The organism is Pikeienuella sp. (assembly GCF_046290545.1).
Taxonomy (GTDB): Bacteria; Pseudomonadota; Alphaproteobacteria; order Rhodobacterales; family Rhodobacteraceae; genus Pikeienuella.
Genome location: NZ_JBKAGV010000014.1, coordinates 326790 through 381384, shown reverse-complemented (window position 1 = coordinate 381384; position 54595 = coordinate 326790). Strand labels below are relative to the sequence as shown.

Here is a 54595-nt window from a genome sequence, read left to right as displayed (position 1 = left end):
GCCAGCACCGCTTCCCCCGCGGTGACGTCGGTGGCGACGGCGCGCGCCTCCCCGACATGGCGCTTCACGCGGGAAAGGTCGCGCCGCAGCGTCGCCGCGGGCGTGACCATCAGGAATTCCGTCTCGGAAAGCCGGGTGACGGTCACGTCCGCCTCCACCCCGCCCTTCCCGTTCAGCATCTGGGTGTAGACGATCCGCCCCGCCGCCACGTCCACATCGTTCGCGCAGAGGTTCTGGAGCACGGCGCAAGCGTCCCGCCCCTCCACCCTGATCTTCCCGAAGGAGGAGAGATCGAACAGCGCCGCGCCCTCCCGCGCCGCGCGATGCTCCGCCTCCCGGTTCTCGAACCAGTTCTGCCGCCCCCAATCGTGCGCATATTCCGCCGCCTGCCCCGGCGCCGCGAACCAGTTCGGCCGCTCCCATCCCGCGACCTCGCCGAAGACGGCGCCCCGAGCCGCGAGATGCGCATGGAGCGGTGAGCGGCGCACCCCGCGCGCCGTCTCCACCTGCCGGAACGGGTAATGGTCTGCGTAGAGCAGCCCCAGCGTCTCCGTCACCCGCTCCTTGAGGTAGCGGCGGTTGCGCTGGAAGGGCTGGGCGCGGCGGATGTCCACCTCCCAGAGGTCGAAGGGCGGCTCGCCCTCGTCCAGCCACGCCGCCAGCGCCATGCCCGCCCCGCCGGAGGAGACGATGCCGATGGAGTTGTAACCGGCGGCGACCCAGTAGCCGCGAAGCTCCGGCGCCTCGCCGAGGTAATAGCGGTCGTCCGGCGTGAAGCTTTCCGGCCCGTTGAAGAAGGTATGGATGCCCGCCGTCTCGAACATCGGCATCCGCCGCGTCGCCATCTCCAGGATCGGCTCGAAATGCTCGAAATCCTCGGGCAGCGTATCGAAGCAGAAGTCTTCCGAAATGCCGCCCATGCCCCAGGGCTTCGCGACGGGCTCGAAGGCGCCGAGCATCATCTTGCCGGCATCCGACTTGTAGTAGGCGCATTCGTCCGGCACCCGCAGGACGGGAAGATGGCCGAGCCCCTCCACCGGCTCCGTCACGAGATAGAAATGCTCGCAGGCATGGAGCGGCAGCGCGACGCCGGAGCGCGCGGCAAGGTCCCGCCCCCACATGCCGCCGCAATTGACGACGATCTCCGCGTCGATCCGCCCCGTCTCGCCCCCCGCCTCCCATTCGACGCCGGTGACGCGGGCGCCGTCATCCGTGACGCGGCTGACCTTCACGTTCTCGAAGATCGCGGCGCCGCCCATCCGCGCGCCCTTCGCCAGCGCCATGGCGATGTTCGCCGGGTCGCATTGCCCGTCCCCGGGGATATGGACGGCCCCGACCATGTCTCCCGTCTCGACATGGGGATAGAGCGCCTTCACCTCTGCGGGGCTCATGGGATGGACCTCCACCCCGAAGGCCCGCGCCAGCGTCGCCTGCCGCAGCAATTCCTCGTGCCGGTGATGCGTCAGCGCGGCGGAGATCGAGCCGACCCGCCGCATCCCCGTGGCGACGCCCGTCTCCGCCTCCAGCTTCACGTATAGCTCGGCGGAATACTTCGCGAGCCGCGTCATGTTCTGGCTGGCGCGAAGCTGCCCGATCAGCCCCGCCGCATGCCAAGTCGTGCCGGAGGTGAGCTGCTTCCGCTCCAGCAGCACGACATCCTTCCAGCCCCGCTGCGCGAGGTGATAGGCGACCGAGCAGCCGGAGATTCCGCCCCCGATGATGACGACGCGGGCGTGGGTGGGGGGCGTCATGCCTTCAGCCTCGCATTTTCCGGGTCCCAGAGCGGCGCATCCGGCTGCACAATCGCCGGGAACCGCTCGCCGTAGATCTCGACCTCCAGCGCCGTCCCCGGCGCGGCGAGGTCCGCCCGCACCATGCCGAGCGCGATGGAGGCGCCGACGCGATAGCCCCAGCCGCCGCTCGTCGTCTCGCCGACGATCCGCCCCTCATGCCGCAGGTTGGACATGTAGGGCGCGTCCGCCGCCCCCGCCTCGACGATCAGCGTGACGAACCGCTTCCGCGGCCCCGCCTCCCGCTCCGCCATCAGCGCGGCCTTGCCCGGGAAATCCTCGTTCTTCCCGAAGCGGATGAAGCGGTCGAGCCCGGCTTCGAGCAGCGTGTAGTCGGTGGAAAGGTCGCCCTTCCACGCGCGATAGCCCTTCTCCAGCCGCAAACTGTCCAGCGCGAACATGCCGAAGGGTTTCGCGCCGGCGCCGGTGACCGCATCCCAGATCTCCGGCGCCGCCGCGACCGGGCAGTGAACCTCCCATCCGAGCTCCCCGGCGAAGGAGACCCGGATCAGCACGCATTCCACGCCGCAGACGCGGGCGTCCTGCACGCTCAGCCAGGGCAGCGACAGGTCGCCGTCGGTAAGCGGCGCGAGGAGATCGCGCGCCGCCGGGCCGGTGACGAGGAGGCACTCGTATCTCGCGCTCCTGTCGTCCAGCGTCACGCCCTCGGGCAGGCCGCGCGCCAGCACGTCCCGGTCGTGCCATTGCGCGACGCCTGCGGTGATGAGCCAGATCTCCTCGTCGCTCCGCGGTATCGCCGACATCTCGGTCAGAACGCGGCCGCGGGGATCCGCGAAATAGGCGAGGCCGATCCGCCCCGGCCTCGGCAGGCGCGATGCGGTGAGCGCTTCGGCATGGGCGCGCGCGCCCGGCCCTTCGAGCGCGAGGCGGGTGAAGCCCGATATCGCGATGATCCCGCAATGATCGCGCACAGCCTCGCATTCCTCGCGGATGCGCGGCTCCCACGGGCCGGCGCGCTCCCATGTCAGCGTCGCCTCTTCCGACACGTCGTCGCCTGGCTGTGCGAACCAGTTGGCCCGCTCCCAGCCGTTATAGGCGCCCATCTGGCCGCCACGGGCGACGATCCGCTCATGCAGCGCGCTCAGCCTCCGGTCAGGCGCCGCCGGCCAGCGATGCTTCGGGAAATGCATCGCGTATTCGTGGCCATAGACCTCCATGCCCTTGGCCACGCAATAGGCGTCATCCGTGTAGTCCGTGAAGCGCCGCGGGTCGCAGGACCACATGTCCCATTCCGTCCCGCCCTCGGTGATCCACTCCGCCAGCACCTTCCCCGCGCCGCCGCCCTGCGCGATGCCGAAGGTGAAGACGCAGGCCTCGAAGGCGTTCGGCACGCCCGGCATCGGCCCGAGCAGCGGGTTGCCGTCCGGCGCGTAAGGGATCGGCCCGTTGATGACCTTGGCGAGCCCCGCCTCCGCCAGCGCCGGCACCCGCGCCATCGCGTCGGAGACGTAAGGCTCCAGCCGCTCCAGATCGTCCGGGAAAAGCTGGAAGCTGAAATCCTCCGGCATCGGCTCGTCCGGGCTCGCCCAGTGCGCCCGGCCATTCCGCTCGTAGGGCCCGAGGTTGAAGCCGTATTTCTCCTGCCGGAGGTAATAGGAGACGTCCACGTCGCGCAGCAGCGGCAGCTTCTTGCCCGCCGCCTCGGACCACGCCTTCACCTCGGGAACCTCGTCGAAGACGAGATATTGATGGCTCATCACCATCATCGGCACCCGCCGCCCGCCATGGGGGCGGAACCATTCGCCCACGCGCTGCGCGTAGTAACCGGCGGCGTTCACCACGATCTCGCAGGCGATGTCGCCCTTCTCGGTATGGACGATCCACTCGTCCCCCCGCCGGCTGACCCCCGTCGCCGGCCGGAACCGCTCGATCCGCGCGCCAAGGTTCCGCGCAGCGCGGGCGAGCGCCTGCGTCAGCTGCGCCGGGTCGATATCCCCGTCCGCCGGGTCATGCAGCGCGCCCTTGATGTCATGCGTCTCGATGAACGGGTAGAGCGCCTTGATCTCATCCGGCGCGAGGAGGGAGAGCGCCATGCCCTGATATTCCCCCATCCCCTTCGCCCGCGCGAATTCCTGCATCCGCTGGCGGGAATGGGCGAGGCGGATGGAGCCCGTCACATGATAATTCATCGGATAGTCCGCGATCGCGCCCAGATCGCGATAGAGCGTCGTCGAATAGCGCTGCATGTTCATGATCGACCATGAGGTCGAGAAGGTCGGCACGTTCCCCGCCGCATGCCAGGTGGAGCCCGCCGTCAGCTCGTTCTTCTCCAGCAGGAGGCAATCTTTCCACCCCGCCTTCGCGAGATGATAGAGCGCGGAGACGCCCACCGCCCCGCCGCCGATGATGACAACGCGCGCCGTCTCCGTCCCGTCCGCCATGAAGCATGCCTCCGCCGTTTCCGCAGCATTGCGCTCGCCGCGCGGGGCTTTCAATCGCTCATGCCGGCCTCTATTGATCGGGAAAACCGATCAGCCGCGCTCAAGCAGCCCGAAGGGCGATAGCGCGAACAAGACCGCGCTCAAGCAGCCCGAAGGGCGGCAGCGCAACAAGAAGAGGCAATCATGCAGATTGAACTGGTGGAGACGTTCCTCGACCTCTGGGAGACCCGCAGCTTCAACCGCACGGCGGAGCGCCTGTCTGTCACGCAATCCACCGTCTCCGCTCGCATCCGCGCGCTGGAGGCGCGGCTGGAGCGGCGGCTCTTCACCCGCTCCCGTTCCGGCACGGAGCCTACCATTGCCGGGCTCAGGTTCGAGCCCCACGCCCGCGCCCTCCGCCGCGCCTGGACGGAGGCGACCAACGCGGCGCGGGAGGCGGAGGCGGCCTCCCTCACCCTCCGCATCGGCGTGCAGCATGACCTTGCGGCGGCGCGCGTGGGCGAATGGGTCACCGCCCTCCGCGCCGCGCTCCCCGACGCTTCAGTCTATGTCGAGGCGGATTTCTCGCAGCAGATGTGCGCGGACCTCATCTCGGGCGGGCTCGACCTCGCCGTTATCTTCACCCCCCGCCCGCATCCCGACCTGCATTTCGAGACGCTGGGCGAGGCGGCCTATCGCATGGTGACGACCGGGGAAGCGACGCTGGAGGCCGTGGAGCCGGACCGCTACATCCTCTCCAACGTCTCCCCCGCCTTCGCCCGCGCCCACGCCGCCCTCCACCCCACGCTCTCCGCCGCGCAGCTCTCGGCGGGCCAGAGCACCGTGATCGCGGGCATGCTCGCCGCGCTCGGCGGCGCCGCCTATCTCCCCGCGGAGATGGCGGCGGCGATGGCGGCGAACGGAACCGCCCGCCTCGTCCGCCGCGCGCCCGTCATCGAGCAGTCGGTCTACGCCGCGGTTCACCTGAGGAACCGCCGCCGCGCCCCGCACCGGCGGATGGTGGCGTTGTTGAGGGAGACCCTGCTGGCGAGGGGGTGAGGCGCCAAAACTGTTGACCACCCGGCCCCGGACTTGATCCGGGGCCTCGCGGACATGGGCGCGCCATCCATCTGGGCCCCGGATCGAGTCCGGGGCCAATCGCCAGACGCCGCCGCCGCTTCCTCCCTCCCCCGGGGAGGGAGGCTTTCCGCCCCACGCGCTCTCGGCGCCCTATTTCCGATTACCCTTTCACGTCAACCACATGACCCCCCTGCTCACTGTGAGCAGCCCCGGCTCACCGCGGGTCGATCGGCCTCCCGAAGCCCTCCGTCACGCTCTCGATCGCCTTCGCCACGGCGAGGATGCCCGCCTCGTCCCGGTGCCGCCCGATGAGCTGGATTCCCATCGGCGCCCCGCTCGCGGTGAAGCCGATGGGGACGGAAAGGGCGGGGAGGCCGAGGGTCGAGGCGAGATGGGCGAAGCGGAGCCAGTCCATGTAATGGGGGGTCGGAACCCCATCCACCTCGGTCGGAAACTCCACCTCGGAGTCGAGCGGCCCGAGGCCGACCACCGGGCAGGCCAGCGCGTCGAAGCCGCGGGTCAGCCGCTCCATCTCCAGCACCATGGCCGACCGATGCCGCTCCGCCTTCACGATCTCGGGAAGGGTCAGCGCCTCGCCGAAGGCGCAGTTCTCCTGCAGGGTCTTCTTGAAATGCCGCCGCACCTCCGCCGGCAGGGAGCCCGGCCCGATGGCGAAGGAAAGGCCGCGGAGCGCCATGTTGGTCTCGATCAGGCCCTCCACGTTCGGGTCCCGCTCCTCAACCACGGTTCCGAGCCCTTCGAGCCGCCGCATCGCCGCCGCCATCAGGTCCCGCACCTCCTTCGTCACGGGGCCGAAGCCGCCGAAATCGGCGGAGAAGGCGACGCGCTTCGGCGGTCCGGCGCGGCGGACCTGGCTAAGGAAGCTCTCCGCCGGCGGATCGAAGGTCAGCGGCTGCCGTGGGTCGCTCCCCGCCATCGCGTCGAGGAAGAGCGCGCAATCCTCCACATTCCGCGCCATCGGGCCGGAGAGGCCGAGGCCGGAGAAGGCGTTGTCCTTCCCCCCGCCGCCGCACCTTCCGGGCGTCGGCCGCAGCCCGACGACGCCGCAATAGGCCGCCGGGGTGCGGAGGCTGCCGCCCATGTCCGACCCATGCGCGAGCCAGACCTCCCCGGTCGCCAGCGCCGCCGCCGCGCCGCCGGAGGAGCCGCCGGGGTTCAGCTTCACATTCCAGGGGTTCCGGGTTCGCCCGAAGACGTCGTTGAAGGTGTTGGCCCCGGCGCCCATTTCCGGCGTGTTGGTCTTTCCGATGACGACGCCGCCGCGCCGCTCCATCATCTCCACCAGCGGGTCGCTTTCCTCCGGCACGAACTCCGCGAAGGCCTTCGTGCCCCAGGTGGTGCGGACGCCGGCGACCGGCGAGAGATCCTTGATCGCGATGGGGAGGCCGGCGAGCCATGTCGCCTCGCCCCCCCGCTCCAGCTTCGCCGCCATCGCCTTCGCCCGCTCCGCGCAGGTTGTCGGCATGGCGTTGATCTTCGGCTCCACCGCCTCGATCCGCGCCATCGCGGCCTCGATCATCTCCGCGGGCGAAACCTCGCCCCGCTCCAGCAGCCCCACCGCCTCCACCGCGCTCAGCGCGCAGAGTTCCGGCCCCGTATAGTCATGCGTCATGCGCAGCCCTCCCATGCCGGCCCGACCATGGCGCCGCGCGCGCCGCGCCGCTAGTGTTCCGGACAGGAAATCGAAAGGCTCATATGGCGGTCGAGACGGAGACGCCCCCCGCGGCGCCGGCGCGGGCGGAGAACGTCGCCGCAGGCGTCGCCTGGATGCTCGTGACGGGGCTCCTCTTCGTCGTGATGACGGGGATCGTGCGCCATATCGGTTCGGACCTGCCGGCGCCCGTCGGCGCCTTCATCCGCTATGCGATGGGGCTCCTCTTCGTCGCCCCTGCATTGATCGGCATCCTCCGCCGCCCACCGGCGCGGACGACCTGGATGCTCTATGGCGGGCGGGGGTTCATCCACGGGCTCGCCGTCATCCTCTGGTTCTTCGCGATGGCGCGCATTCCGGTCGCGGAGGTGACGGCGCTGGGCTACACCTCGCCGATCTTCGTCACCATCCTCGCGGCGCTCTTCCTCGGGGAGCGGCTGAGAGCCAGGCGGATCATCGCGATCCTTGTCGGGCTGGCGGGGGTGGCGATCATCCTGCGGCCCGGCTTTCAGGAGATCGGGCCGGGGCAATGGGCGCAGATCCTCGCCGCGCCGCTCTTCGCCGTCTCCTTCATCTTCGCCAAGCTGCTGACGGACCGGGCGCGGCCGACGGAGATCGTCGCCATGCTCTCGCTCGGCTGCACGCTGACGCTCCTGCCCTTCGCGATCTCCCAGTGGAAGAGCCCGACGATGGAGGAGTTTCTCTGGCTTTCCCTCGTCGCGGCCTTCGCGACGACGGGGCACTGGACGCTGACCAAGGCCTATCAATGCGCGCCGATCACGGTGACGCAGCCGGTGACCTTCCTCCAGATCGTCTGGGCGACCATCGTCGGCGCCGTCTTCTTCGGGGAGCCGGTGGACGCCTTCATCGTGATCGGATCGGCGGTGATCGTCGGCTCGGCATGGTATATCGCCCGGCGGGAGATGAAGGCGCGGGGCGAGGCGCGGAGGGCGGCGGCGGGCGCGGCGGCGGCGGCTTCGGGAGCGATGGGGAGAGCGGGATGACGAGGAAGCTGATTTCTCAAGGGTCGCGGTTCGAGGCGGAGTTCGCCTATTCGCGGGCCGTGGTCACGGGCGGATGGGTCTTCGTGGCGGGGACGACCGGCTACGACTACGCCACCATGACCATCTCGGAGGATGTGGCGGAGCAGGCGCGGCAGACCTTCCGCAACATCGAGGCGGCGCTGAAGGAGGCGGGCGCGGGGCTCGATGACGTGGTCAGGGTCCACTACATCCTGCCCGACCCGGCGGACTTCCCGGCCTGCGCCCCGGCGATCCGCGAGGCCTTCGCGGCGGCGCGGCCGGCGGCGACGATGCTCGTCGCCGGGCTCCTCGACAAGGCGATGAAGATCGAGATCGAGGTGACGGCGAAGCTGCCGGATTAGGGGCGGCGGGGCCGGATTTCGGGGCATAACCATGGTTATCGACCCCGGAGCCTTGAAAAGGCTCGGAAAAAGTCGTGATCGGATTGTTTCAGCCGGGAGGGTGAGGGGTTTTCCCGGCGGAGGGTCGGGCTGGAGCGACAGCGGCCCTCGCCCTCTTCCTCTCCCGCAGGCGGGAGAGGCGAGCGCCCTTGCCGGGGCGGGGCGCGCGGATTCATGATTTTTCATGGATCGGGGTTTGCGCTGTCGGTCGGCCCCTCTCCCTGACCTCCTCCCGCAGGCGCGAGGGGAGGTGGGGCGGTCAGGGGAGGGGGTTACCGGGCGGGGCGCCGGCAGCGAGCCAGGCTTCGTAGTTAGGGTCGGGGAAGTACGGGCGGTCGAGCGGTTCGCGGTCCATCAGGTCGGTGCGGCGAACACCGGTTGGAAGGATAGTGGAGCGGTCGCCGAAAAGAGAATTTACCTGCTCTTGGCTTAACCCATTTGCGCCCGTAAAGTCAGCCGATCTTGCATTTGACCGAGCAAACTGAACTTGCGATACGTTGCAATTTAAGAAAACTGACCTTGTCAAGTCTGCGCCTGTCAACTCTGATTTACTTAGATCGCAACAATAAAATACGACATCACCAAACTTACTACCGTGAAATTTTGAATACAAAAGCCTTGCGCCTAGAATTGTATTGCCCCAAAGAGCTGCTCTATTCATCCTAGCATACATGAGGTCCGCACCCTCTGTTGAAACTTCGGATAGGTCTGCATTCTCTAAAGATGCATCAATAAAGGTTGCTCCATCCATTCGAGCACCAAAAAAGTCAGCGTTCTCAAGTTGCGCACCTGTAAAATCCGCCCCTTCCAAGCGCGCATCGGCAAACAAGGTATTCTCTAGTGCTGCAAAGGACAAATTTGCCTTCTGTAGATTAGCTCTTCTTAAGTCTATTTGATACTCCCGTGCCGCCTCATGCGCGCGTCGGAGCGCGCTGCGACGCCCAATTACGGTTAGCGCGGCTTGAACGTCTGCCCGTGGCGCCGGAAGACTATAAGCCCATTGCGCCGCTTTACCGTAGAATGCACCCGAAACGCTGAAACGCTCCTCGCGCTCGTGTTCGTGCTGCTCGATGCCCTCCTTGGTGGTATCCAAGGCTAGCACTTCCCAATCCGGCAGGTCGTGCGTTTGCGGCGTCCGCGCATTCGAATTTTCCCGCACATAGGCGCAGAGCGTCTCCATGATCGGGATATGGTCCCGCTCGCTGTCCTGCGCGATGCGTTCGAGGGCGTAGATCGCGCCGAGGCGGACTTCGAGGTTGGGTTCGGTCGTCTCCAGCGTTTCGGCCTTGGCGATTAGCTCGCCGTCGACGATCTCCTCCGTCTCCACCACCTTCTTGACGGTCTTCTCGGCGCCGAGCTGCTCCACCGCGCGCATGATGCGTTCGGTGAGGTGCTTGTCCTCCGCCGTGCGGGTGGCGCGTTCGTTCACCCATGCCTTCAGGAGGGCGAAGGGGGCGGAGGCGAGGGCGACGAGGGCGGCGGCGCCGGCGGCGACGAGATAGGCGGCGCCGCGCCGCTCCTCCCCTTCCGCGTCGAGCGCGGAGCGCGCCGCTTCCGACAGAAGCGCGCGCATGTCCCCGACCAGCGCCCACCAGAGGCCGCCGAAGGCGAGGACGGCGATGGCGGCGAGGAGGAGGACATGGTGGCGGATCGGCCAGACGAGGATGCGGAGGGCGATGAGGCCCGCGCGGGCGGAGGCGGCATCGCGGACGGATCGCGCGAGGGCGCGCGCCCCGGCGACAAGCGTGACCAAGGCGCGGGCGATCCAGCGGCCGAGGGCGGGGATGCGGAACGGGGGGAAATCGTCTTGCGCCATTTGGGGAAATCCTCGCCGGGGCGGGGCGGGGGCGCAAGGGGAAACGGCGGGCGCTTGCGCGACGCTTGCGTTGGGCGCCACGGCCTCGAAAAGCGACCTTCCGGTGGAAGGTCGCCGAGGCCGTTCGGCCGGAGCCCAGGCGGAGGGCGAGGGCGCCGGGCCGCCGTCGCTCGAGATCTGCCGGCGGTCGCCGCGGTGGCCGCGGGATCGCGGCCGCCGGGGGCGGCGGCCGCGGGCAGATCAGCCGCGGGTCTGATCTGCCGGGCGCTCTTTGGCGACGGTTGGGCGATGAGGCGGACGCGGACGATTGCGGACGAGTGGGAAGCGCGAGGGAAAACGGGGCTCTTGCCGCTTGCGTTTCGCGCCGCGGCCCCATCAGCGACCTTCCGGTGGAGGCAGAGCTGTTCCGGCCGGACGCTGCGGAGGCCAGGGAGCCAAGCCGCCGCGTCGGTCTGCATCGGTTCGCGGCCGCCCGGGTGGCCGCGTCTCGCGGCCGCCTTGGGGCGGGCGGCCGCGGGCCGATACGCGGGGCGTATCGGCCGGGCGCTCTTGGGCGACTGCGGGGCCACAAGGCGGAGGCGGGAGGCTTTGGACGAGGCGAGGGGCGCGAGCGGAAACCGGCTCTCCCGCGACGCTTGCGGTTGCGCGCCACGGCCTCGACAAGCGGGTCTCCGGTGGAGACCCGCCGGGGCCGTTCGGCCGGAGCCCCTGCGGAGGCCGAGGGGCGCCAAGCCTGGCCGAAGGTCGAAGATCGGGCCGTGACCGCCGCGGTGGGCGCGGACTCGCGCCCGCCGAGGGGGCGGCGGGCGCGGGCTGATCTGACGCGGGTCAGATCAGCCGGGCGCGTTTGGGCGACGGTGGGGCGATCGGGTGGAGGCGGAGGGGGGCCAAACCGCGCCCGCCCTTGCCTGCGGGGCCCCGGATCAGGTCCGGGGCCTTCGGCTTTCCGGGTCGGCCCTGGGGCGGCGGCGGCAGCGCGCGGGGCGCCCGCCGCCGTTCCCCCCGCCCCGCGCGCTCCGGCATGGTCCGCCAGACGAGACCCGGAACCGCCGATGACCCTCGCCCCGATCCTCGCCGCGCCCTTCGCGATCCAGCTCCACATCCTCGCCGTCGCTCTCGCCGCGGCGGCGACGCTCTTCATCCTGCCGATGCGGAAGGGGACGGCGCGGCACAGGGCGTTCGGGCGCGTCCGGGCGGGGCGGATCATGCGCGCCGCGTCCTTCGGCGGGTGAGGCTCAGATCGTCAGGCCCTCGGGCGCGGGGAGGCCGTTCGCGCGGCAGGCGGCGGTGACCGTGTTGGCGAGGAGACAGGCGATGGTCATCGGGCCGACGCCGCCGGGAACGGGCGTGATCGCGCCGGCGATTGGGGCGACGGCGGCGAAGTCCACATCGCCGACGAGGCGGGCCTTGCCCCCCTCCCCTTCGAGCCGGTTGATGCCGACGTCGATCACCGTCGCGCCCGGTTTCACCCAGCTCGCCTTCACCATCTCGGGCCGCCCCACGGCGGCGACGAGGATGTCCGCCCGCGCGGCCACCGCCTCGATGCCCTTGGTGCGGCTATGGGCGATGGTGACGGTGCAGCTCTCCCGCAGCAGAAGCTGCGCCATCGGCTTGCCGACGATGTTGGACCGGCCGAGGACGACCGCCTCTATCCCCGCAAGGCTCCCGTGGAGGTCGCGGAGGAGGAGGAGGCAGCCGAGCGGCGTGCAGGGGACGAGCGCGTCCTGCCCCGTCGCCAGCAGGCCGACATTGGAGATGTGGAACCCGTCCGCATCCTTTTCCGGCGCGATGGCGCCGATCACCTTCGCCTCGTCGATATGGGCGGGGAGCGGAAGCTGGACGAGGATGCCGTGCACCGCCGGGTCCGCGTTCAGCCGGGCGACGAGGGCGAGGAGATCGGCCTCCGGCGTCTCTGCGGGAAGCCGATGCTCGAAGGATTCCATGCCGGCCTCCTTCGTTTGCTTGCCCTTGTTGCGGACATAGACCTCCGAGGCCGGGTCCGCCCCGACGAGCACGACGGCGAGGCCGGGGGTCAGCCCGTGATCCGCCTTGAGGCGCGAAACGTGGGCGGCGACCCGTTCGCGGATCGTCGCCGCGAAGGCCTTTCCGTCGATGATGCGGGCGGTCATGCGGGCTCCTTTCAGCCTCCGGCGACGAAGTTCACGCGGTGGGACCAGGTCGCCCCGTCGCTGAGGACGAGGGAGGAGAAGCCCATGATCTGCAGCATGTCGTAGAGCGTGCCCTCGAGATGCAGGTCCTGCTGGCGGAAGAAATCCGTGCCGCGCATGTTCGAGGTGAGCTGCGCGAGAACGGCGCGGGCGCGGAAGAGGGTGCGGAAGACCTCGTCGTCGAGCGCGACGATCATCAGCCGGTCCGAATTCGCGCCCTTCTCGAAGATGACGTAGCGGGGGCTTTCCGGCGCGGCGAGCTGCGCCTTGGTGATCGAGGTCACGAAGTTCACCCGCACCGCCTGCTCTGCGGGCGGCGTGCCGGGGGCGATGACGCGGGTGAAGGTCTCCTCCGTCGTCACCGGGGGGTAGTGATAGCCGGCGTAGCGGTCCTCGATCTCCGCCGCGGCGGGGAGGGCGAGGAGGGCGAGGGCGAGGGCGGCGGCGCGGATCATGCTGGGCTCCTTCGGGTGGCGGGCGCCGCCACGCTAGCGGCGGGGGCGCCCGGCCTCAACCGGGATCAGAAGAGCCCCTCGATCTCCCCGGCGTCGTTGAAGCGGATCGTCTCCGCCGCCGGGCGGCGCGGCAGGCCGGGCATCGTCATGATCTCCCCGCAGATGGCGACGACGAAGCCGGCGCCAGCGGAGAGGCGGACCTCCCTGACCGGGATCGAATGGCCGACGGGGGCGCCGCGGACGGTCGGGTCGGTCGTGAAGGAATATTGCGTCTTGGCCATGCAGACCGGCAGATGGCCGTAGCCCGCCGCCTCCCATTCCTTCAGCTGGGAGAGGACGGAGGCGGGGGCGGCGACCTCCGCGGCGCGGTAGATCTCCTTCGCCACCGTCTCGATCTTGGCGAAGAGCGGCGTCTCGTCCGCATAGAGGGGCCTGTAGGCGGCCTTGCCGCTCTCGGCGATGGCGACGACCTTGTGGGCCAGCGCCTCGATCCCCTTCGAGCCTTCGGCCCAGTGGCGGCAGAGCACGGCCTCGGCGCCGAGGGCGGCGACATGGGCCTTCACCGCCTCGATCTCCGCCTCCGTATCGGTCACGAAATGGTTGATCGCGACGATGGCGGGGACGCCGAATTTCGCCACGTTCTCGATATGGCGGCCGAGATTGGCGCAGCCTTCCTTCACGGCGGCGACGTTCTCGGCCCCGAGCGCCTCCTTCGCGACGCCGCCGTTCATCTTCAGCGCGCGGATCGTGGCCACGATCACCACCGCGTCGGGCGCGAGGCCGGCCTTGCGGCACTTGATGTTCATGAACTTCTCGGCCCCGAGATCGGCGCCGAAGCCGGCCTCCGTCACCACGTAGTCGGCCAGCGCGAGCGCCGTCTTCGTCGCGATGGCGGAATTGCAGCCATGGGCGATGTTGGCGAAGGGGCCGCCATGGACGAAGGCGGGGTTGTTCTCCAGCGTCTGCACGAGGTTGGGCTGCATCGCCTGGGCGAGGAGCACGGCCATCGCACCGTCCGCCTTCAGGTCGCGGGCGTAGACCGGCTTCTTCTCCCGCGTATAGGCGACGATGATGTCGCCGAGGCGCGTCTTGAGGTCCGCGAGGTCGGCGGCGAGGCAGAGGATCGCCATGACCTCGGAGGCCACCGTGATGTCGAACCCGGTCTGACGGGGGAAGCCGTTGGCGACGCCGCCGAGGCTCACGACGATGTCGCGGAGCGCGCGGTCGTTCATGTCCATCACGCGGCGCCAGACGATGCGGCGCTCGTCTATCTCGAGCTCGTTGCCCCAGTAGATGTGGTTGTCGATCATCGCGGAGAGGAGGTTGTGCGCGCTGGTGATCGCGTGGAAATCGCCGGTGAAGTGGAGGTTCATCTCCTCCATCGGCACGACCTGCGCCAAGCCCCCGCCCGCGGCGCCGCCCTTCATGCCGAAATTCGGGCCGAGCGAGGCTTCGCGGATGCAAACCGCGGCCCGCTTGCCGATGGCGTTCAGCCCGTCGCCGAGGCCGACCGTCGTCGTCGTCTTGCCCTCGCCCGCGGGGGTGGGGTTGATCGCGGTGACGAGGACGAGCTTGCCGCGGGGGCGCCCGGCCAGCCCGGCGATGAACTCGGCGGAGATCTTCGCCTTGTCGTGGCCGAAGGGCAGGAGGTGCTCGGCGGGCACGCCGAGCCGGGCGCCGATCTCCTGGATCGGCTTCTTCTTCGCGGCGCGGGCGATCTCGATATCGGTTTTCATGGCGCTCCCCTTTCGGCTTTCGCCTTGGCCTATCGCGGGCGGCGGCGAAAGCAAGGGAGGAAAGCGACGGCGGCGCGCCCGTTCGCGGCGGGAAGGGTTGCAAGAGCGGGCGGCGTCGTTAAGGCTTTCGCCATGGCTGCGCCCGCCCCGCTCCCGCCCGCCCGCCGGGCCTTCGTCCTCCGCTGGGGTGAAGTGGCGCGCGGGCTCGGGCTGACGAAGAGCGGCGGGCAGGTCTGGGCGCTGATTCTCTCCGCGGAGAGCGCGATGAGCGCGGCGGAGATCGCCGAGGCGCTCTCCATCGCGCGCTCCAACGTCTCCGCCGCGCTGAAGGAACTGCGGGGGTTCGGCCTCGTCCGCTCGGCGCCCGCGCCGGGGGAGCGGCAGGAGCGGTTCGCGGCGCCGGACGCGCCGGAAGAGGCGGCGGCCGCGCTCCTCTCCGCCTTCCGCGCGCGGGTCGCGGAGCCGGCGGCGGCGGCGCTTTCCGGCATGGAGGGCGCGCCGCGCCTCGCCGCCTATGCGGGCTACATGGCCGCGCTCGGCCCGGCGCTGGAGGCGGCGCTGGCGCCCGGGGCGGCTCCAGCCGATCCGCCGAAGAAGAAAAAGAAGAAGAAGTAGGCGGGCCGACGGGGGGCGTCTCTTCAGCGCCGCAATCCCGACCGCGAGGCCGGCCACCGGCTCGAGCGGCGCGCGGAGGGGCGCGGCCTCCCTCGGGAGGTCGCTTCGGGGCGGTCGCTCTCCGCGGTTGATGGCGCAAGAGGCTGTTACGGCTGAACTTCTTGAGACGTTGCGATGCGGCCTCCCATGCGGGAGGGAGGCCGCGGCCCGGGCTGGTCGCCCGGGCCAAGGTTCTTGGGGGAGCGCGCCGCCCCCGCCCGGCGGAGCTTACTCCGCCGCCATGCGCCCCGCCGCCTCCCCGACGCCGTAAGCCTCCCGGATCATCTCGGCGAGCATGTCCGTCATCTCCCGCTTCGGCCCTTCGGCGCGATACAGGCCGATGCGGATCGGCGGCAGGTCCGGCAGGGCGCCGCCATGCTGGATGATCTCGAAATGCGGCGGGATCGAACTGGCGATCTGGGTGTGGATCGCGAGGTCGGCGGAGACGGCGGCTTCCACCGAGCGGGTCTGGTCGCTCTCCACCGCCATCACCCAGTCCAGCCCCGCCCCTTCCAGCGCGCGCTGCACGAGGGCGCGGAAGATGCAGGCGCGCTCATAGGCGAGCTTGACCGGCCGCCCCTTCCAGGCCGCGCCGCCATGCGCGCCGACCCAGACGAGATGGCTTTCCGCCAGCACCTCGCCCGGCGCGGCGACATTGGATTCGGTGGTGAGGATCAGGTCCGCCTCGCCGCGGGCGAACTCCTCCTTCAATCGCTTCGTGAAGGAGGAGGTGAGCGAGACCTTCACCCGCGGGAAGGCGCGGGCGAAGCGCTGCATCACCGCGGGGATGTGCGGATAGACGATGTCGTGCGGGACGCCGAGGGTCAGCTCCCCCTCGTAATCCGCATGGGTCATGCGGCCCCAGATCTCGTCGTTCAGCGCCACCATGCGGCGGGCGTAGCCGAGGAGAAGCTCGCCCTCCGCCGTCAGCGCGACGCCCCTGCCCGACCGGTCGAAAAGCCCGGCGCCGAGGGATTCCTCCAGCCGCTTCAGCTGCATCGAGACGGCGGATTGCGTGAGGTTCAGCCGGCCGGCGGCGGCCGTCACCTTCCCCTCGTCGGCGACAGCGACGAAGCTGCGGAGCGCGGTGATGTCGAGATTGCGCGCCATATCATCCTCCGTGATGGACTGCATCAGATCAATTCGTTTCCGGAATGAAGCACGGCGCGCCATATCAATCAAGCCAAATGATGGATTGAAGCGCAAGCATCCGATCTGATGATGGAGATGACGATGAGCATGATGAGCGACCTGATCGGCTATGGCCGGTCCGAGAAGACCCGCGGCGCCGCCGACCCGGCCCGCGCGCACGCCGCGCTCTGGCTTTCGGCGGCGCGGGAGCGGCGGACGCTGGCGGAGCTGCCCGATCACCTCCTCGCCGATATCGGGATCACCCGCGCCGAGGCGGAGGCGGAGACGCGCAGGCCGTTCTGGAGCGTGCGCAAGCGCGGATGACGGGCGAGGCCCGCCCGGTTGCGGGCGGGCCCGATGCCGGGCGGCGGGGTGCGCGCCGCCTCAGAAGATGAAGTCGTCTTCCCCGAAGGCGCCGGCGCTCTGGTTCTCGAACAGGATCGAGCCGCGGGTGTAGGTCACCAGCACGTCGTCGCCCTGCTGCTCGATCCGGAGCTCGTCGAAGCCCGAGACGCCGCGCTTGAACTCGACCTTGTCGGCCCCCTGCTGGAAACGCTGGATCACGTCCGCCCCGTCTCCCGGCTTGAAGCGGAACGTGTCCGGCCCGCCGCCGCCCTTCAGCGTGTCGGCGCCCTTGTTGCCCTCGATCGTGTCGGCCCCGCCGCCGCCGATGATCCGGTCCGCCCCGCCGCCGCCCTTCAGGAAGTCGCCGCCGCCGCCGCCCTTCAGCGTGTCGTTCGCGCCCTGGCCGAATATCCGGTCGGCCTGGCCCCCGCCCTTCAGGCTGTCGTCGCCCCCGCCGCCGCGGAGCACGTCCTCCCCCCGCTGGCCGAGCAGCGTGTCGTCCCCGCCGCGGCCCCTCACCGTATCGTCCCCGGCCAGCGCCGCGATCCGGTCCGGCCCGCCGGTTCCCGAGAGCACGTCGTCGCCCTGCGTCGGCCCGGCGGGCGGCGTCGTGGGCGGCGCCACGGGAGGTGTGCCCGGAGGGGTCACCGGCGGCGTGACCGGGGGGGTCACGGGCGGGGTCACGGGCGGGGTTACGGGAGGCGTGACGGGGGACGGCGTCACCAAGACCGCCAGGCGCGCCGCGTCGGAGACGAGGCCGTCCCCGTCCGTCGCCTCGACGGTGAAGCCGCCGGCTCCGGTTCCGCCTGAATGGGTGAAGAGCACGCGGCCGGCGGCGAGGTCGGCTCCGGTGAAGCTCTCCACCGCCGCGTTCTGCGCCGTGGAGAGGGAGACGAAGCCCCGGCTTTCGCCGGTCACATGGAAGAGAAGGTCCTCGCCCGTCGCCGAGAGGTCCGCCGCGCGCACGGTCGCGCGCCCGCCGGAGGCGACGGAGAGCGACAGGTCCCCGCCGATGACGGGCGCGCCGAAATCGCCGCCGAAGACGACGAAGGCCGCGCCGGCATCCTGATCCAGCGGCGCTCCGCGTGCGAAGCGCGCGCCGATGATGAAATCGTCCCGCCCGTCGCCGTTCACGTCCCCGAGCGCGGCGACGGAATCGCCGCTGGCGTCGCTCGGCATGGCGCCCGTGAGGCGGAACCCGGCGGAGGGCGCGAGCGCGGAGAGCTCGATGGAGGCGGCGAAGCCGCTCCGCGAGCCGAAGACGACATAGGTCTCGCCCTGAGCGCTCGTCCCCGCGAAGCGCGCGCCGACGAGCAGATCGTCGATCCCGTCCCCGTTCACGTCGCCGGCGGCGGAGACGGCGTCGCCCGCATAGTCGAACGCCGCGACGCCCCGCAGCGCAAAACCGTTCGCGCCGTTCAGCGCGGAAAGCTCGACAGGCGCGGTGAAACCTGTCGGCGAGCCGAAAACGACATAAGCCGTACCAGAAGATTCCCCGTTCGGATCGACGAGGCCGCTGCCGACGATAATGTCCGCGATCCCGTCGCCGTTGACATCCCCGGCGGCGGAGACGGCGCGGCCCACATTGTCGCCCCCGCTCGTATTCTCCGGCGTCGCGCCGACGACGCCGTTGATGACGAGGCCGCCATTGGAGCCGGCCGAGAAGACGATGACCTGCCCAGCGGCGCTCCTGCCGGCCGGATCGCCGCCCGAAACGCCGATGGCGAAGCCGGCGGCACCGTCCCCGGTCACGTCGCCGAGGCCGGCGATGGCGGTTCCGAACCGGTCATTCTGCGCCGAATCCTCGAAAGTGATGACCTCCGGCGACGTCGTCAGATCGACGTTGTCACGCATTCCCTCGACGCCGAGCACGACCTGCACATTGGTTCTTGGGCCGCCTGGCTCGCCGAATGGCGCAGTAGAGCTCTTCAGCGCCACGTCGGCGAGCCCGTCTCCGTTGAAGTCGCCTATTCCCTTCGCCGTCGCGCCCGCGAAAGCCTGCGCCGCGCCGTCTATGCGGAAACCCTGCGCGCCTGAAATCTCGCTGGCGGCGATCACGGGCGCGAAACCGGTCGTCTTGCCATAGAGGATATAGACCGAGCCGGAATTCCCGCCCGTATAGTCCGCGAAGGGCGCAGAGATCAGGAGGTCGTCGATCCCGTCCCCGTTCATGTCGCCGACGATGTCGACCTGATAGCCGAGCCCCTCGCCCTCGAAGCCGCGGAGGCGGAAGCCGTTCGTCCCGTCCAGTTCCTCCGCCCCGAGCCGGGCGGCGAAGCCGTTGGCCGAGCCGAACACCACATAGGCCTCGCCGCCGGCCGGCGAGCCTATGCTGGCGTAGCGCGCGCCGACGACGATGTCGTTGATCCCGTCGCCGTTGATGTCCCCCCCGCCGCCGACATCCTTGCCGGCGCGGGAGCCGAACCGCATGGAGCCCGTATCCCCGTCGATCCGGAATCCGTCCGCCCCGTCGAGATCGGCGAGGGAGCGGCCCGGCAGAACGTCGATCCTGCGCTCGAAGCTCGTCAGACCGTCAACCGCGCTCGTCGCCGTCACGGTGAAGGCGCCGCCGTCCCGCGCCGTATCGACGAAGCGGATCTCCCGCGCGTCGATCTCCGCCTGCGTGAAGGTCGTGACGGCGACGCCGGGCGCCCCGGCGCGTTCGAGAAAGCCGCCCGTCACGCCCGTCGCGGTGAAGACGACCTGATCGGCCCGCGCGTCGCCGAGCGTGGCGGAGAGATCCTCCGTCCGGATCGCCACCTTCTGGCCGTGCGCGAGCGCGAGCGCGCCGTCGCCCTCGATGATGCGGAAACGGTCGGAAAATTCGACGAACTCGTCGCCGAAGAAGAACTCCTCGACGTTGAAGACCGTCGTCGTCTCGACGCCGTTCGAGAAGACGAGGCCGCCGGCGATGTTCGAAACGGTGAAAGTCTCGAAATCGTCCCGGAAGACGACCTGATCGACGCCCGCGCCGCCGTCGATGAAGTTGGTTCCCGGGCCGCCTTCGAGCGTGTCGTTCCCCGCGCCGCCGAGCAGCGTGTCGTTTCCGAAGACGCCGAAGAGGCTGTCTTCATTGTCCCCGCCTTCAAGCCGGTCGTCGCCGCCGACGCCGGAGGTCGAATCGTCGCCGACGAGGATGTCGTCCCCGGCGCCGCCGAGGAGCGTATCTCCCCCGTCGAGGCCGAAGATCTCGTCCGCCCCGCCGCGGCCTTCGATCCGGTTGTTGCCAAACGTGGAGCCGGTCAGGCTGTCCGCGTTCTGAGAGCCGATCAGGTTCTCGATCTGCTCCAGGGTGACGAAGAGCGTGCCTAGCGCATCCACCTGGACGCGCTGCTGCTCTCTCTGAAGGCTGACGTTGACCCCGAACGGCGTGTCGAATTGCAGCGTGTCCGTCCCGTAGACCCCCGAGCCCTCGCCGCCGTCGCCCCGCACCGTCACGTCGCCCGAGCCGGTGATGACGAGGAGGTCGTTCCCCGTCTCGCCGTCGAGCAGGATCGCGCCCTCGCCCGAAACCGTATCCGCGCCGGGCCCCATGCTGACGACGTCGCCGGGGCCGACGCCCCGGAACTCGTCGTTTCCGGCGCCGCCGAAGAAGGTCTGGCCGCTGTCGAGGCCGAACTGGAAGTCCGCGCCCGGCGAGCCGAGAAACAACTGCTCGTTCGCGGGGAGCGCGGCGCCGGAGGGGGCGCCGGGAATGGCGGAGAGGTCGAGGGTGATCCCCGCCGCCGCAATGCCGACACCGGCGCCGAAGATGGCCTGGCCATAGGCGCCGTCGGCTCCGGCGCCGTATCCGACACCCGGATTTCCGCCGGTCGCGACGGAGCCCGCCGCGCCTGCGCGAATCGTCGTTGAGCCGCCCCCGGCGACGGTGAGGGCGCCAGTGAAGGAATAGATGCCGATGACCCCGATGCCGCCGTTCCGCCCGTCCGGGGAGCCGTTGTTGTAATTCGTCCCGTCGCCCCCCGCGCCGCCGATCGCCGTCCCGTCCACCGTGAGGTTGCGGATCGCGAGGGCGCCGGTGTTGCGGATGCCCGCCGTCGCGGGCCCGCCGCCATAGTTGCCGTAATTGTCTTCCGGGTCGGTATCGAACCCGTCGCCGCCCCGCGCATAGGCGCCGGTGATGACCGTGTCGATGACGGTCATCGTCGCCCCGCTGCGGTTGTAGATCGTGGCGGCGGCGGTAAAGCTGCTCTGTGCGTAGGGCAGGCCCTCCGTCCGCGTCTCCGCGATCGTGGAGCCCGTGATCGTGAGCGTGCCGCGGTTCTCGATCACCGTACCGACGGTGTTGATCTCGGCGCGCCCGAAACCGTGCGTGAACGTGAGACCGTCGATCGCGGCGGTTCCGGCCTCCCCGACGTACAGGAATTGCGAATCCGCGCTGTCGGCGACGCCGTTGGAGTTCCTGTCGCCGGAGATGGTGATGCGGTCGTCGCCGTCGATGGAGACCGTGTCGGTCGAGACGATGAGCCGGGACTGGAGCGAAATGGTACCGCTCAGGCCGTTGGCGAAGACGATCTCGTCCGCCCCCGCCTGCGCCTCCGCCTGCGCGAGCGCGGCGCGGAGGCTCCCGGCGCCGGAATCGTTCAGGTTCGTGACGGTGATCGTAGCCATGGTAAACGCCCCCTTACTTCGGGGAAGTTATCGGTTAACGCCGGGTTAAACCAGTGCAGGCCTGCACGTCCCGACCGATTTAGATGGTGAATCAAGCGCTTGAATCCCGCATGCCGCGCCCGCGCCGGAGCGATGCGCGGTAAAGTTGCGCCCCCCCCTCATTGTCACGCCTGCGTCAGGGCGCCGCAACGCGGGCGTCATGCGGCGGGCGTAAGAGGCGCGCCTCTGACGGAGGGCGGGCGATGGCCGGCGAGCGGTTGATCTGGAAGGCGGCGAAATCGGCGCGGCGGGCGGAGGCGTTCCTGCCCCGCTTCGCGCTGGCCGCGGCGCGGCTGCGGCGCGCGGCGCGGCGGGCGCGGCCTCAGCCGAAGAGGGCGTAGCGCGCCAGCGGCTCGTAGACCGGGCGCGCATGGCCGAGCGTGGAGCGGAAGAGGACGAACTCTCCGATCCGCGCCGGGCCGATCAGCGCCGCGCCCGTCGCCTCGAGCCAGCGGGCGGCGCGGGCGGCGGACATTTCGCCGGGATGGAGGCGCTTCAGCGTCACATGCGGGCGGTAGCGTTCCGCCGGGCGGGGAAAGCCGGCGTCCCGCCCGGCCTGCTCCACCTTCTCGTGAAGGCGGGCGAGGGCGGGATCGGGCCGGGCGGCGGCGAAGAGGAGGCGGGGCTTCGCGCCGCCGAAGGCGCCGGTTCCGTCGATCCAGAGGTCGAAGGGCGCGGCCTTCACCCGGCCGAGCGCGGCGTGAAGCTCCTCCGCCTCCCGCGCCCCGGCCTCGCCGAAGAAGGCGAGGGTGAGGTGGAGGTTTTCCGGCGTCGTCAGCCGGCCTTCGGGGAGGCCGGCCTGGAGGGCGGCGAGCCGCGCCCGCATCGGCTCCGGCAGGTCGAGCGCGGCGAAGAGGCGCACCGGCTCACTCCTCTCGCCTCACTCCGCCCGCGCCCGTTCCACGAGTTCGAGCGCGATGGGGCCGAACCGGGCGACGAGCGCCTCCACCCCCTCGGCGTTCGGATGGATGCCGTCCGGCTGGAACAATTCGGGCTTGCCGACGAGGCCCTCGAGGAAGAATTCGTCATGGATCGCGCCGTATTCGGCGGCGAGCTCGGGATAGATCGCGTCGAATTCCTCCTTGTAGTCCGCGCCGTAATTGAGCGGGGCGAGCATGCCCGTGAGGAGGACGGGGAGGTTGCGGGCCTTCGCCTCCTCCATGATCGCGGCGAGGTTGGCGCGGCTCGCCGCCGGGTCGATGGCGCGGAGGAGATCGTTGCCGCCAAGCTCCACGATCAGCGCGTCCGGCCCGTCGCCCCCGGCGCCGTCCAGCGCCCAGCCGAGCCGGGCCTTGCCGCCCGCGGTCGTGTCTCCGCTCACGCCCGCATTGACCACCACCGCGTCGGGGGCGCCGTTCTCCCTCAGCCAGGCTTCGAGTCGGGGCGCGAAGCTCTGCTCGGCGGGGAGGCCGTAGCCATGGATCAGGCTGTCCCCCAGAGCCACGATGCGGATTTCGGCGGAGGCTGCGGAGGCGAGGAAGACCGCCGCGAAAGCCGGAATCGCCTTGCGGATCATCGCCGCCAGCCCATATCGCATCGCAACAGACCTCATGCCGGATCGCCCCATGAATGTGTTCTCCCTCCAAGATGTGCATCTGACGCTCGGCGCCAAGGCCGGAAAGGTGGATATCCTCCGCGGGGTCGGGCTTGACGTTGCGGCGGGGCAGTCGGTCGGCATCGTCGGGCCCTCGGGCTCCGGCAAGTCCTCGCTGCTGATGATCATGGGCGGGCTGGAGCGCGCGAGCTCCGGCAAGGTCACGGCGCTCGGGCAGGACCTGACGGCGATGGGCGAGGACGGGCTGGCGCGGTTCCGGCGCGACAACATGGGGGTGGTCTTCCAGTCCTTCCATCTCATCCCGACGATGACGGCGATCGAGAATGTCGCGGCGCCGCTGGAGCTTGCGGGCGCGCGGGACGCGTTCGACCGGGCGCTGGAGGAGCTGAAGGCGCTCGGCCTCGGCCACCGGGCGGACCATTATCCGGCGCAGCTTTCGGGCGGGGAGCAGCAGCGCGTGGCGCTCGCCCGCGCCTCGGCTCCGCGGCCGAAGATCCTTCTCGCGGACGAGCCGACCGGCAATCTCGACAGCGCGACGGGCGCGGTGATCGTGGAGGCGCTCTTCGACCTCCAGAAGCGCCACGGGGCGACGCTGGTGATGGTGACGCATGCGCCCGCGCTCGCGGCGATGTGCGACCGGGTGATCCGGATCGAGGACGGGCGGGCGCGGGAGACGCCGGAAGCCGCGCGGGCCGCGGCGTGAGCCCGGCTCTCGCGCTCCGCTTCGCGCTCCGGGAGATGCGCGGGGGGTTGAAGGGATTCCGCGTCTTCCTCCTCTGCCTCGCTCTCGGCGTGGCGGCGGTGGCCGCCGTCGGATCGGTCAAGACGGCGATCGAGACGGGGCTGGCGGAAAAGGGGCGGGAGATTCTCGGCGGCGACGCGGAGCTGCGGCTCACCTATCGCCGCGCGACGGCGGAGGAGATGGCCGAGGTGCAGGCGGCGGCGCTCCGCGTCTCCGAGATCGTCGATTTCCGCTCCATGGCGGTGGCGGAGAGCCGGATCAGCGGGGAGACGGAGCGCGGGCTCACGCAGGTGAAGGGCGTTGACTCGGCCTATCCGCTCTATGGCGCGGTGGAGCTGGAGCCGGCCATGCCGCTCGACGACGCGCTGGCGATGGAGGGGCGGCCCGGGCTCGTGATGGAGCAGGTGCTGATCGACCGGCTGGGGCTGGAGATCGGGGACGAGGTTCGGCTCGGGGCGCAGGCCTTCGAATTGCGGGCGGCGCTGAAGGCGGAGCCGGACGGGGTTTCGGCGGGGTTCGGGCTCGGGCCGCGGATCATCGTGCGGACGGAGGCGCTGGGCGGCTCCGGGCTCCTTGGCGAGGGGTCGTTCTATGAATCCTCGCTCCGGCTTTCCCTGCCCGAAGGCGCCGATCTCGACGCGCTGAAGGCGGAGTTCGAGGGCGCGGCGGAGGCCGGCGGCTGGCGCTGGCGCGACAGCCGGAACGGCGCGCCGGGCATCCAGCGCTTCGTCGAGCGGCTGGCGGCCTTCCTCGTTCTCGTCGGGCTCGCGGCGCTCGCGGTCGGCGGGGTGGGGATTTCCTCCGCCGTCCGGGCCTATCTGGCGGAGAAGACGGAGACCATCGCGATCCTGAAGACCATCGGCGCGCCCTCGCGCGGGGTGTTCATGGTCTACCTGATCCAGATCGGATTGCTGACGGCGCTGGGCGTCATCCTCGGGCTCCTGATCGGGGCGGGGCTGCCCGCGCTGATCGGGCCGCTCTTCGCGGATGCGCTGCCGGTGCCGGCGCTGTTCCGGCTCTATCCCGGGCCGATCCTCGAAGCCTCGCTCTATGGCGCGCTGACGGCGTTCCTCTTCGCGCTCTGGCCGCTGGCGCGGGTGCGCATGGTGCGGGCGGCGGCGCTGTTCCGGGACATGGCGGCGCCGGAGCGGGGGTTGCCTTCGGCGGGGGACCTGCTCGCGCTCGGCGCGCTCCTCCTCGCGCTTGTCGCGGCGGCGCTGACCTTTTCGGGCGCGCCGCTGCTGGCGGCCTGGTTCATGGGCGGGGTGGCGGCGGCGCTCGCCGTGCTCTGGCTCGTCTCGAAGCTCCTCGGCCGGCTCGCGGCCTCGGCGGCGCGGGGAACGCTGCCGCGCGGGCGGCCGACGCTCCGGCTCGCGCTCGCCTCCATCGGCGGGCCGGGGGGCGAGACGACGGGGGCCGCGCTCTCCCTCGGCCTCGGGCTCACGGTGCTCGCCGCCATCGGGCAGATCGACCACAACATGCGGAGCGTCATCGGCGAGCAATTGCCGCAGGACGCGCCGGCCTATTTCTTCATCGACATCCAGAACGACCAGCTCGGCGGCTTCCTCGACCTCACGCGCGCCGAGCCGGGCGTGGGCGAGATCGCGACGGCGCCGATGCTCCGCGGGGTCATCACCGCGCTCGACGGCGTGCCGGCGGCGGAGGCGCGCGAACAGGTGGACCCCGGCGCGCGCTGGGTGCTGAGCGGGGATCGCGGCGTCTCCTATGCGACGGAGCCGCCGCGCGGCGCGGTCATCACCGAGGGCGAATGGTGGGCGGCGGATTATTCCGGCCCGCCTCTCGTCTCCTTCTCCGCCGAGGAGGGCGCCGAGCTGGGGCTGCGGATCGGGGATACCGTGACGGTGAACGTGCTCGGCCGGGACATCACCGCGACCATCGCGAATTTCCGGGAGATCGACTGGCGGGGCATGGGCATCAACTTCCTGATGATCCTCGACCCGGGGGCCATGGCCGGCGCGCCGCACACGCATATCGCCACGGTCCACGCCGCGGCGGAGGCGGAGGCGCCGCTGCTGCGCGCCGTCGGCCCGGCCTACCCGAACGTCACGGCGATCCGGGTGCGGGACGCGATCGACCGCGTCTCCGACGGGCTCGCCGACCTCGCCTCCGCCTCGCGCTGGGCGGCGGCGGCGGTGCTCGTCACCGGACTCGTCGTCTTGATCGGCGCGGCGGCGGCGGGGGAGCGGGCGCGGGCCTACGAGGCGGCGATCCTGAAGGTCATCGGCGCCTCGCGCGGGCGCATCCTGCGGAGCTTCGCGCTCCGCTCCGCGCTCGTCGGCGCGGCGGCGGGACTGGTGGCCATCGGCTTCGGCGCCGCGGCCTCCTGGGCGGTCATAACCTTCGTGATGGAGGCGGATTTCCGCTTCGACGCGGCCTCGGCGCTCGGCGTCGTCTCCGGCGGGGCCCTGGCGGCGCTGCTGGCCGGGCTCGCCTTCGCCTGGCGCCCCCTCGCGGCGCGGCCCGCCTCCGTATTGAGGGCGCGCGAATGAGGTTGAAATGCGCGCGCGCCGTCACGATATTCCGAGGCGAGGAGAGACCGCCGTTCAAGGCGGCCTTTTCATTGTGAAACAACGGAGAGGACACAGCTGCAATGGCTGACTACCAGACGGCGATACGGCGCGACGGCGCCATAGGGGCGGAGATCGACGCGGGCCTCCGCGCCTATATGAACAAGGTCTACTCGCTCATGGCGGTCGCGATGGCGATCACCGGCGTGGTGGCCTATGTCTTCGGCAACGATCTCTACGCGGTCACCCGCGGCCAGGAGACGATGCTGGTGCCCGCGGGCGTCATCACGGCTCTCTTCGCCTCGCCGCTCAAGTGGCTGGTGATGTTCGCGCCGCTGATCTTCGTCTTCGGCTTCGCGGCGATGGTCAACAAGATGTCCGCCTCCACGGCGCAGACCGTGTTCTGGGCCTTCGCGGCGGTGATGGGCGTCTCCATCTCCTCGATCTTCGCGATCTATACCGGCATGTCGATCGCGCAGACCTTCTTCGTGACGGCGATCGCCTTCCTCGGCCTCAGCATCTACGGCTACACGACCAAGCGGGACCTTTCCGGCATGGGCGCGTTCCTGGTCATGGGCGTGATCGGCCTGATCGTCGCCTCGATCGTGAACATCTTCCTCGCCTCCTCGGCGCTGCAGTTCGCGATCTCGGTCATCGGCGTCCTGATCTTCGCGGGCCTCACCGCCTTCGACACGCAGCGGCTGAAGAACGAGTACGTCCATTACAGCCAGATGGGCCGGGACGGCGCGGCCTATCTGCAGAAGGGCGCGATCATGGGGGCGCTGAGCCTCTATCTCAACTTCCTCAACATGTTCATGTTCCTGCTCTCGTTCCTCGGCCAGAGCCGCGAGTGACCTGAGACCGGACGGAGCTTCGAGGGCCGGGGGGCGACCCCCGGCCCTTTCTCTTTCCCCCTGCGCCGGAGGCGCGCTCCATGTTGATGAACGGCGACGCCGGAGCGGATGAAGCCGAACAGCGGCGCATCGCCGAGGCGCTGGCGCGGGAGGCGCGGCGCCGGGCGCGGCCGACCGCCATCAACCGCAGCTTCGCCATGCTGGGCGCCGCGCTCATCGTCATGGGCGTCGCGCCTTGGCCGGCGGTCTGGTACTGGCTAGGGCTTATCGGCGTCTTCATCGCGGTCGGCTGGGCGCAATACCTGATCGCGACGACACGATGGTTTCGCGACTGGATGGTCTACGCCTTCGTCGCGTTCGACACGGCGCTGCTCGTCTTCACACTGGTCTATCCGAACCCGATCGACCCGGCGGACCTGCCGCCGCAGGCGGCGCTGCGCTTCGGCAATTCCGTCTATCTTTTCATCGTCACGGGCGCGCTGGCGATGACGCTGCGGCCCGCGCTGATCCTCTGGGGCGGGGTCTGCGGCGCGGCGTTCTGGGCGGCGGCGATCTACTGGCTCGCGTCGTTGCCGGGTTCGGTCACCGGCTTTGACGAAGACGCCTCCTTCGCCGAGACCTTCGGGAACCCCACTTTCGTCGACATGGGCATCCAGCTCCAGTTCGCCGCGGTGTTCCTGATCGTCTCGGCGCTTGTCGCGGCCGGCAGCGCGGCGGCGCGGCGGCTCGTGGTGCGGGAGACGGCGGCGGCGCGACGGGCGGCCAACCTTTCGCGCTACCTGCCGGCGGAGGCCGTCTTCGAGCTGGCGGAGCGGGACGCGCCCTTCGGCGCGGAGCGGGAGGCGGCGGCGGCGGTGCTCTTCACCGACATCGTGGGCTTCACGGCGCTCGCGGAGCGGCTCGGCCCGAAGGCGGCGATCGGGCTCCTGCGCAAGGCGCAGGCGCTCGTGGCGACGGCGGTGGCGGAGGAGCGCGGCGTGCTCGACAAGTTCATCGGGGACGGCGCGATGGCGACCTTCGGCGCCTTCCCGACGCTGGAGACGGAGGGCCGCGCGCCGCCCGCCGCGCGCGCCCTGGCCGCTGCGCGGCGGATCGCGGCGGATGCGGAGGCCTGGAGCCGCGCGCGGGAGGCGCGGGGCGAGGCGGCGGCGCGGCTCGTCGTCGGGCTGCATTATGGCCCGGTTCTGCTCGGCGAGGTCGGCGCGGCGCAGCGGATGGAGTTCGCGGTGATCGGCGACACGGTCAACGTCGCCTCCCGGCTCGAACATCTCTGCCGCGCGCTCGACCTTTCGGTCGCGATCAGCGAGGAGGCGATGGCGGCGGCGGGATGGCCGGAGGGGCCGGAACGGGTCGGCCCCGAAGCCTTGCGCGGGCGGGCGGAGCCCGTGATCGTCTGGGGCCTCGCGGTGCCGGCAGGGGGCGGCGGCGCGGCCTGATCCGGCGGGCCGCAGCCGCGGGCCCCGCTTCTCTTTGATCTTCGCCCCGGTTCGGCGCTAGGCTTCGCGCATTGGCGGCGGGGGGACAGATCATGTTGCTGGAGCGGATCGATGCGGGCGCGCTGACGGCGGCGTTGCCGCGCGGGGAGCGGGAGCGGCTGGGCCTTCCGCCGCGGCCGGCCTCCGGCGGGGAGGATTATCTCTTCGTCGTCAACCAGAACTTCCTCGCCTCCTATGTCGGCGTGATCGGCGTCGCGCTCGCGCCGTTGCTCTACCTGATGTCCTTCGCCGGGATCTGCGCCTACGACTCGCTCAGCCACTACTATTTCGCGCCCTTTGCGGGCGATCTCTTCGTCGGGTCGCTCGCCGTCGTCGGCGCGCTCATGCTGGCCTACAAGGGCCGCGCCGCCTGGGAGAGCCGGCTCGCCAATTTCGGGGGCGTCATGGCCTTCGGTGTGGCGGCGACGCCGACGACGGGCGATGGATGCGAGGCGGGGACGCATCCCGCGCGGCTCTTCGCGACGGTGGCGGACGGAGCCCCCGGCCCGGCGGCGGAGAGCGCGTTCCGGCTGTTCGAGGGGGTCGGGCTGCTCCACGGCCTCTTCGCCGGCGCGCTCTTCACCGCGCTGATGATCTACGCCTTCGTCGTCTTTCCGCGGGTGGACGACGCGCGCCACCGGGTCGGCGGCCTGCCCGGCGGCGCGCTGACGCGGGCGAAGCGGATCCGGAACGGGCTTTATTATGCGAGCGGCGCGGCGATGGCGGCGAGCGTGGGGCTCGTCATCCTCGGGCTCGCGACCGGATGGGACGAAAGCGCGGCCTGGCGCAAATGGAACGTCACCTTCTGGGCCGAGGGCGTGGCGCTCGGCGCGTTCGGGGCCTCATGGCTGGTGCGCGGCCATTTCTTCGACAGGGCGCTCGCCGACCGCTGAGGCGCGGCCTTCGCTCAGCGCCGCTCGGCGACCGCCTTCTCGTAGACGGGCCGGAAGGCGGAGGTGCGGAAGGCCTTCTCGTTGATGTAGCGGCGATAGGCGTAGAGGCCGAAGACGCGGATGATCGCCGCCTTCAGCCGGCGCTTCATCGCGCTCTGCCCCCGCCATGAGGCGGTGAAGTGGTGGATCGCGTAGTTGCTGCGGCGGGTGAAGGAGGGCTGCTCGAAGGCGTACATGTCCATCACCCGCACGCCGCCGCCGCGCCATTCCCGCCCGTCGAGCCGGAAGCCCTCCACATGGTCGATGAAGTAGCGGGTGAAGATGTGGTTGTTCGGCAGCGTGTAGTCGATCTGCTCCGGCGTCTCCAGATAGGGCCGGAGGAGGGCGTGGAGGATCGGATGGTCCGCCACGGAGGCGAAGATCGCCGTGCCGAGCATGCATTTCCACATGTAGCCGACGAGGAACTCCGCTTCGAGAAGGTCGTCGAACGGGCGCCGCACCTCCACATCCGTGTCGAAGTAGATCCCGCCCCGGTCCCGCAGGACGAGGAGTCGGATCATGTCCGAGAGATGGGCGAATTGCCGGTCTTCATAGGCCTTGCGGAGGAAGGGGTAGCGGTCCAGATCGAAATTCGCCTCGGACCATTCGACGAATTCGTAATCCTTGAGGGCGCGCCGCTGCGTCTCCTGGCACCATTCCACGAGCGGCGGCTTCGGCTTGCCGCCGAACCAGCAGCTGTGGACGACCTTCGGTATGCGCTGCATCGGCCCGCCCCCGGCTCCCGTTCTTCCGCCGGGGAAGCGCTATCGCAATCCGGCCCGGCGCGCCACCCGTGGGCGGCGCGCGGGAAGAGCCATCGCATCATGCGGATGTTCGCCGGTCTTGCCCCCGGCCCCGACCGGCATCTCTCCGGGGGAGAGATGCAGGGGCCGTCGCCCGGAGGCGAAGGCCGGAGGGCGAGGGGCGGCGGGCGCCGGCTGATCTGACGCGGGTCAGATCAGCCGGGCGTTCTTGGGAGCGGTTCAACAGCTCCGCCGCCCGCGGTTTGCGGCCCCCCGAACCGATCATCCTGTGCGATCAGGAAACCGACGGCTCAGCGGAATTCCGGCAGCTTGTACTCCATCTCCTCCAGCGTCTTGCGCAGGTGGAGCTTGGAGATCTTGCCCGTCGCGGTGTGCGGAAGCTCGGGGAGGAAGACCACGTCGTCGGGCCGCTGCCATTTCGCGAGGCCCTTGGAGGCGAGTTCGATGATCTCCGCCGGGTCCGGCTCCGCGCCGGGGGCCTTCACGCAGACGAGGATCGGCCGCTCGTCCCATTTCGGATGGGCGACGCCGATGGCCGCCGCCTCCGCCACGCCGGGATGGGCGACGGCGGCGTTCTCCATGTCGATGGAGCTGATCCACTCGCCGCCGGACTTGATGACGTCCTTCGAACGGTCGGTGATGCGGACATAGGCGTTGGCGTCGATGGTCGCCACGTCCCCGGTGTCGAACCAGTTGTCGTTCCGCGCCGCGTCCGTCTCCGCCTTCAGATAGCGGCGGACGACGCCGGGGCCGCGGATCCAGAGCTTGCCCTGGGCCGCGCCGTCCCAAGGGAGCTCGGCGCCCGCATCGTCCGTGATGCGGAGATCGACGGTGAAGGGAGGGTGGCCGACCATGCACTGGATGTCGAGCTGCTGCTCCGGCGCGAGGCCGGCGACTTCCGGCTTGAAGGAGGAGGTGGTGCCGAGCGGGGAGGTTTCCGTCATCCCCCAGGCGTGGAAGACGCGGACGCCATAGGTGTTCTGGAAGGCGTCGATCACCGCCCGCGGGCAGGAGGAGCCGCCGATCACGACGCGCTGGAGGGTGGAGAATTTCTTGCCCGTGGCGCGGAGATACTGGAGCATCCCGAGCCAGATCGTCGGCACGGCCGCGGTCAGCGTCACGCCCATTTCCAGCATCTCGTAGATGCCCGCGGGCGTCATGTCCCGCCCCGGCATGACCATGGCGGAGCCGTTCATCGGCGCGGTGTAGGCGAGGGACCAGCCGTTCGCGTGGAAGAGCGGGACGACGGGCATGATGACGTCGCGCGAGGTCGCGTTGAGGCAATCGGGCGCCGAGGCCGCCATGGCGTGCAGCATGTTGGAGCGGTGGGTGTAGACCACGCCCTTCGGGTTGCCGGTGGTGCCGGAGGTGTAGCAGATGCCGCAGGCGTCGCGCTCGTCGCCCATCACCCAGTCGAAATTCCCGTCCTCCGCGCCGATCCACTCCTCGTAGCAAAGCGCGCCGGGCAGGATGTTCTCCGGCATGTGCGCCCGGTCGGTCAGGATGACGAACTGCCTCACGGTCGCCAGATGCGGCGCGACGGCGTTGATCACCACGGCGAGATCGGGATCGACGAGGAACATCCGGTCCTCGGCGTGGTTGATGATGTAGATGAGCTGCTCGGCCGAGAGGCGCGGGTTGAGCGTGTGCAGCACCGCCCCGGCGCCCGAGACGCCATACCAGACCTTGAGATGCCGCGCCGTGTTCCAGGCCATGACGCCGACCGCCTCGCCCGGCTTGATCCCGGAGCGGACGAGGGCCTGCGCCGTCTTCTTCGCGCCCGTGTGGATCTCGGCCCAGTTCGTCGTCTCGATCGGGCCCTCCACGGTGCGGGAGATGATCGGGCGGGCGCCGTGATACTTCGCGGCATGGTCGAGAATATGGGAGACTCGCATCTCCCAGTGCTGCATCAGATCGCGCATGGCGTTCTCCCGTGATTTTCGTTGCGCGGAGATTAGCAGCGAAATCGGCGAAGCAAAGGGCCGCGGCCGCCTTTATCTGGGGCGGCGCGGGCAGGGAGAGTCGGGATGGCGCAGAGCGCGGAGCGGCCGCTCTTCGGCGCGGCGATGATCGTGGCCGGCATGGCGGTGATCGGCTTCATCGACAATTTCGTGCGCGTGGCGGCGGAGGAGATCGGGATCTGGCAGTTCCACGCCATGCGGGCCGCCATCGCCGCGCCGCTCCTCGCGCTCGCGGCGCATCTGCTCGGCGCGCGGCTCCTGCCGATCTCGTGGCGGGGCTCTCTGATCCGGACTGTATTCTGCGTCGGCGCGATGCTGCTCTACTATGCCGCGCTGCCGATGGCGCCGATCGCCATTGTCGGCGCCGGGCTCTACACCTCGCCGCTCTGGGTGCTGCTGATCTCCGCCCTTGTCTTTCGCGCGGCGGTCGGGGCGCGGCAGGTCGTCGCCTCCGCGCTCGGCTTCGCGGGGGTGCTGATACTGCTCCGGCCCTGGGAGGCGGGGCTCGACCTTGCGGCGGCGATACCGGCGATGGCGGGGCTGCTCTGGGCCGGGACGCTGATCACGACGCGGCGGCTCGCCTCGGAGGAATCGCCGTTCTGCCTCGTGCTGCTCCAGTTCGTCGGCTTTTTCCTCGCGGGGGCCGCGGCGCTGGTCTGGCTCGAAGCGGCGCCGGCTTCGGAGGCGATGCGGGCCGCGGCGCCGTTCCTCTTCGCCGGATGGGTCTGGCCGATTTCGGGGACGGTCTGGGCCGTGATCGGCTTTCATGCGGTTTTCGCGGTTGTCGGCGTCCTCCTCATCACGCGAGGATACCAGAGCGCGGATGCGACGAAGACGGCGCTGTTCGACTACAGCTTCCTGATCTTCGCCGGGCTCGCGGGATGGGCGCTCTGGGGCGAGGCGCCTTCGGGCGCGGCGTCCTGGGGGGGCATGGCGCTGATCGTCGGCGCGGGGCTGTTCCTGACGCTCGGCGGGCGCAGGATTGCGGAAGGGGAGAGGGCATGACGAAGGCGGAACGGGGCAAGGCGCTGGTGACGGGCGCCTCTTCCGGGATCGGCGCGGCGACGGCGCTGGCGCTGGCGGCGGACGGATGGCGCGTCCATGTCACGGCGCGGCGGGCGGAGCGGCTCGCGGCGCTGGCGGAGGAGGCGGGCGCCTTCGCCCACGCCATCGACGCGACGGACGAGCCGGCGATGCGGGCGCTGGTGGAGGCGGAGGGGTTCGACCTCATCGTCGCAAATGCCGGGCGCGGCGCGGCGATCACCGGCCTTTCCGGCTTTCCGCCCGACGAGATCGCCTCGATGATCGCGCTCAACGTCACCGCGACGATCCAGCTTGTCGCCGCCGCGCTGCCGGGCATGGCGGCGCGTGGGCGCGGGCATGTCATCACCGTGGGCTCCGTCTCCGGCCTCTATCCGACGGGGACGGCGCTTTACGGCGCGTCGAAGCACGCGATCCGCGGGCTGGTGCGCAACCTGCGGCTGGAAGGGCTGGGGACGGGCGTGCGCTTCACCGACATCCAGCCGGGCCGCGTCTCGACCGAGTTCTATGACGTCGCGATCCCGGATGCGGCGGCGCGGGCGCCGATCAAGGAGACGGGGATCGAGGAGCTGAGCCCCGACGACGTGGCGGAGGCGATCCGCTGGGCGGCGTCGCTGCCGCCGCATGTCAACATCTCCGCGCTGGAGCTGGCGCCGACCGGGCAGGCCTATGGCGGCGCCCGCTTCGCCGGGCGGTGAGGGTGGAGGCGCTCGCCGGGCGGATCGCGGTGATCGGCTGGGGTTCGCTGATCTGGGACCTCGACGACCTTGCGCCAAAGGTGGAGGGGGACTGGATGATGGGCGCGGGGCCGGTCCTGCCCTTCGAGTTTTCCCGCATCTCGCCGAAGCGGAAGATGGGGCTGGTGCTGTGCATCGACCCCGTCCACGGCGCGCCCTGCCGGACGAGCGCGATCCTCTCCCGCAAGGGGGACATCCACGAGGCGGCGGAGGACTTGCGGCTGCGGGAGCGGGCGCCGGCGGCGGAGAAGATCGGGGCCTTCTGCGCGCGGAGCGGCTTCCTCCGCGCGCGGGTTCCCGAGGCGGGCGAGGCGGTGCGGGACTGGGCGGCGCGGACGGGGGCGGCCGGCGCCGTCTGGACCGATCTCGACGCCAATTTCGAGGCGGTGCGGGGCGAGCCCTTTTCCGTGGAGCGCGCGCTCGCCTATCTCGCGGGGCTGACGGGGGAGAGCCGGGCGGAGGCGGAGCGCTATGTGCGCGAGGCGCCGGCGCTGACGGACACGCCGTTTCGGCGCGCACTGGCGGAGGCAGGGACCGGCTGAGCGGGCTTTACGGCTGCGCGGCGGCCCGCCATGAAGGCCGGGGCTGCGAAGGGGGACGACATGGCGCGACTGAAGGAGACGGAGCCCTTCATACACGAGGGCGCGACGGTGACGGCGAGCCGGCTCGGCCGCTTCACCGAGATCGGACAGGGGAGCCGCGTCGCCTTCAGCGAGATCGGGGATTATTCCTATTGCGACCGCCATGCGGACATCGCGAACACGGTGGTCGGCAAGTTCGCCAACATCGCCAGCTTCTGCCGGATCGGGCCGACCGACCATCCGCTGGAGACGGCGGCGCTGCATCATTTCCTCTATCGCAGCGCGGATTACTGGGACGACGAGGCGGACGACGCGGACTTCTTCGCCCGCCGGCGGGCGCGGATCGGGGCGGTGGGGCATGACACCTGGCTCGGCCACGGCGCGGTGATCCGGCCCGAGGTGACTGTCGGGCACGGCGCCGTCGTCGCCTCGCTCTCGGTCGTCACGAAGGATGTGGCGCCTTACGAGATCGTCGGCGGCGTCCCGGCGAAGCCGCTCCGCCGTCGCCAGCCGCCGGAAATCGCGGAGCGGCTGATCGCGCTCGCCTGGTGGGACTGGAGCCATGAGCGGCTGCGCGTGGCGCTGCCGGATTTCCGAGCCATGAAGGCCGAGGCGTTCCTGGAGAAATACGACGGTTAGGATTCGGCGCCTGACGAGGGATACCCAATGGCGGCATTGAACCCGACGCGGACTTGAACGCGAGCCTTCACGAATGCGACCACGGATCCCGCCCGTGACCTGCTTCGATCAGTGCGGCCGGGGCCGTGCGCGCCCGCTCGGTCCGGCATGTCCGCACATCCGCGGCGCGGTTGCGCAGATCGGCCCCGCCCTTCGCCGCGACCGGCTCGGGGATCAGGCCGAAGAACTGGCGGAACGCCGCGCGCGCGAGCGTCTCGTGATAGACGTTCCCGCCTTCGGCGAAGAGCCTCGGCAGCTCCGACCACGGCGCGCACGGATGCCGATGATGCACTTCGTGGAGATTGAAGTTCAGAAACGCGCACCGGAGCGCCCTGGGCAGCCGGAGATTGTAGCCCGCATGGAGGTCGTCGAGTTTGTTGCCGTAATGGTAGGCGTTATCCAGCAGCGACACGATCACGCCGCGCGCGGCGAGCGCCAGGGCTAGCATCCACCAGCAGGAGCCGTAGAACCAGAAGCCGAGCCCGAACAGGATGCAGATGAAGAGCCCGTCCAGCCGCAGGCGGTTTCGGCCGGGCGCTTCGAGCAGCTGCTTTCGCGCCATCGGCGCCATCGTCCGGCCGTCAGGCGCGGCGTCGCCGAAGGCGCGAACGACGAGCGCTTCGAGGATGCGGCCCGGCAGCAGCGCGAAGAGCGCGGCGGCGGCCTCGAACGCATAGAGACCGATGGTGATCAGGAAGTAGTACCACGCGCTTTCCTTCGCGCCGGGGGGCCCGGCCTTTGGCGAGACGTCCGACCGCTGGAGCGGCGTTCGATTGAAGCGGTGGTGCATCAGATGGCCGAAGCGCAGCAGCTGGAATGGCGAGCCGAACACGATGGCCAGCGCGCGACCGCCGAGCCCGTTCGCGGCCCGGTGGGGCAGCAGGTTGCCGTGGATCGCCTCGTGGATCAGAGACCAGTGCGTCGGCGTGGCGATGACGCCGAGAAGCAGGAGCCAGCCGAAATGAGGACTGATCGGCAGGAGGAACACAGGAACGACGACCATCTGCAGAAGGCCGAGGATCGCGATCAACCCGATCAGTCGGAGATTTGCGTTCACCGGGATCATGATCGGCCTCGCAGATTTACAATAAGACGCTCTTTGTCAAATTGACAATCCTCCGCCATTTGTCAACATGAGACCATGAAGGACAGGGACGAACTGATCATCGAAGCGGCCATTCGGCTCTTCACCAGATACGGGGTGAAGCGCACCGGCATGGGCGACGTCGCCTCCGAGGCGGGCGTCTCGCGCCAGACGCTCTACAACGCCTTCCCCAACAAGGACGCGGTCCTGCAAGCCACGATCAAGCTTCTCTCGGATCGAACTGTCGAGAAGATCGAGATCGGCCTCTCGAAGGTCGATCGCCTCGGCGATCAGCTCGACGTCATCTTCGAGCATGCGGTAGTCGATCACTTCGACCTTCTGCACGCCGCACCGAACGCGGAGGACATCATCGCCGGCTTCAACGCGACGAGCCGAACGGAGCTTGATGCGGCGGCGGAGAGGAACATCGCGATCATCGCCCACGTTCTGTCGCCGCATTCGAAAGCCATCGAAAGGGATGGCCAGACCGTGCAGCAATTCGCCGAGTTCGTGCACCAGTCCGCCGCCGCGGCGAAGCACGGCGCACGGACCCGGGAACACCTGCTTACGCTCCTCGCTTCACTTCGGATCGCCGCGCTAAAGGTGACGGGCGCGAGATAGCCGCCGCAAATGGCGAACCGCGCCCGCCGGAGCGTTCGAAGCCGCCGATCAGGAAGATGGCGAAGATGAAAGGCGGGAAGGTCCGCAGACCTGACCTCCCTCGCTCACGGCGGAAACCTGTTTCAGGCGCGGAACGCAAGGGGCGGCCCGCGCCGCCCCCGCCCGCCTCACGCCCAGCCGAGCGCCTTCAGCGAATCGCCGTCATTCCAGATCTTCGTCATGTGGCTGATCCGCCCGCCGGCGAATTCCATCGCATAGACATAGTCGGCGGCGACGCTCCGCCCGGTCGGCGGAACCGGCCCGCCATCGGCGGAATGCGTTCCGTGGAAGACGGCGAAGGCGAGGAGGACGCCGCGCGCCTCGTCCGCCGCGAAGCCCTTCAGCTCATAGCGGCCGTCGGGGAGGGGAACGAGGAGGCCCTTCATCCATTCTGTGTAGCCCTCCAGCGTATGGACCTCCGCCAGCGCGCCCGACTGGCAGGAAAAGCTCGCGTCCGCCGCGCAATACTGCGCGCAGGCGGCCCAGCCGCCGCCCGTCTCGCAGGCGTCGAAGAAGGCCATTCCGGTTTCCGTCATGCTCATCGTCTCGTCTCCTGTCGGATGCGGGCGGGGCCGACCCCCGCGCCGTCATGTCTTGAAGATTGGCATGGCGGGCGCCCGCCGGTATCGTTCAAATGCAGCAGAAGATGCAGGAGGGATGCGCGGGGCAGGCCCTCCGCAGGGCGAGGGGGCGGAATGCAGGACGAGGCGCAAGCGGCTGAACTGCTTTCGAAACGGGAGCTCGAAGTCGCCGCCGCCTATGCCGAGGGGCTGAGCTACAAGGAGATTGCGCGCGATCTCGGCGTCTCGCCCACCACGATCCGCTCCCATCTCCGCACCGTCTACGGCAAGCTCGGCGTCACCTCGAAGATCGCGCTCTCCCAGGCGCTGATCGACCCGAAGGCGGCGAGCGAGGCGGAGCGGGACGCGGCGTCGCTCACCGCCGACCTCGCGCTCGAACTTGACGACGCGATGCGGCGGGAGCGGATGATGGCGCGCGTCCTCCGCCTCGTCAGCCGGCGGGACGCGGACCTCGACGCCGTGATCGACGAAGTGATCGACCAGGCGCTGGACATCTGCGAGGCGGAGTTCGGCGTGCTCTTCGAACATCACGGCGGCCTCCGGTTCAGCGCCATGCGCTCCCGCAACATCGCGCCCGCCTTCGCCTCCTGGCTGGCGGAACGCGGCGAATTCGCCGTCGATCCGGCCACGGGCCTCGGCCGGGTGGCGGAGACGCTCTCCGTGGTCAACATCGCCGACGTGCGGGGCGAGGAGGCTTACAGCGAACGCGCCTCGCTTCGCGTGGCGACGGCCGAGCTTGGCGGCGCGCGCTCCTTCGCCGCGATTCCGATGCTCTCCGGCGACCGGCTGATCGGCGTCTTCACCGTCTACCGGACGCGGGTTCACCCGTTCAACGAGCGGGCTCTGGAGTTGGCGCAGGCCTTCGCCGACCAGGCCGTCATCGCAATCGAGAATGTCCGACAGTTCCGCGCGCTTCAGAACCGGCTCGCCCGCGCAGCCGCCTCGCGCGAGATCCTGGAGGCGATCCGCACCTCCCGCGAGGATGCGGTGCCGGTCTTCGACGTGATCCTGAAACATGCCCGGCAGCTTTGCGACGCGCCCTTCGCGGCGCTGGCGCTCGGGAAGGAAGGTGATGCGCATCAGGTCATGGCGGCGCATCACGGCGCGGTGGAGAGCACGGAAGAAATCTACCGGGAGGGCCGGATTCCGATGGACCCGGTCCGCTCCTTCGCCGCCCGCTCGATCATCGAAAAGCGGGCGATTCACCTGCCGGACATGCGGGATACGGACGAATACCGCGCCGGCTATCCCAACGTCGTGGCGCTTTGCGACAATCAGGGCATCCGCACCAACCTCTTCGTGCCGCTGATCTCGAATGGCGAGGGGATCGGCTGCTTCATCATCTTCCGTCACGAGGTCAGGCCCTATTCGGACGACCAGATTTCGCTGGTCGAGACCTTCGCGGCGCAGGCGGTGATTGCGCTGGAGAACGTGCAGCAGTTCCGCGCGCTCGAGGCCCGAACGGCGGAGGTGCAGGCGCTGAACGCCTCGCTGGAGGAGAAGGTCGCCGCGCAGGTCGGGGAGATCGAGCGGGTGGGGCGGCTGAAGCAGTTCCTTTCCCCCGCCGTCGCCGAGGTTTTCGTCTCGCAGGGGGAGGAGCGGCGGCTCGCCAGCCACCGGGCGCTGATCGCGACGCTCTTCTGCGACATCCGCGGCTTCACCGCCTTCTGCGAGACGGCGGAGCCGGAGGAGACCATCGAGGTCCTGCAGGCCTATCACGAGGAGATGGGGAACCTCATCTCGGCCCATGGCGGCGGCGTGGACAAGCGGATGGCCGACGGGATCATGGTGATCTTCAACGACCCGATCGCCTGCGACGACCCGGCGGGGGATGCGGCGCGCCTCGCCATCGCCATGCGGGAGCGGATGCGCGCGCTCTGCGGCAGGTGGCGGCGGCTCGGCCACCGGCTCGGCTTCGGCGTCGGCATTTCGTTCGGCTATGCGACGGTCGGCATGGTCGGCTCGGCGGGGCGGTTCGACTACACGGCTTCGGGCACATCCGTGAACACGGCGGCGCGGCTCTGCGACATCGCGGGGGATGACGAGATCCTCCTCTCCCCGCGCGCCTTCGCCGCTATCGAGGACGCCTTCGCCGCGGAGAGCCGCGGGGCGGTCGAGATCAAGGGAATCCGCGAGCCGATGGAGATTTTCGCGCTCCGCGCGTGAGCCGCGCTCACCCCGCCGCCACCTCCAGCACCACACGGTCCCCCGCGAACCAGGTGCGGCCGTATTCCACGGGCTCGCCGCCCGGCGTCGCGTTCACGCTGACGGAAAGGAGGAGCGGCGCGCCCTCCGCGAGGCGCAGGTGCCGCGCCTCGAAGGGCCGCGCCCGCTCCGCCGAGAGGCGCGTCGAGACGCGGACATAGTCGGGTATCCCCGCCTGCGCGAGGGCGGCGGTGACGGAGCGGGTCTCCGCCAGCCCTTCCTTCAGGCCGGGGAGGCGCGCGGCGGGGAAGGCCGCGCGGAAATAGCTGAGCGGCGCGCCGTCCGCGAGGCCGATCCCCTCCCACACGTGGACCATCTCGCCGGGCGCGAGGCCGAGCGCCTCCGCCTCCCGCGGGCCGGCGGGCAGGGTTTCGAGGCGGAGGATCTCCTTCGTCGGGCTGCGCCCCGCCTCGGTGAAGCTTTGGTGGAAACGGACGCGGCGGCCGAGCGGATAGGTCGCCGGGCGGAAGGCGACGAAGGCGCCGGAGCCGCGCCGCGTCAGGATCAGGCCCGCCTCCGCCATCGCGGCGAGGGCGCGGCGGGCGGTGTGGCGGTTGACGCCGAAGCGGCGGGCGAGCGCCGCCTCCGTCGGCAGCTTCTCCCCCGGCTGGTAGCGGCCGGAGGCGATCTCCGCCTTCAGGGCCGTCTCGATCTCCCGCCAGAGCGTTTCCGCCATGATGTCATCCGATCTTCATCAGAGTGTCGCGTCTCGGCGCTTGGAATCCTGCGCGGGGTCCTGTATCAGAAGTCTAGTTGTATAGTAGTATAGACAACCTGACAAGGTGTCGAATGACCGGACCCGCAGAACGAGACGCAGAAACTGGCGCCGCCATCGAGCGGCGCCGCGCCTGGCTCTCCCTCCTCGCGAAGGCGCCCGCCGCCTCGCTCGCCCGGCTCTGGGCGGAGGCCGGGCCGGCGCCGGCGCATGAGGTGCTGCGGCGGCCCGAGATCGGCGCGGTAATGGCGCGGGGGCGGGCGGGCGGCTCCGGCGCGGCCTTCAACCTCGGCGAGATCACGGTGACGCGCGCGGCGGTGCGGCTCGAAACCGGCGAGGAGGGGCACGGCTATGTGCAGGGCCGCGACAAGGCGAAGGCGCTGACCGCCGCGCTGATCGACGCGCTGATGCAGACGGGGGCGGCGCCGCGGCTCCGCGCCGCTTTGCTCGACCCGCTCGCGGCGGAGATGGCGGCGGCGGCGGAGGCGCGGGCGCGGAAGGCGGCGGCGACGAAGGTGGAGTTCTTCACCATGGTCAGGGGAGAGTCGGAATGAGCGGCCTTTCGGGCGCCTTCGCAGACCCGGCGCCGGAGGCGGCGCGGGCCTTCCGCGCCGCGCTCCGCGCCGTGGCGCGCCCCGGAACCATCGAGCGCGTGGAGGGCGCGGCGCCGCCCGCGCCGCTCTCCCCCGCCGCCGGGGCGCTTCTGCTGACGCTGGCGGACCCGGAGACGCCGCTGCACCTCGCCGGGGCCTGGGATTGCGAGGCGGTGCGGGGCTGGCTGACCTTTCATTGCGGCGCGCCCTTCGTTCCGGCGGAGCGGGCGATGTTCGCCGTGGGGGACTGGGCTTCGCTGCAACCCCTCGCCCGCTTCGCGGTCGGGACGGCGGAATATCCGGACCGGTCGGCGACGCTGATCGTCGAGATGGCGGCGCTGGAGCCGGCGGGGGCGAGGCTGACCGGGCCGGGGATCGAGCGGGAGGCGCGGCTTTCGCTCCCCGATATCGACGCCTTCCGGGCGAATGCGGCGCTCTTCCCGCTCGGGCTCGATTTCTACCTGTGCGCGGGGGACCGGCTCGCCGCCCTGCCGCGCACGACGCGCGTGAAGGCGGGCTGATGTATGTCGCGGTCAAGGGCGGGGAGGCGGCGATCGAGGCCGCGCATGGCTGGCTCGCCGAGGCGCGGCGGGGGGACCCTGCGGTCCCCGCGCTCTCCCCGGATCAGGTGCGGGAGCAGCTTTCCCTCGCCGTCGCGCGGGTGATGGCGGAGGGGTCGCTCTTCGACGAGGACCTCGCCGCGCTCGCGATCAAGCAGGCGCGGGGCGACCTGATCGAGGCGATCTTCCTCGTCCGCGCCTATCGGACCACCCTGCCCCGCTTCGGCGCGGCGCTTCCCGTGGACACAGCGCGGATGCGCCCGATCCGCCGCGTCTCCGCCACCTTCAAGGACGCGCCGGGCGGACAGGTTCTGGGCCCGACCTTCGACTACACGCACCGGCTGATCGACTTCGCGCTCGCGGCGGAGGGGGAGCCGCCGGTCGCGCGCGAGGCGGCGGCGCGGGCGGAGGCGACGCCGCATATCCTCGACTTTCTGGGGCAGGACGGGCTGATCCAGCAGGAGCCGCCGACGGAGGAGACGCCGCCGGACCTGACGCGCCAGCCGCTGGAGCTTCCCGCCTCCCGCCCGCTCCGGCTGCAGGCGCTGACGCGGGGGGACGAGGGCTTCATGCTCGGCATGGCCTATTCGACGCAGCGCGGCTACGGGCGGAACCATCCGTTCGTCGGGGAGTTGCGGATCGGCATGGTGGCGGTGGAGCTCGACATTCCGGAGCTCGGCTTCGCCATCGAGGTGGCGGAGGCGATGGTGACGGAATGCGAGACGGTGAACCAGTTCGCCGGATCGAAGACGGAGCCGCCGCAATTCACCCGCGGCTACGGCCTCGTTTTCGGCCAGTCGGAGCGCAAGGCGATCTCCATGGCTCTGGTGGACCGGGCGCTGCGCTGGCGGGAACTGGGGGAGGAGAATGTCGGCGCCCCGGCGCAGGACGAGGAATTCGTCCTCTATCACTCGGACAACATCCAGGGGACGGGCTTCGTGGAGCACATCAAGCTGCCCCACTATGTCGACTTCCAGTCCGAACTGGAGCTGATCCGGAAGATCCGGGCGGATGCGATGCGGGAGGCTGCGGAGTGAGCCTAGTCGATCTTCTCCCGCTCCGGCCGGCGCGCGGGCCGGTCATCCTTCGGCAGCGGAATGGGCGCCGGGGCGCGGCGGCCTCCGTCATCGCCGCCGCCGCGGGGGCGGAGCCGGGCCAGGAGCAGGACCGCCGCGGCGGCCATGAGGACGATCAGGACGAGCTTCATTTCAGCCTCCCTTCGGGGAACGGGGATCGGCGATGAACGACTACAACTTCGCATATCTGGACGAGCAGACCAAGCGGATGATCCGTCGCGCCCTGCTGAAGGCGCTGGCGATCCCCGGCTATCAGGTCCCCTTCGCCAGCCGGGAGATGCCGATGCCCTATGGCTGGGGCACCGGCGGCGTGCAGGTTTCCGCCGCCTGCATGACGCCCGAGGACGTCTTCAAGGTGATCGACCAGGGGGCGGACGACACGACCAACGCCGTCTCCATCCGCAAGTTCTTCGAGAAGACGGCGGGCGTCGCCACGACGGAGCGGACGGCGGAGGCGACGGTGATCCAGACCCGCCACCGCATCCCGGAACGGGCGCTGAATGAGGACCAGATCCTCGTCTATCAGGTGCCGATCCCGGAGCCGCTCCGCTTTCTCGAACCCCGCGAGACGGAGACGCGGAAGATGCACGCGCTCGAGGAATACGGGCTGATGCATGTGAAGCTCTATGAGGACATCGCCCGCCACGGCCATATCGCCACCGCCTACGCCTATCCGGTGAAGGTGGAGGGGCGCTATGTGATGGACCCGTCCCCGATCCCGAAATTCGACAATCCGAAGCTCCGCTCCGCCGCGATCCAGCTTTTCGGCGCGGGGCGGGAGCAGCGGATCTACGCCATTCCGCCCTTCACGGACGTGGTTAGCCTCGATTTCGAGGATCACCCGTTCGACCCCTCCGCCGCGCCGCATAACTGCGCGCTCTGCGGGGCGGAGGGCTCCTATCTCGACGAGGTCATCATGGACGATGCGGGCGGGCGGATGTTCGTGTGCTCGGACACCGATTTCTGCCGGGAGCGGCGGGCGGCGGGGCATGTCGGCGCGATGGGCGCGCCCTATGAGGAGGACGCTGCGTGAACGCGATCGTCATTCGCGCCCCGCGGCCCGACGATTCCGGGCCGCTTGCGGCGATCATGAACTTGCCCGGCGTGCGCGCCGGAACGCTTCGAATGCCCTTCGAGACAGAGAGTTTTGCGCGGGAAAGGCTGACCCAGCCCGGGCCGGGCGTTCATACGCTCGTCGCGGAGACCGACGGCGTGGTCGCGGGCTCGGGAACGCTGATCCGACAAGTCGGGCGGCGCTCGCATGTGGGCGAGGTCTTCCTCTTCGTGGCGGATGATCGATGGCGACGGGGCGTCGGGCGCGCGCTTCTGGCGGCGCTTCTCGACATCGCCGACAACTGGATCGGGCTTGCTCGCGTCGAGCTGACCTGCAATGCGGACAATGCCGGCGCGGTCGCGCTCTATGAGGCGTTCGGCTTCGCCCATGAGGGGCGAAGGCGGGCGGACGTGCTCCGCAACGGGGTCCTGATCGACAGCCTCGCCATGGCCCGCCTCCGCAGGCGACCCGATTTCGAAGGGGAGCCGACGGCATGACCCCCCTTCTCTCCGTCCGCGATCTCACGAAGCGCTACGGCCCCCGCATCGGCTGCGCAGGCGTCTCTTTCGATCTCTATCCCGGCGAGGTGATGGGGATCGTCGGGGAATCCGGTTCGGGTAAATCAACCTTGTTGAGTTGCCTCGCCGGCAAGCTCCCGCCCGACGAGGGAGAGGTGATCTTCGACACCCGCGGCGAGGGCCCACGGGACGTTCTGAAAATGTCGGAGCCCGAGCGGCGGATGCTTTCGCGCACGGACTGGGCCTTCGTCCACCAGAACCCGCGGGACGGTTTGCGCATGGGCGTCTCCGCCGGCGGCAATGTCGGCGAGCGGCTGATGGCGGTGGGCGCGCGCCATTACGGCCGCATCCGGGAGGGCGCTGCGGACTGGCTCGGCCGGGTCGAGATCGCGGCGGACCGGATCGACGACCGGCCGACGGCGTTCTCGGGCGGCATGCAGCAGCGGCTCCAGATCGCGCGCAACCTCGTCACCGGCCCGCGCCTCGCCTTCATGGACGAGCCGACCGGCGGGCTCGACGTCTCCGTGCAGGCGCGGCTTCTCGACCTCATTCGCTCTCTCGTGAGGGAGCTTGGCCTTTCCGCGATCATCGTCACGCATGACCTTGCGGTGGTGCGGCTTCTGGCCGACCGTCTGATGGTGATGAAGGACGGGCGGGTGGTGGAGGCCGGGCTCACCGATCAGGTGCTCGACGATCCGCAGCACGGCTACACGCAGCTTCTCGTCTCTTCGGTGCTCCAGGTCTGAGGAAACGGGATGATCACGGGATATGCGCTGAAGGATGGCGGGCTCGCCCGCGAGGAGCCGGAAGGGGCGATCTGGCTCGATTTCTTCGATCCGACCGACGCGGAGCGCGACGCGCTTTCCGCGATGATCGGCTTCCCGGCCCCGACGCGGGTGCAGCAGGCCGAGATCGAGATGTCCTCCCGCCTCTATGTCGAGCGGGGCGCGGCGGTGATGACGGCGCTGATCCCGGCCCATACCAAGACAGATCAGGCGGAGATCGGGCCGGTCACCTTCATCCTTGCGGAAGACCGGCTCTTCACCCTCCGCACGCATACGCCGCGCCCCTTCGAGACCTATCCGGCGGAGGCGGCGCAGCACGCCCATCCCTGCGACAGCGCGCTGGCCATCCTCCTCGGGCTGATCGAGGACACGATCTCCCGCCTCGCCGATCTCGTCGAATATGTCGGGCGGAAGATCGAGTCGCTGACGAAGAGCGTTTTCCGACCGGAGCGCGGCAAGCGGCCCGACCTTCAGGCGCGGCTGCAGAAGATCGGCTGGCGCGATTCCATCGTCACCCATGTGCGGGACAGCCTCGTGACCATCGAGCGGATGCTCGGCTTCCTCCAGCCGGTGCTGGAGCAGCGGGATGCGCCGAAGGCCGCGCTGGCGCTCCTCGCCAGCCATCAGCGGGACGTGCGGACGATTTCGGAGCAGGCCGGGTTCCTGATGCAGAAGACGGCGTTCCTGCTGGACGCCACGCTCGGCCTCATCTCCATCGAGCAGAACGCGATCACCAAGATGTTCTCCATCGTCGCGGTGGTGTTCCTTCCGCCAACCCTCGTCGCCTCCGTCTACGGCATGAATTTCGAGTTCATGCCGGAGCTGGGCGCGCCCTTCGGCTATCCGCTGGCGCTGCTCCTGATGGCGCTTTCGGCGGCGGGGCCGCTCTTCTGGTTCCGGCGGCGGGGGTGGTTCTGATGATGCTCTGCTGGCGGCTGGAGGCGGGGGGGCTCGCGCCGGAGCCGGCGGGGCCGGAGGCCGCGCTCTGGATCGACCTTGTCAATCCGGGGCGGGAGGAATTGGCTCGGCTCTCCGCGCTCATCGGGGCGGAGCCGCCGACGCGGGAGGAGCAGGAGGAGATCGAGCTTTCCTCCCGCCTCTATGTGGAGAACGGCGTGGCGGTGATGACGGCGCTGCTGCCGGCCTACACCCAGACGGAGAAGGCGGAGATCGGGCCGGTGAGCTTCATGCTCACCCCGCAGCGGCTTGTGACCGTCCGCCATCACGACCCGCGGCCGTTCGAGACCTATCCGAAGCGCGCGGGCAAGGCCGCCCTGCCCTGCTCCTCCGCCGCCACGGCGCTGATCGGGCTGATCGAGGAGATCATCGACCGGCTGGCGGACATCACTGAGCTGGCCGGGCGGCGGATCGAGACGCTTTCCCTCAAGACCTTCGAGGCCGAGAAGGCGGCGAACGGCGACCTTCGAGGCGCGCTGAAGGAGATCGGGCGGCTCGACGGGCGCGTGGCGCAACTGCGCGACAGCCTCGTGACGATGGAGCGGCTGCTCGGCTTCCTCGCCCCTGTGCTCGACCACCAGAAGGCGGGGAAGGACGCCAAGACGATCCTCAAGTCGCAGCTCCGCGACGTGCGGACGATCTCGGAACAGGCCGGCTACCTGATGCAGAAGACCGCCTTCCTGCTCGACGCGACGCTCGGCCTCATCAGCGTGGAGCAGAACGGGATCATCAAGATATTCTCCGTCGTCGCGGTCGTCTTCCTGCCGCCGACGCTGGTGGCCTCGATCTACGGCATGAATTTCGAATGGATGCCGGAGCTGGGATGGCGCTGGGGCTACCCCGCCGCGCTCGGGCTCATGGCGCTCTCCGCGGCGGCGCCGCTGATCTACTTCAAGCGCAAGGGATGGTTCTGATGGCGATGATCGAGGTTTCGGGCGTGGCCAAGGCCTTCACGCTGCACAACCAGGGCGGCGCGGTGATCCCCGTGATGCAGGGCGCGGCGCTGAGCGTCTCCGCCGGGGAATGCGTGGCGCTCACGGGCTCTTCCGGAGCCGGGAAGTCGACGCTGATGCGGATGATCTACGGCAATTACCTCGCCGGGGAGGGGCGCATCCTCGTCGGCGGGCTCGACGTGGCGAAGGCTGCGCCGCGGGAGATCATCGCGCTCCGGCGCGCGACGCTCGGCCATGTGAGCCAGTTCCTGCGGGTCGTGCCGCGGGTGCCGACGATCGACGTGGTGATGGAGCCGCTGCTGCGGGTCGGCGCCGGGGCGGAGGAGGCGCGAGCGAAGGCCGAGGCGCTGCTGGCGCGGCTGCGGATTCCCGAGCGGCTCTGGAGCCTTTCGCCCCTCACCTTTTCGGGCGGGGAGCAGCAGCGGGTGAACATCGCCCGCGGCTTCGCGCATGAATACCCTGCGCTCCTGCTCGACGAGCCGACGGCGAGCCTCGACGCGGCGAACCGCGCCACCGTCCTCTCCCTCATCGCGGAGGCGAAGGCGCGGGGCGCGGCGATCCTCGGCATCTTCCATGACGAGGGCGCGCGCGCGGCGGTGTGCGACCGTGAGGTCGATGTCTCCGCCTTCACGCCGCAGGGCATGGCGGCGTGAGCGGGCGGCTCTTCGTCGTCCTCGGCCCTTCCGGCGCGGGGAAGGACACGCTGATCGCCGGCGCCGTCGCCCGGCGGCCGGAGCTTCTCTGGGCGCGCCGGGTCGTCACCCGGCCCGAGGCGGCGGGGGGCGAGCCCTATGAGGGCGTCAGCCGCGAGGAGTTCGAGCGGCGCCGCTCCGCCGGGCTCTTCGCCGTCTGGTGGGAGGCGCACGGGCTGCTCTACGGCGCGCCTGCGACGATCGGGGATGAGATGGAGGCGGGGCGCGACGTGATCCTCAACGGCTCGCGCGGCGCCGTGGGGCAGGCGCGGCTCGTCTTCCCCCATCTGAAGGTGATCTATGTGACCGCGCCGGAGGCGGTGCTCGCCCGGCGGCTCGCGGCGCGGGGGCGGGAGAGCGAGGCGGAGATCGCCCGGCGGCTCGCCCGCGCCGCCTTCCCGCCGCCGAAGGACGCGGTGGTGGTGCAGAATGACGGGAGCGTGGAGGAAGGCGTCTCCCGCCTCCTCGCCGCGCTCACCCCGCCAATGCGAAACGCCGGATGAGATGAAAGCGCCCGTCCGCCCCCTCTCCGCAGAGCGCGATGGCGCCCATCGCCGTTTCCGGCCCGAGGAGCGGCGTGACCACGGGCGCGAGCGCGGCCTCGACCGCCCGCGCCTCGGCCGGCGGCAGGGAGCCGGTCAGCGTCATGTGGAAGCGGAATTCGGGCCCGACATAGGGATAGCCCCAGCGCGCCAGCATCGCCTCCTGCCCGGCGGTGAGCGGCGAGGCGCGGCGGCGCGCGAGTTCGCGCTCGTCGGGCGGCAGGCGGAACCCGTCCAGCGCCTCGACGCAGCGGAAGGCGAGGCGGGAGAGGGCGGGGCTTTCGGCGGCCAGGGTCAGCGCGAGGAAGGAGCCGAGCCGGGAGAGGCGCAGCGGCGGCGCGGCGAAGGGCGCGACGGCGCGGGCGAGCGCGGCCGTCGCCTCCTCGATCTCGGCGAGCCGGGCGCGGGTGCGGAAGGGCGCCTTGAGCGTGCCGTGGAAGCCGTATTTCCGCGGCGTCTCGGTGAGCTCGGAAACGGGGTGCGGCAGGCCCGCGACCTCGGGATGCGCCGCCTCCGCGCCCGCGGCGATGTCCCAGCCGAGCCAGGACGCGCCGAAGGCGGCGAGCGGCCCCGGCGGCGGCGTGTGATAGAGCGCGTAGCGGCGCCAGGGCGTCTCTTTCTCCATCTCCAGGGCTCTCCCTTGCCGCCCGATGGCGGAAAACCGTCACGCTTTTACGACAGAAGGGCGCGCTGTCGCGCCGAAAAGGACCGATGACCATGAAAACGACGCTCGCCAACGCCCGGATCGTGCTGGAGGACGAGGTGATCCTCGGCGCCGTGACGATCGAGGACGGGGTCATCGCCGCCGTGGACCAGGGCGGCGGCGCGCCCGCGGGCGCGGAGGACATGGGCGGGGACTGGCTATGCCCCGGCCTGATCGAGCTCCATACCGACAATCTGGAGCGGCACATGCAGCCGCGGCCCGGGGTGAAATGGCCGGTCGCCGCCGCGGCGCTGGCGCATGATTCCGAGCTCGCTTCCGTCGGCGTCACCACCGTCTTCGACGCGCTGCGGGTCGGCTCCATCGTTTCGGAGGAGAAGGCGCGGTATGACAAGTACGCGCGCCCGCTGGCGAGCGAGATCCTCGCGCTGCGGGCCGCGGGGGCGTTCCGCATCAGCCATTTCCTGCACCTCCGGGCGGAAATCTGCTCCGAGACGCTGCTGGAGGAGCTGGCGGAGTTCGGGCCGGAGGACCGGATCGGGATCGTCTCGCTGATGGACCACACGCCGGGGCAGCGGCAGTTCCGCGACACGTCCAAGATGGCGGAGTATCTGACCGGGAAATACGGGCTTTCGGGCGAATATCTCGACGCCTATTTCGCGCGGCTGAAGGCGCTTTCGGACCGGGTGCGGGAGCGGCACGAGGCGGGCGCGGTGGCGGAGGCGCGGCGGCTCGGCGCGCGGCTCGCCAGCCATGACGACACGACGCGGGAGGATGTCGCCGCCTCGGAGGCGCATGGCTGCAGGCTCGGCGAGTTCCCCACCACGCGGGAGGCGGCGGAGGAGAGCCATGCGCGGGGCATCGCCGTCATCATGGGGGCGCCGAACTATCTCCGCGGCGGCTCCCATTCCGGCAATGTCGCGGCGGCGGAGCTGGCGGAGGCGGGGTTGCTCGACATCCTCTCCTCCGACTACGCGCCCTCCTCCCTCCTCATGGGCGCGGTGCGGATGGGGCGGGAGACGGGCGACCTTGCCCGCGGGATCGCGACGGTGACGGCGGCGCCGGCGAAGGCGGCGGGGCTGGAGGACCGGGGGCGGATCGCCCCGGGGCTCAGGGCCGACCTCGTGCGCTTCGCGATGGCGGGGGACCTGCCGGCGGTGCGGGCGGTGTGGAGCCGGGGCCAGCGCATCTGACTTGATCCACGTCAAATCGGGCCTCCCGGAAAGGTGTAAACCTTTCCTGACAGGGAGGCCCGACATGCGCATCGTACTCGTCCATCCGAACTATCATTCCGGCGGCGCCGAGATCGCCGGGAACTGGCCGCCCGCCTGGGTCGCCTATCTCGCCGGGCATCTCCGGGCGGCGGGGTTCCATGACATCCACTTCATCGACGCGATGACCAACGACCTGCCGGACGAGGCGCTGCGGGCGGAGCTGGCGCGGCTGAAGCCCGACATCGTGGGGACGACGGCGATCACCCCCGCCATCTACAAGGCGGAGCGGGTGCTGGAGATCGCGCAGGAGGTGGCGCCGGACGCGCTGCGGGTGCTGGGCGGCATCCATGCGACCTTCATGTTCAAGCAGGTGCTCTCTGAGGCGCCGTGGATCGACGTGATCGTGCGGGGCGAGGGCGAGGAGATCTTCCAGGAGCTGGTGCGGACCTTCGCCGAAGGGCGCTGGACGGAGAACCGGCGGAAGATCAAGGGGCTCGCCTTCCGCGACGGCGACGAGATCGTCTCCACCCAGGCCGCCTCCACCGTGAAGGACCTCGACGCGATCGACCCGGACTGGTCGCTGCTCGAATGGTCGAAATACATCTACATCCCGCTCGGCGTGCGCGTCGCGATCCCGAACATGGCGCGGGGCTGCCCGTTCACCTGCTCCTTCTGCTCGCAATGGAAGTTCTGGCGCGATTATCGCGTGCGCGACCCGAAGAAGGTGGCGGACGAGATCCAGCGGCTGGTGGAGGAGCAGAATGTCGGCTTCTTCATCCTCGCGGACGAGGAGCCGACGATCAACCGCAAGAAGTTCATCCAGTTCTGCGAGGAGCTGATCGCCCGCGGCCTGCCCGACAAGGTGAAATGGGGGATCAACACCCGCGTCACCGACATCATGCGGGACAGGGAACTGCTGCCGCTCTATCGCCGCGCCGGGCTCGTCCATGTCTCGCTCGGCACGGAGGCGGCGGCGCAGCTGAAGCTCGACCAGTTCAACAAGGAGACGAAGGTCGAGGAGAACAAGGAGGCGATCCGGCTCCTGCGCGAGGCGGACATCTTCGTGGAGGCGCAGTTCATCGTCGGGCTCGACAACGAGACGGCGGAGACGCTGGAGGAGACCTTCCGCATGGCGTGGGACTGGCAGCCCGACCTCGCCAACTGGGCGATGTACACGCCGTGGCCCTTCACCCCGCTCTTCCAGGAGATGCGGGACAAGGTGGAGATCTTCGACTTCGAGAAATACAACTTCGTCACGCCAATCATGAAGCCGGAGGCGATGGACCGGGGTGAATTGCTGAACGGCGTGATGAAGAATTACCGCCGGTTCTATTCGCGGAAGGCTCTGTTCCATTATCCGTGGCGGGGCACGGGGTTCCGCCGGCGCTATCTGCTCGGCTGCCTCAAGGCGTTCCTGAAGGCGGGGTTCGAGCGGAAGTTCTACGATCTCGGCAAGGCCGGATACTGGGGCCCGCAATCGAAAAAGACAGTCAACTTCAACTTCGACCGGACGCGCACCATCGCCCCCGCGCAGATGGAGGACTGGGAGGCGAGCGCGGACCGCGCGGCGCGCGCGAAGGCGAAGCGGGAGGGCGCGGGCGCCTTGAAGGCCTGCGGCGGCGGCGAGTTCCAGATGCCGGCGGAATGAGGCCGTGGCCCGGGACTTCGCCGAGGCGCCGGCGCGGATCGGCCCCAACGCGCTGACGCAGACCGCCGCGGCGCTCGTCGCGCTGCAGGGGCCCGCGGCGGCGGAGGCGGTCTTCGCCCGCGCCGGGCTTCTCCATCGCTGGCGGGAGCCGCCGGGCGAGATGGTTCCGGAGGATGAGCCCGCCCGGCTCTTCGCCGCCGTGGCCGAGGCGCTCGGCGAGGCGGAGGCGCGTATGGTTCTGGCGGACTCGGGGCGGCTGACGGGGGATTACATCCTCGCGAACCGGATTCCCGGCCCGGCGCGGGGGCTCCTGCGGCTGCTGCCCGCGCGGATTGCGGCGCGGATGCTGCTCTCCGCGATCCTGCGGCACGCCTGGACCTTTGCGGGCTCGGGGCGGTGCCGGGCGGAGGGGCTTTCGCTGGTGATCGAGGGCAACCCGCTGAGAAGCCCCGGCGGCGTCTGGCACGAGGCGGTGCTTTCGCGGCTCTTCGCGCGGCTCGCCTCGCGCAGGGCGACCGTCTCCCGCATCTCCGCGGCGCCGGAGCGGTTCGCTATCTCGCTCGGGTGAGTGCGCGCGGAGCGTGTAGCCTTGCACTCCCCTTCGCGTGCGCCCCGCATCATCTTCCCCTCATCGGCGCGCCGCAGGGGCCGCCGCGGAGACGGAGCGGAACGATGGCGAACTTCATGGCTGAACTGATCGGGCGCCCGGCGCTGAACGCGCTGGAGCGGGATGGCGCCCTCGGCGCGGGCTTCGCCGTCTCCCGCGCCGATCCGCGGTGGCGGCGGCTGACGGAGGCGCTGGCGGAAGCGGGCGGGCGGCGCGATTAGGCGCGGCCCGCGACCTCATCCCAGAGGCGCATGGCCGTGCGGCGGAGGATGAGCCCCTCCTCCCAGCGGTCGGACAGCTCCCTCCCCTCCCCGTCCGTCATGGCGTATTCGGGGGGGCCGAGCTCGCAGAGGAAGACCGGCGCGCCGACGGGGTTGCGCGCCGCCCAGCTCTCGAAGCCCTTGCGCCAGAAGCCTTCGAAGAGATCGACCCATTTCCGGTGCTGCGGGAAGCCGATCTGAAGCTGGATCTGCTGGCGGGAGGCGACGCGGCCCTGGAAGCTGTCGGAGCGTTCGAGCACGCGGCGGATCAGCTCCGCGTTCTCCGGCGATAGCGGCAGGCGCATCTCCCGCCCGACGACGTAGTGGGAAAGGTCGGCGCCCATGCGCATCTCGGGCACGGCGTCGAGCAATTGCGCGGTGTAGAAGAGATCTGTGGTGATGCAGTCCCGATGCGCCTCGAAATGGAGGGGCATCTCGGCTTCCTCGCCCATCTCGATCCAGCGGCGGATGATGGGGATTCCGCCCTCGACCGAGAGCGGGAAGACGCGGCCGATCACATCGACGAAGGGGGAGCCGAAATCCTTCGCCATGGCGATGGTCTCGCGCAGAGAGGCCACGGTTCCCGGGAAGGCGACGATGAGCGGCGTGAGGCCCAGGCGTTCGAGATGGGGGCGGACGGCGTGGGCCGTCGCGACATCGGCGGCGCCGAGGTCGATGGCGAGGCCGTCATAGCCGGCCTCGGCCACCATCTCGCAGGCGGCTTCGAGCGGGAGCTTCACCCCGTCCCGCCCGTGGGGCTGCATGGCCCAGAGCGACTGGAAGACCTTGAGCGGCGGTCGGTCAGTCATAGGCCACGCGGTCGAGCCGGCCGTCCGGGCGGCGGGTGATCCAGACCTCGTTCATCGGGTAATCCGCCTCCGTCTTTCCGCCGGAGAGCTTCCGGATCAGCTCGGCCTGGAATTCGAGATAGCCCATGCGGTGCACCTCATGGCCGATGGTGCCCTCGATCTCGTCGTTCAGGTCCTTCAGCGACCAGAAGGGGACGGAGGGGAAGGTGTGGTGCGCGGTGTGATACTGCATGTTCCAGCACATCCAGCGCATCAGGGCGTTCGTATCGGTCGAGCGCGTGTTCTCGAGGATGTTCGGCTCATGGCTGAGGCCGAGATGCTCGATCGTGTTCTGGAGCTGGTGGACGGGCTTCATCGCGAGCATCGGGGCGAGCCAGAGGATCACGGCGGCCCAGGAGCCCGTCGCGAGCGAGACGAGCGCGACGAGGATATAGCCGGCGAGGTGCAGCCGCCCCTCCCGCACCACGAGCGCCGTCTTCTCCCGCGGGATGTAGGGTTCCGTCACGATCCCGGCGGAGAAGCGCAGCACGCGGCGGACGCGGCTGATCCAGTAGCCGGGGCCGAGCACCCACCAGAGATAGGAGCCGAGCGTGTAGGGCTCGCGGACCAGTTCCCCGTCCCGCTCCCAGTTCTGGGTGTGCTGGTGATGGGCGGAATGCTGGATCTGGTCGAAATCGCGGGGGTAGATCATCAGGAAGCCGATGAGCCGCCCGAGCCATTCGTTCATCCATTTCGTCTCGAACACCGTGCCGTGGCTCAGCTCGTGCTGGCCGGCGTAGAGGAAGTTCAGCAGAACGCCGTGGGCGATGAAGGCGGGAACGGCCCACCATGTGCCCCATGTCTGCCAGAGCAGGGCGCCGGTGAGGAGGATCGCGCCGAAATGCGAGCCGGCCTGGAGCGCGCCGCGGAGATTCGAGCGCTGGTAGAGCGCGCGGAGCCGCGCGGGCTCGATCAGCTTGCGGCGCGAGAATTCCGCCTCCATCGGGGCCTCCTGTTCGTCATGGTCGGTGAGCGGCGAGAATGGCGTGACAGGAGCGGCGCAACAAGCGAAGGTTTTGCGCCCGGAGATGACAGGAATTCACCTATGCCCGCCCGCCTCCCCCCGCTCCGCGCCGCAGAGGCGCTCGAAGCCGTCGACCGGCTCGGCTCTCTCGCCGCAGCGGCGGAGGCGCTTTCGCTGACGCGCTCCGCTGTCTCCCACGCGATCCGGCGGCTGGAGGCCGATCTCGGCTTTCCGCTGACGGAGCCGGACGGGCGCGGCGTGCGGATGAC

53 protein-coding genes (2 of these 53 only partly in view) are annotated in these 54595 nt (G+C 70.1%); 33 read left to right on the top strand and 20 right to left on the bottom strand.

The window, feature by feature from the left end; genetic code table 11:
- Both ACE37J_RS13500 and ACE37J_RS13495 read right to left on the bottom strand, forming a co-directional pair.
- Window positions 1–1751, bottom strand: the 5' portion of a protein-coding gene (locus ACE37J_RS13500) for an FAD-dependent oxidoreductase (RefSeq protein ID WP_409711780.1). It extends 685 nt beyond the left edge of the window; 1751 of the gene's 2436 nt are visible here — the first part of the coding sequence; the start codon lies at window positions 1749–1751; its stop codon lies beyond the left edge, outside the window.
- Window positions 1748–4192, bottom strand: coding sequence for an FAD-dependent oxidoreductase (locus tag ACE37J_RS13495; RefSeq protein ID WP_409711779.1), 2445 nt, complete (start codon window positions 4190–4192; stop codon window positions 1748–1750). The genes ACE37J_RS13500 and ACE37J_RS13495 overlap by 4 nt, the downstream gene beginning before the upstream one ends.
- Window positions 4193–4375: 183 nt before the next feature.
- Here ACE37J_RS13495 and ACE37J_RS13490 point away from each other — a divergent pair, with 183 nt between their 5' ends.
- Entirely contained in the window at window positions 4376–5230 is an 855-nt protein-coding gene (locus tag ACE37J_RS13490; RefSeq protein ID WP_409711778.1) for a LysR family transcriptional regulator, read from the top strand.
- A gap of 235 nt (window positions 5231–5465) precedes the next feature.
- Here ACE37J_RS13490 and ACE37J_RS13485 read toward each other — a convergent pair whose 3' ends face one another.
- Window positions 5466–6884 (bottom strand): amidase, encoded by a 1419-nt coding sequence (locus tag ACE37J_RS13485; RefSeq protein WP_409711777.1) that lies wholly within the window; start codon window positions 6882–6884, stop codon window positions 5466–5468.
- Window positions 6885–6967: 83 nt separating this feature from the next.
- Between ACE37J_RS13485 and ACE37J_RS13480 the strand changes: the two genes are divergently transcribed.
- Complete coding sequence (locus ACE37J_RS13480; protein WP_409711776.1) at window positions 6968–7927, top strand: DMT family transporter; 960 nt, start codon at window positions 6968–6970, stop codon at window positions 7925–7927.
- Complete coding sequence (locus ACE37J_RS13475; RefSeq protein WP_409711775.1) at window positions 7924–8307, top strand: RidA family protein; 384 nt, start codon at window positions 7924–7926, stop codon at window positions 8305–8307. The genes ACE37J_RS13480 and ACE37J_RS13475 overlap by 4 nt, the downstream gene beginning before the upstream one ends.
- A 298-nt stretch (window positions 8308–8605) precedes the next feature.
- On the opposite strand, the gene ACE37J_RS13470 is transcribed toward ACE37J_RS13475, so the two are convergent.
- A complete protein-coding gene (locus tag ACE37J_RS13470; RefSeq protein WP_409711774.1) occupies window positions 8606–10162 on the bottom strand; it encodes a pentapeptide repeat-containing protein in 1557 nt (518 codons plus the stop codon).
- 1052 nt (window positions 10163–11214) lie between these two features.
- Here ACE37J_RS13470 and ACE37J_RS13465 point away from each other — a divergent pair.
- Complete coding sequence (locus ACE37J_RS13465; protein WP_409711773.1) at window positions 11215–11394, top strand: hypothetical protein; 180 nt, start codon at window positions 11215–11217, stop codon at window positions 11392–11394.
- A gap of 3 nt (window positions 11395–11397) precedes the next feature.
- Here ACE37J_RS13465 and folD read toward each other — a convergent pair whose 3' ends face one another.
- From folD to ACE37J_RS13450, 3 genes are all read right to left on the bottom strand, one after another.
- Window positions 11398–12291, bottom strand: a complete 894-nt coding sequence (gene folD / locus ACE37J_RS13460; protein WP_409711772.1) for a bifunctional methylenetetrahydrofolate dehydrogenase/methenyltetrahydrofolate cyclohydrolase FolD — start codon at window positions 12289–12291, stop codon at window positions 11398–11400.
- A gap of 11 nt (window positions 12292–12302) precedes the next feature.
- A complete protein-coding gene (locus tag ACE37J_RS13455) occupies window positions 12303–12785 on the bottom strand; it encodes a hypothetical protein (RefSeq protein WP_409711771.1) in 483 nt (160 codons plus the stop codon).
- Between the two features lie 65 nt (window positions 12786–12850).
- Window positions 12851–14521, bottom strand: coding sequence for a formate--tetrahydrofolate ligase (locus ACE37J_RS13450; protein ID WP_409711770.1), 1671 nt, complete (start codon window positions 14519–14521; stop codon window positions 12851–12853).
- A 132-nt stretch (window positions 14522–14653) separates the two neighbouring features.
- On the opposite strand from ACE37J_RS13450, the gene ACE37J_RS13445 reads away from it, so the two are divergent.
- Window positions 14654–15136: a GbsR/MarR family transcriptional regulator gene (locus ACE37J_RS13445; protein ID WP_409711769.1), complete on the top strand. Its 483-nt coding sequence runs from the start codon at window positions 14654–14656 to the stop codon at window positions 15134–15136.
- A 267-nt stretch (window positions 15137–15403) separates the two neighbouring features.
- On the opposite strand, the gene ACE37J_RS13440 is transcribed toward ACE37J_RS13445, so the two are convergent.
- Complete coding sequence (locus ACE37J_RS13440) at window positions 15404–16285, bottom strand: LysR family transcriptional regulator (protein ID WP_409711794.1); 882 nt, start codon at window positions 16283–16285, stop codon at window positions 15404–15406.
- Between the two features lie 123 nt (window positions 16286–16408).
- Here ACE37J_RS13440 and ACE37J_RS13435 point away from each other — a divergent pair, with 123 nt between their 5' ends.
- Entirely contained in the window at window positions 16409–16630 is a 222-nt protein-coding gene (locus ACE37J_RS13435; protein ID WP_409711768.1) for a DUF1127 domain-containing protein, read from the top strand.
- Between the two features lie 60 nt (window positions 16631–16690).
- Here the strand turns inward: ACE37J_RS13435 and ACE37J_RS13430 are convergent, their stop codons facing one another.
- The gene (locus ACE37J_RS13430; protein ID WP_409711767.1) at window positions 16691–21262 is read right to left on the bottom strand and encodes a beta strand repeat-containing protein; all 4572 of its coding nucleotides are present in this window, start codon (window positions 21260–21262) and stop codon (window positions 16691–16693) included.
- Between the two features lie 242 nt (window positions 21263–21504).
- On the opposite strand from ACE37J_RS13430, the gene ACE37J_RS13425 reads away from it, so the two are divergent.
- The gene (locus tag ACE37J_RS13425; protein WP_409711766.1) at window positions 21505–21642 is read left to right on the top strand and encodes a hypothetical protein; all 138 of its coding nucleotides are present in this window, start codon (window positions 21505–21507) and stop codon (window positions 21640–21642) included.
- Here the strand turns inward: ACE37J_RS13425 and thpR are convergent.
- On the bottom strand, window positions 21624–22163 hold the full coding sequence (thpR, locus tag ACE37J_RS13420; RefSeq protein WP_409711765.1) for an RNA 2',3'-cyclic phosphodiesterase: 540 nt from the start codon (window positions 22161–22163) through the stop codon (window positions 21624–21626). The two genes, ACE37J_RS13425 and thpR, sit on opposite strands and share 19 nt — an antisense overlap.
- Before the next feature lie 18 nt (window positions 22164–22181).
- Entirely contained in the window at window positions 22182–22838 is a 657-nt protein-coding gene (locus ACE37J_RS13415) for an arylesterase (RefSeq protein WP_409711764.1), read from the bottom strand.
- A gap of 28 nt (window positions 22839–22866) precedes the next feature.
- Between ACE37J_RS13415 and ACE37J_RS13410 the strand changes: the two genes are divergently transcribed.
- The 5 genes from ACE37J_RS13410 (at window position 22867) to ACE37J_RS13390 (ending at window position 29348) form a co-directional block, all read left to right on the top strand.
- On the top strand, window positions 22867–23559 hold the full coding sequence (locus ACE37J_RS13410; RefSeq protein WP_409711763.1) for an ABC transporter ATP-binding protein: 693 nt from the start codon (window positions 22867–22869) through the stop codon (window positions 23557–23559).
- Window positions 23556–26108 carry an ABC transporter permease gene (locus tag ACE37J_RS13405; RefSeq protein ID WP_409711762.1) on the top strand — a complete coding sequence of 851 codons (2553 nt, stop codon included), beginning with the start codon at window positions 23556–23558 and terminating at the stop codon, window positions 26106–26108. The genes ACE37J_RS13410 and ACE37J_RS13405 overlap by 4 nt, the downstream gene beginning before the upstream one ends.
- A 101-nt stretch (window positions 26109–26209) precedes the next feature.
- A complete protein-coding gene (locus ACE37J_RS13400) occupies window positions 26210–26980 on the top strand; it encodes a Bax inhibitor-1/YccA family protein (RefSeq protein ID WP_409711761.1) in 771 nt (256 codons plus the stop codon).
- Window positions 26981–27060: 80 nt separating this feature from the next.
- Window positions 27061–28416 carry an adenylate/guanylate cyclase domain-containing protein gene (locus ACE37J_RS13395; RefSeq protein ID WP_409711760.1) on the top strand — a complete coding sequence of 452 codons (1356 nt, stop codon included), beginning with the start codon at window positions 27061–27063 and terminating at the stop codon, window positions 28414–28416.
- Between the two features lie 92 nt (window positions 28417–28508).
- Window positions 28509–29348 carry a hypothetical protein gene (locus ACE37J_RS13390; protein WP_409711759.1) on the top strand — a complete coding sequence of 280 codons (840 nt, stop codon included), beginning with the start codon at window positions 28509–28511 and terminating at the stop codon, window positions 29346–29348.
- Between the two features lie 14 nt (window positions 29349–29362).
- On the opposite strand, the gene ACE37J_RS13385 is transcribed toward ACE37J_RS13390, so the two are convergent.
- Together ACE37J_RS13385 and ACE37J_RS13380 are read right to left on the bottom strand one after the other, a co-directional pair.
- The gene (locus tag ACE37J_RS13385) at window positions 29363–30112 is read right to left on the bottom strand and encodes a glycosyltransferase family 32 protein (protein ID WP_409711758.1); all 750 of its coding nucleotides are present in this window, start codon (window positions 30110–30112) and stop codon (window positions 29363–29365) included.
- A 329-nt stretch (window positions 30113–30441) separates the two neighbouring features.
- Complete coding sequence (locus tag ACE37J_RS13380; protein ID WP_409711757.1) at window positions 30442–32073, bottom strand: long-chain-fatty-acid--CoA ligase; 1632 nt, start codon at window positions 32071–32073, stop codon at window positions 30442–30444.
- 105 nt (window positions 32074–32178) lie between these two features.
- Here ACE37J_RS13380 and ACE37J_RS13375 point away from each other — a divergent pair, with 105 nt between their 5' ends.
- Genes ACE37J_RS13375 through ACE37J_RS13360 form a run of 4 tightly spaced genes read left to right on the top strand, consistent with a single transcriptional unit; the run spans window position 32179 to window position 35110 of the window.
- A complete protein-coding gene (locus ACE37J_RS13375; RefSeq protein WP_409711756.1) occupies window positions 32179–33117 on the top strand; it encodes a DMT family transporter in 939 nt (312 codons plus the stop codon).
- On the top strand, window positions 33114–33851 hold the full coding sequence (locus ACE37J_RS13370) for an SDR family oxidoreductase (protein ID WP_409711755.1): 738 nt from the start codon (window positions 33114–33116) through the stop codon (window positions 33849–33851). Before ACE37J_RS13375 ends, ACE37J_RS13370 begins: the two co-directional genes overlap by 4 nt.
- Complete coding sequence (locus tag ACE37J_RS13365; RefSeq protein ID WP_409711754.1) at window positions 33848–34432, top strand: hypothetical protein; 585 nt, start codon at window positions 33848–33850, stop codon at window positions 34430–34432. The genes ACE37J_RS13370 and ACE37J_RS13365 overlap by 4 nt, the downstream gene beginning before the upstream one ends.
- Window positions 34433–34492: 60 nt before the next feature.
- A complete protein-coding gene (locus ACE37J_RS13360) occupies window positions 34493–35110 on the top strand; it encodes a chloramphenicol acetyltransferase (RefSeq protein WP_409711753.1) in 618 nt (205 codons plus the stop codon).
- Between the two features lie 67 nt (window positions 35111–35177).
- Here ACE37J_RS13360 and ACE37J_RS13355 read toward each other — a convergent pair whose 3' ends face one another.
- On the bottom strand, window positions 35178–36215 hold the full coding sequence (locus ACE37J_RS13355; RefSeq protein ID WP_409711752.1) for a fatty acid desaturase family protein: 1038 nt from the start codon (window positions 36213–36215) through the stop codon (window positions 35178–35180).
- Between the two features lie 75 nt (window positions 36216–36290).
- Here ACE37J_RS13355 and ACE37J_RS13350 point away from each other — a divergent pair, with 75 nt between their 5' ends.
- Window positions 36291–36854, top strand: a complete 564-nt coding sequence (locus tag ACE37J_RS13350; RefSeq protein WP_409711751.1) for a TetR/AcrR family transcriptional regulator — start codon at window positions 36291–36293, stop codon at window positions 36852–36854.
- Window positions 36855–37021: 167 nt separating this feature from the next.
- On the opposite strand, the gene ACE37J_RS13345 is transcribed toward ACE37J_RS13350, so the two are convergent.
- Window positions 37022–37435, bottom strand: a complete 414-nt coding sequence (locus ACE37J_RS13345; protein ID WP_409711750.1) for an ester cyclase — start codon at window positions 37433–37435, stop codon at window positions 37022–37024.
- Between the two features lie 153 nt (window positions 37436–37588).
- Between ACE37J_RS13345 and ACE37J_RS13340 the strand changes: the two genes are divergently transcribed.
- Window positions 37589–39640 (top strand): GAF domain-containing protein, encoded by a 2052-nt coding sequence (locus ACE37J_RS13340; RefSeq protein WP_409711749.1) that lies wholly within the window; start codon window positions 37589–37591, stop codon window positions 39638–39640.
- A 7-nt stretch (window positions 39641–39647) separates the two neighbouring features.
- Here the strand turns inward: ACE37J_RS13340 and phnF are convergent, their stop codons facing one another.
- Window positions 39648–40355, bottom strand: a complete 708-nt coding sequence (gene phnF / locus ACE37J_RS13335; RefSeq protein WP_409711748.1) for a phosphonate metabolism transcriptional regulator PhnF — start codon at window positions 40353–40355, stop codon at window positions 39648–39650.
- Between the two features lie 113 nt (window positions 40356–40468).
- On the opposite strand from phnF, the gene phnG reads away from it, so the two are divergent.
- The 3 genes from phnG to ACE37J_RS13320 are packed head-to-tail and all read left to right on the top strand — an operon-like array spanning window position 40469 to window position 42584.
- The gene (gene phnG / locus ACE37J_RS13330) at window positions 40469–40948 is read left to right on the top strand and encodes a phosphonate C-P lyase system protein PhnG (RefSeq protein WP_409711747.1); all 480 of its coding nucleotides are present in this window, start codon (window positions 40469–40471) and stop codon (window positions 40946–40948) included.
- On the top strand, window positions 40945–41508 hold the full coding sequence (gene phnH, locus ACE37J_RS13325; protein WP_409711746.1) for a phosphonate C-P lyase system protein PhnH: 564 nt from the start codon (window positions 40945–40947) through the stop codon (window positions 41506–41508). The genes phnG and phnH overlap by 4 nt, the downstream gene beginning before the upstream one ends.
- Complete coding sequence (locus ACE37J_RS13320) at window positions 41508–42584, top strand: carbon-phosphorus lyase complex subunit PhnI (RefSeq protein WP_409711745.1); 1077 nt, start codon at window positions 41508–41510, stop codon at window positions 42582–42584. The genes phnH and ACE37J_RS13320 overlap by 1 nt, the downstream gene beginning before the upstream one ends.
- A 2-nt stretch (window positions 42585–42586) precedes the next feature.
- Here the strand turns inward: ACE37J_RS13320 and ACE37J_RS13315 are convergent, their stop codons facing one another.
- Window positions 42587–42754 carry a hypothetical protein gene (locus ACE37J_RS13315; protein WP_409711744.1) on the bottom strand — a complete coding sequence of 56 codons (168 nt, stop codon included), beginning with the start codon at window positions 42752–42754 and terminating at the stop codon, window positions 42587–42589.
- Window positions 42755–42786: 32 nt separating this feature from the next.
- Here ACE37J_RS13315 and ACE37J_RS13310 point away from each other — a divergent pair, with 32 nt between their 5' ends.
- Genes ACE37J_RS13310 through phnN form a run of 7 tightly spaced genes read left to right on the top strand, consistent with a single transcriptional unit; the run spans window position 42787 to window position 48085 of the window.
- The gene (locus ACE37J_RS13310) at window positions 42787–43656 is read left to right on the top strand and encodes an alpha-D-ribose 1-methylphosphonate 5-phosphate C-P-lyase PhnJ (protein WP_409711743.1); all 870 of its coding nucleotides are present in this window, start codon (window positions 42787–42789) and stop codon (window positions 43654–43656) included.
- On the top strand, window positions 43653–44174 hold the full coding sequence (locus ACE37J_RS13305; RefSeq protein WP_409711742.1) for a GNAT family N-acetyltransferase: 522 nt from the start codon (window positions 43653–43655) through the stop codon (window positions 44172–44174). Before ACE37J_RS13310 ends, ACE37J_RS13305 begins: the two co-directional genes overlap by 4 nt.
- The gene (gene phnK / locus ACE37J_RS13300; protein ID WP_409711741.1) at window positions 44171–44941 is read left to right on the top strand and encodes a phosphonate C-P lyase system protein PhnK; all 771 of its coding nucleotides are present in this window, start codon (window positions 44171–44173) and stop codon (window positions 44939–44941) included. The genes ACE37J_RS13305 and phnK overlap by 4 nt, the downstream gene beginning before the upstream one ends.
- A gap of 9 nt (window positions 44942–44950) precedes the next feature.
- Window positions 44951–45898 carry a CorA family divalent cation transporter gene (locus tag ACE37J_RS13295; RefSeq protein ID WP_409711740.1) on the top strand — a complete coding sequence of 316 codons (948 nt, stop codon included), beginning with the start codon at window positions 44951–44953 and terminating at the stop codon, window positions 45896–45898.
- A complete protein-coding gene (gene corA, locus ACE37J_RS13290) occupies window positions 45898–46851 on the top strand; it encodes a magnesium/cobalt transporter CorA (RefSeq protein WP_409711739.1) in 954 nt (317 codons plus the stop codon). The genes ACE37J_RS13295 and corA overlap by 1 nt, the downstream gene beginning before the upstream one ends.
- A gap of 5 nt (window positions 46852–46856) precedes the next feature.
- Window positions 46857–47543 (top strand): phosphonate C-P lyase system protein PhnL, encoded by a 687-nt coding sequence (gene phnL / locus ACE37J_RS13285; protein ID WP_409711793.1) that lies wholly within the window; start codon window positions 46857–46859, stop codon window positions 47541–47543.
- The gene (gene phnN / locus ACE37J_RS13280; protein ID WP_409711738.1) at window positions 47540–48085 is read left to right on the top strand and encodes a phosphonate metabolism protein/1,5-bisphosphokinase (PRPP-forming) PhnN; all 546 of its coding nucleotides are present in this window, start codon (window positions 47540–47542) and stop codon (window positions 48083–48085) included. The genes phnL and phnN overlap by 4 nt, the downstream gene beginning before the upstream one ends.
- Here phnN and ACE37J_RS13275 read toward each other — a convergent pair.
- Window positions 48057–48749 (bottom strand): DUF1045 domain-containing protein, encoded by a 693-nt coding sequence (locus ACE37J_RS13275; protein WP_409711737.1) that lies wholly within the window; start codon window positions 48747–48749, stop codon window positions 48057–48059. The two genes, phnN and ACE37J_RS13275, sit on opposite strands and share 29 nt — an antisense overlap.
- 86 nt (window positions 48750–48835) lie before the next feature.
- Between ACE37J_RS13275 and ACE37J_RS13270 the strand changes: the two genes are divergently transcribed.
- The 4 genes from ACE37J_RS13270 (at window position 48836) to ACE37J_RS13255 (ending at window position 52475) form a co-directional block, all read left to right on the top strand.
- Window positions 48836–49978, top strand: coding sequence for an alpha-D-ribose 1-methylphosphonate 5-triphosphate diphosphatase (locus ACE37J_RS13270; protein WP_409711736.1), 1143 nt, complete (start codon window positions 48836–48838; stop codon window positions 49976–49978).
- A gap of 64 nt (window positions 49979–50042) precedes the next feature.
- A complete protein-coding gene (bchE, locus tag ACE37J_RS13265) occupies window positions 50043–51647 on the top strand; it encodes a magnesium-protoporphyrin IX monomethyl ester anaerobic oxidative cyclase (RefSeq protein ID WP_409711735.1) in 1605 nt (534 codons plus the stop codon).
- Between the two features lie 4 nt (window positions 51648–51651).
- Window positions 51652–52215, top strand: a complete 564-nt coding sequence (gene bchJ, locus ACE37J_RS13260; protein WP_409711734.1) for a bacteriochlorophyll 4-vinyl reductase — start codon at window positions 51652–51654, stop codon at window positions 52213–52215.
- A 104-nt stretch (window positions 52216–52319) separates the two neighbouring features.
- The gene (locus ACE37J_RS13255; RefSeq protein ID WP_409711733.1) at window positions 52320–52475 is read left to right on the top strand and encodes a hypothetical protein; all 156 of its coding nucleotides are present in this window, start codon (window positions 52320–52322) and stop codon (window positions 52473–52475) included.
- On the opposite strand, the gene ACE37J_RS13250 is transcribed toward ACE37J_RS13255, so the two are convergent.
- Both ACE37J_RS13250 and ACE37J_RS13245 read right to left on the bottom strand, forming a co-directional pair.
- Window positions 52472–53323, bottom strand: a complete 852-nt coding sequence (locus ACE37J_RS13250; protein WP_409711732.1) for a sugar phosphate isomerase/epimerase family protein — start codon at window positions 53321–53323, stop codon at window positions 52472–52474. The two genes, ACE37J_RS13255 and ACE37J_RS13250, sit on opposite strands and share 4 nt — an antisense overlap.
- A complete protein-coding gene (locus tag ACE37J_RS13245) occupies window positions 53316–54305 on the bottom strand; it encodes a fatty acid desaturase (RefSeq protein ID WP_409711731.1) in 990 nt (329 codons plus the stop codon). Before ACE37J_RS13245 ends, ACE37J_RS13250 begins: the two co-directional genes overlap by 8 nt.
- A gap of 102 nt (window positions 54306–54407) precedes the next feature.
- On the opposite strand from ACE37J_RS13245, the gene ACE37J_RS13240 reads away from it, so the two are divergent.
- A protein-coding gene (locus ACE37J_RS13240) for a LysR substrate-binding domain-containing protein (RefSeq protein ID WP_409711730.1) crosses the window boundary here: on the top strand, window positions 54408–54595 show its start. Its footprint extends 679 nt past the window's final position; the window shows 188 of its 867 coding nt (coding positions 1–188); it begins with the start codon at window positions 54408–54410; the stop codon falls past the right edge of the window.

What these genes read in the sequence shown, in the direction of transcription:
- ACE37J_RS13495 (WP_409711779.1), bottom strand. Translation starts at nt 4,192, where the DNA reads ATGGCGGACGGGACGGAGACGGCGCGCGTTGTCATCATCGGCGGCGGG.
- ACE37J_RS13490 (WP_409711778.1), top strand. Translation starts at nt 4,376, where the DNA reads ATGCAGATTGAACTGGTGGAGACGTTCCTCGACCTCTGGGAGACCCGC.
- ACE37J_RS13485 (WP_409711777.1), bottom strand. Translation starts at nt 6,884, where the DNA reads ATGACGCATGACTATACGGGGCCGGAACTCTGCGCGCTGAGCGCGGTG.
- ACE37J_RS13480 (WP_409711776.1), top strand. Translation starts at nt 6,968, where the DNA reads ATGGCGGTCGAGACGGAGACGCCCCCCGCGGCGCCGGCGCGGGCGGAG.
- ACE37J_RS13475 (WP_409711775.1), top strand. Translation starts at nt 7,924, where the DNA reads ATGACGAGGAAGCTGATTTCTCAAGGGTCGCGGTTCGAGGCGGAGTTC.
- ACE37J_RS13470 (WP_409711774.1), bottom strand. Translation starts at nt 10,162, where the DNA reads ATGGCGCAAGACGATTTCCCCCCGTTCCGCATCCCCGCCCTCGGCCGC.
- ACE37J_RS13465 (WP_409711773.1), top strand. Translation starts at nt 11,215, where the DNA reads ATGACCCTCGCCCCGATCCTCGCCGCGCCCTTCGCGATCCAGCTCCAC.
- folD (WP_409711772.1), bottom strand. Translation starts at nt 12,291, where the DNA reads ATGACCGCCCGCATCATCGACGGAAAGGCCTTCGCGGCGACGATCCGC.
- ACE37J_RS13455 (WP_409711771.1), bottom strand. Translation starts at nt 12,785, where the DNA reads ATGATCCGCGCCGCCGCCCTCGCCCTCGCCCTCCTCGCCCTCCCCGCC.
- ACE37J_RS13450 (WP_409711770.1), bottom strand. Translation starts at nt 14,521, where the DNA reads ATGAAAACCGATATCGAGATCGCCCGCGCCGCGAAGAAGAAGCCGATC.
- ACE37J_RS13445 (WP_409711769.1), top strand. Translation starts at nt 14,654, where the DNA reads ATGGCTGCGCCCGCCCCGCTCCCGCCCGCCCGCCGGGCCTTCGTCCTC.
- ACE37J_RS13440 (WP_409711794.1), bottom strand. Translation starts at nt 16,285, where the DNA reads ATGGCGCGCAATCTCGACATCACCGCGCTCCGCAGCTTCGTCGCTGTC.
- ACE37J_RS13435 (WP_409711768.1), top strand. Translation starts at nt 16,409, where the DNA reads ATGAGCATGATGAGCGACCTGATCGGCTATGGCCGGTCCGAGAAGACC.
- ACE37J_RS13430 (WP_409711767.1), bottom strand. Translation starts at nt 21,262, where the DNA reads ATGGCTACGATCACCGTCACGAACCTGAACGATTCCGGCGCCGGGAGC.
- ACE37J_RS13425 (WP_409711766.1), top strand. Translation starts at nt 21,505, where the DNA reads ATGGCCGGCGAGCGGTTGATCTGGAAGGCGGCGAAATCGGCGCGGCGG.
- ACE37J_RS13415 (WP_409711764.1), bottom strand. Translation starts at nt 22,838, where the DNA reads ATGCGATATGGGCTGGCGGCGATGATCCGCAAGGCGATTCCGGCTTTC.
- ACE37J_RS13410 (WP_409711763.1), top strand. Translation starts at nt 22,867, where the DNA reads ATGAATGTGTTCTCCCTCCAAGATGTGCATCTGACGCTCGGCGCCAAG.
- ACE37J_RS13400 (WP_409711761.1), top strand. Translation starts at nt 26,210, where the DNA reads ATGGCTGACTACCAGACGGCGATACGGCGCGACGGCGCCATAGGGGCG.
- ACE37J_RS13395 (WP_409711760.1), top strand. Translation starts at nt 27,061, where the DNA reads ATGTTGATGAACGGCGACGCCGGAGCGGATGAAGCCGAACAGCGGCGC.
- ACE37J_RS13390 (WP_409711759.1), top strand. Translation starts at nt 28,509, where the DNA reads ATGTTGCTGGAGCGGATCGATGCGGGCGCGCTGACGGCGGCGTTGCCG.
- ACE37J_RS13385 (WP_409711758.1), bottom strand. Translation starts at nt 30,112, where the DNA reads ATGCAGCGCATACCGAAGGTCGTCCACAGCTGCTGGTTCGGCGGCAAG.
- ACE37J_RS13380 (WP_409711757.1), bottom strand. Translation starts at nt 32,073, where the DNA reads ATGCGCGATCTGATGCAGCACTGGGAGATGCGAGTCTCCCATATTCTC.
- ACE37J_RS13375 (WP_409711756.1), top strand. Translation starts at nt 32,179, where the DNA reads ATGGCGCAGAGCGCGGAGCGGCCGCTCTTCGGCGCGGCGATGATCGTG.
- ACE37J_RS13370 (WP_409711755.1), top strand. Translation starts at nt 33,114, where the DNA reads ATGACGAAGGCGGAACGGGGCAAGGCGCTGGTGACGGGCGCCTCTTCC.
- ACE37J_RS13360 (WP_409711753.1), top strand. Translation starts at nt 34,493, where the DNA reads ATGGCGCGACTGAAGGAGACGGAGCCCTTCATACACGAGGGCGCGACG.
- ACE37J_RS13355 (WP_409711752.1), bottom strand. Translation starts at nt 36,215, where the DNA reads ATGATCCCGGTGAACGCAAATCTCCGACTGATCGGGTTGATCGCGATC.
- ACE37J_RS13350 (WP_409711751.1), top strand. Translation starts at nt 36,291, where the DNA reads ATGAAGGACAGGGACGAACTGATCATCGAAGCGGCCATTCGGCTCTTC.
- ACE37J_RS13345 (WP_409711750.1), bottom strand. Translation starts at nt 37,435, where the DNA reads ATGAGCATGACGGAAACCGGAATGGCCTTCTTCGACGCCTGCGAGACG.
- ACE37J_RS13340 (WP_409711749.1), top strand. Translation starts at nt 37,589, where the DNA reads ATGCAGGACGAGGCGCAAGCGGCTGAACTGCTTTCGAAACGGGAGCTC.
- phnF (WP_409711748.1), bottom strand. Translation starts at nt 40,355, where the DNA reads ATGGCGGAAACGCTCTGGCGGGAGATCGAGACGGCCCTGAAGGCGGAG.
- phnG (WP_409711747.1), top strand. Translation starts at nt 40,469, where the DNA reads ATGACCGGACCCGCAGAACGAGACGCAGAAACTGGCGCCGCCATCGAG.
- phnH (WP_409711746.1), top strand. Translation starts at nt 40,945, where the DNA reads ATGAGCGGCCTTTCGGGCGCCTTCGCAGACCCGGCGCCGGAGGCGGCG.
- ACE37J_RS13320 (WP_409711745.1), top strand. Translation starts at nt 41,508, where the DNA reads ATGTATGTCGCGGTCAAGGGCGGGGAGGCGGCGATCGAGGCCGCGCAT.
- ACE37J_RS13315 (WP_409711744.1), bottom strand. Translation starts at nt 42,754, where the DNA reads ATGAAGCTCGTCCTGATCGTCCTCATGGCCGCCGCGGCGGTCCTGCTC.
- ACE37J_RS13310 (WP_409711743.1), top strand. Translation starts at nt 42,787, where the DNA reads ATGAACGACTACAACTTCGCATATCTGGACGAGCAGACCAAGCGGATG.
- phnK (WP_409711741.1), top strand. Translation starts at nt 44,171, where the DNA reads ATGACCCCCCTTCTCTCCGTCCGCGATCTCACGAAGCGCTACGGCCCC.
- ACE37J_RS13295 (WP_409711740.1), top strand. Translation starts at nt 44,951, where the DNA reads ATGATCACGGGATATGCGCTGAAGGATGGCGGGCTCGCCCGCGAGGAG.
- corA (WP_409711739.1), top strand. Translation starts at nt 45,898, where the DNA reads ATGATGCTCTGCTGGCGGCTGGAGGCGGGGGGGCTCGCGCCGGAGCCG.
- phnL (WP_409711793.1), top strand. Translation starts at nt 46,857, where the DNA reads ATGATCGAGGTTTCGGGCGTGGCCAAGGCCTTCACGCTGCACAACCAG.
- ACE37J_RS13275 (WP_409711737.1), bottom strand. Translation starts at nt 48,749, where the DNA reads ATGGAGAAAGAGACGCCCTGGCGCCGCTACGCGCTCTATCACACGCCG.
- ACE37J_RS13270 (WP_409711736.1), top strand. Translation starts at nt 48,836, where the DNA reads ATGACCATGAAAACGACGCTCGCCAACGCCCGGATCGTGCTGGAGGAC.
- bchE (WP_409711735.1), top strand. Translation starts at nt 50,043, where the DNA reads ATGCGCATCGTACTCGTCCATCCGAACTATCATTCCGGCGGCGCCGAG.
- ACE37J_RS13255 (WP_409711733.1), top strand. Translation starts at nt 52,320, where the DNA reads ATGGCGAACTTCATGGCTGAACTGATCGGGCGCCCGGCGCTGAACGCG.
- ACE37J_RS13250 (WP_409711732.1), bottom strand. Translation starts at nt 53,323, where the DNA reads ATGACTGACCGACCGCCGCTCAAGGTCTTCCAGTCGCTCTGGGCCATG.
- ACE37J_RS13245 (WP_409711731.1), bottom strand. Translation starts at nt 54,305, where the DNA reads ATGGAGGCGGAATTCTCGCGCCGCAAGCTGATCGAGCCCGCGCGGCTC.